Origin of the sequence: Burkholderia sp. Bp9012 (assembly GCF_003853825.1) — a bacterium.
In the GTDB taxonomy this organism is placed as follows: Bacteria; Pseudomonadota; Gammaproteobacteria; order Burkholderiales; family Burkholderiaceae; genus Burkholderia; species Burkholderia diffusa.
In genome coordinates this window covers 112,975-169,566 of the sequence record NZ_QTQA01000016.1, presented here as the reverse complement: position 1 = coordinate 169,566, position 56,592 = coordinate 112,975, and the positions used below count along the sequence as shown (strand labels likewise).

The following is a 56,592-nucleotide window of genomic DNA, read 5'->3' as shown; positions in this document are numbered from 1 at the left end:
TGCGGTGGCAGGAACCCTTGTTTCCATTCTAGGCTCTGAACTTCGCCCGCGGTCAACTTCTTACAGCGCGGAACGCGCTCCTGTCGCAGTGCCGCGGCACGGACGTTTCACGCGCACGCGGGCATCAAAAAGGACACGACCATGCAACTCCAGAACGACAAGCACACGCTTGCACTGCGGCCGCTGGAGCGTCAGGACCTGCGCTTCGTTCACGAGCTGAACAACGACGCGAAGATCATGCGCTACTGGTTCGAGGAGCCGTACGAAACATTCTCCGAGCTGTCGCAACTGTATGACCGCCACGTGCACGACCAGCGCGAGCGCCGCTTCGTCGCGGTCGATCCTCAGGACGAACTGGTCGGCCTCGTCGAGCTGATCGAGCTCGACTACATTCACCGTCGCGGCGAGTTCCAGATCATCATCGCGCCCCAGTGCCAGGGGCGCGGCTATGCGGGCCAGGCGACGCGCCTCGCGATCGAATATGCGTTCAAGGTGCTGAACATGCGCAAGCTGTACCTGATCGTCGATACGTCGAATGCGGCGGCAATCCACGTATACGAGAAATGCGGATTCCAGCACGAGGCGGAATTGAAGGAAGAATTTTTCGGAAACGGCGCGTATCACAACGCTTATCGCATGTGTATCTTCCAGCGCGATTATTTCGAGCGGCCGCAATCAGTCTGAATAACGCCGGGTAAAACACAGGTGAAGACGCCCTGCGGCCACGCGCTGCGGGCGCACGGCCCATTCGGGAAAATACGGGTAAATACGAGTGCGCTTATACCTGGCATTTTTCTTGTATCAGGTAAATCCGGTTCCGCACTGCGGTAAATTCATATCGTTTCGGATGACTTTGTGTGCAACGCATCAAAATGGTCTCGATATTGAAATGAATTATCCAAACCGTTCAACCGGCGTATTGCAATTTCGCTGACGGTCTTGCGGGACAACACATTGCGCCCGGCGGCGCGGGCGAATTCGCCTGATGACAGCCGCCGCCGCGCCTGCGCGGCAAGCAAAAAATCGGAGGTGCGCACGGTGCGACAATTCGCCGCTATTGCGGTCGCACAACAAATGTGCTTGCTATCGCTTGCCAGTCTTCTAAATTGAAAAACGCGGGTTCACGATCACCTTTAAACACATAGCTAACCGAGCCTGGTGCCCGCAAGCCTGGAGACAGAACATGATGAAGCGTACCGGTGTCCTTTTCGCCCTTGTCGGCGCATTTTCCCTGGTGTCGATCGCCCAGGCGGGCGGCGATGCGGCTGTCCAGCCGAAGCAGGAAATCCAGCTGACGAAGAATGCATGGGGCTGTCTGTCGAAAGACAATCTGGACTCCGTATTGAGTCACGAGCGTGACGGCAAGTCGCAGGCGAAGCAGCAATACTTCGACGACTACCGTTGCCTGTCGGTGCCGGAAGGCCAGCGCTTCCGCGTGGTGTCGGTCGATCAGGGCGACGTCCAGTTCGTCAGCGCCGACAACAGCGACCAGCAGGGCCTCTGGACCGATTCGCGCTTCGTCAAGCAGTAACCCGCACGCACCTCTCGCACCCGCGCGCCGGCCGGAACTGCCGGTGGCGCGGCACGAACGCGGCCCGGCCGATGCCGGGCCGTCGTGCTGTGGAGCGCCCGTCACGCGCCGGGCGGCGCGCATTCGGTATCATCACGGCCCGACCGAACCGAATGCCCGCCCGGGCCGTATCCGCATGGCGCTGAAATCCACGATCTACAAAGCCGAGCTTCAAATTGCCGACATGGATCGGCACTACTACGCCGATCACGCGTTGACGGTCGCCCGTCACCCGTCGGAAACCGACGACCGGATGATGGTGCGCATCGTCGCGTTCGCGCTGTTCGCGCACGAGCGTCTCGAGTTCTGCAAGGGGCTGTCGGACGTCGACGAACCCGATCTGTGGCAGAAGGACCTGACGGGCGCGATCGACGTGTGGATCGAGGCTGGCCAGCCCGACGAGCGGCGCATCTCGAAGGCGGCCGGCCGCGCCGGGCAGGTCACGGTGATCGCGTACGGCGGCAAGACCTCGGACATCTGGTGGCAGGGCGTGCGCAGCAAGGTGGAGCGACTGCGCAACGTCCAGGTGCTGTCGCTGGCCGACGGCGTCGCGGCCGCACTCGGGCGTCTCGCCGAGCGTACGATGCGCCTGCAGTGCACGGTCCAGGACGGCGCCGCCTGGATCTCGAGCGCCGATCACGATCCCGTCGCGGTCGAATGGACGGTCCTGAAGGCGCGCGCCGGCGCGTGACGGCCGGCGCTCAGCCGAGCGCGGCGGGCGGCCCCTTGAATTCCAGCATGTTCCCTTCGGGATCGAACAGATAGATCGACGGCCCGTAGCCGCCTGCACCGTAGCGTTCGGCGGGCGCGCCAGGGCGCGCACCATGCGCGGCGAAATGTTCGATCAGTGCATCGGGGTCGAATGGCTCGACGCGCAGGCATAGATGGTCGAGATTGCGGCCGGTGCCGGGCGGGCCGCTGTCGGGACGGTCGATCGGGCCGCCAACCGACAGCAGGTCGATCAGCGCATCGCCGGCGCGCAACTGTACAAGGCCCAGGTCGGGTTGTTCCTTTTCCACGTGGCAGCCGACGGCATCGCAGTAAAAGCGCGTCATCGCAGCCATGTCGGTCACGCGCAGCACGACGTGATCGATCGCGCGGATGGTCGGTTTCATGAGCGGGCACTCCTTCGCGGATGGCGTGCACCGAGTGTAGACCGCGCCGGCGACGCATGCCGGAACGGGCACGATCGACGGACGAAAAAAAGCCCGTTCACGCAGAGCGGAACGGGCTTAATCCATATCAGGAGGAGACATGGAGGAGACAGTTCCAACTATACACACGGCGATGGTGCGTTGCAATATTCCGAGTGTAAAAAATGGTCAGCACGGCGATTTGTCGCATCCGCACTGCAGCAAAATGGTGACGCGATGATGACGAAAGCGGCGTGGACGCAGCGGCTGCGTGGCTTTTCGTCTGTTTGAACGGGTTCAATGTGCCCCCGATTGTTTTCCCGAGTTAGTCTCGGGTTTCGCCGGCGCGAATCACAGAGCAAGATTCAGGGCGCGACGGCCCATGCCGATGTCTAGAGTAGGCACCATCTACACTGGAGAGTGCGAGGTTCAGATGAAAGCCGCCTATTCGACCGACGATGCCCGCTGGGGCGCCGTGACCGCCCGCGATCCGCATGCGGACGGCGCGTTCTTCTATGCCGTGCGCACGACCGGCGTGTTCTGCCGCCCGAGCTGCGCGTCGCGGCTGCCGCGGCGCGAGCACGTGTCCTTCTTTGCCGATCCGGCCGCTGCGCGTGCGGCCGGCTTCCGCCCATGCAAGCGCTGCCAGCCGGAAGGATTGCCGCGCGAGCTCGAGATCGTCAACCGCGCGTGCGCGGTGCTCGACGCGCATCCGGAGCGGCTCACGCTGCAGCAGCTGAGCGACGCCGTGCACGTGAGCCCGTTCCACCTGCAGCGGCTGTTCAAGCGCGTGGTCGGCGTGTCGCCGCGGCAGTATCAGGCCGCGCAGCGCGGCGCTGCCTTGCGCGAGGCGCTGCAAAGCGGGCAGCCGGTCACGCAGGCGGCCGTCGACGCGGGGTTCAACTCGCCGTCGCGGCTCTACGCATCGGTGCCGCGCGAGCTGGGCATGGCGCCGTCCGCGTTCCGTCGTCAGGGCGCCGGCTCGAGAATCGATTATGCGACCGCGTCGACGTCGCTCGGCACGGTGCTCGTCGCCGCGACCGAACAGGGCATCTGCCGGATCGCGTTCGGCGACGAACCGGCGTCGCTCGTCGGCGAACTGAAGGACGCGTTCGCGCGTGCCGAGCTGGTCGAATCGCCGTCGCGGCTTGCGCCGTTCGTCGCGCAGATCCGCGCGTATCTGGACGGCACGCGGCACGCGTTCGACCTGCCGCTCGACATTGCGCCGACCGCGTTCCAGCAGCGCGTGTGGGAAGCGCTGACGCACATCCCGTACGGGGAAACGCGCAGCTATTCGGAGATCGCCGAGGCGCTGGGCTCGCCGCGCGCGGTGCGAGCCGTCGCATCGGCCTGCGCGTCGAACCCGGTCGCGCTCGCGATCCCGTGCCACCGTGTCGTGCAGAAGGGCGGCGCGCTCGCCGGCTATCGCTGGGGCGTGCGCCGCAAGGCGACGCTGCTCGTGTCCGAGGCGCGCCATGTGCGCGACGATGAAACCGAAGCCGTTGCGGAGGGCAACGCAGTTTGAGCATCGACAAAACCACCGCGACATCGCTCGCGAACGGCGGCCACGTGCCGCCGTCCGCGCAGATGGCGCTGCGCTTCAAGGCGCCGTACGACTGGGCGCGCGTGCTGCGCTTCTTCAGCGGACGGGCGATTCCGGGTGTCGAACAGGTCGTCGACGGCACGTATTGCCGGATCGTCGATCTGAACGGCGACGCGGGCAGGCTCATCGTCACGAAGCATCCGCGCCGGCATTGCGTGATCGCGACGCTCGAAGGGGCGGCCGCGCGGCATGTCGACGATGCATTCGCGCAGCGCGTCGCATCGATGTTCGACCTCGCCGCCGACCCGGCCGCGATCGGCGGCGGACTCGCGCGCGACCCGTGGTTCGCGCCGCTCGTCGAGGCCGCGCCGGGGCTGCGCGTGCCGGGCGCCTGGTCGGGATTCGAGCTCGCGGTGCGCGCGATCGTCGGCCAGCAGGTGAGCGTGAAGGCGGCGACGACGATCGTCGGCCGGCTCGTCCAGCGGGCCGGCGAGCGCGTCGTGCACGACGACGGCATGGCGGCGCCGGACGGCGCCCCCGCTTGGCGATTTCCGACGCCGGACGCGCTCGCCGCATGCGATCTGGAGAAGATCGGGATGCCGGGCAAGCGGGCCGCGGCGCTGACGGGCATGGCGCGCGCGGTGGCGGCCGGCCACGTGCCGCTCGATCCCGCGCAGGCCGATCTTGCGACGCTGCGTCGCGCGTGGCTCGACCTGCCCGGCATCGGCCCGTGGACCGTCGAATACATCGCGATGCGCGCGTGGCGCGACCCGGACGCGTGGCCGGCGTCCGATCTGGTGCTGATGCAGTCGATCGCGGCGCGCGATCCGTCGCTCGACCGGCTCGCGAGCCAGAAAAGCCGGACCGAAGGCTGGCGGCCGTGGCGTGCGTATGCGGCGCTTCATTTGTGGAACGACGTGGCGGACCGGGCCGGCGGCGCGCGCGGCGGATGACGGTCTTGGCCGCAGGCCGGCGGGTGCGACCGGGCAGGGCCGCGACGCAACGCGCAAGGGGCATCACGCCGGCAGCGATCGGTCGGTGATCCTCATGGTTGCGACGTTTGACGGTGATCAACCCGCTCCGGTGTCTGACGCCCCGGCGCGTACGCTTGGCCCGGCCGTGACGACGATGCATCGCGGCTTCGGCTGAACGGGTTGCACCTGACGGCGCTGCCGTGCTCGTCGCTCACGTTCCCTCCGATGAATGTCGCGTGATTGTTGCGTCCGTCGGTGCCGACGACGGTCAGTCGTGCGCGCGGCGTTCGTTGCCATCGTCCCGCCCGACGGCCCGCCGCGGCCGGCGCGCACCGCCCGGCGCCACCTCAAGCGCGTGTTACGGCGAGATGTTAAAGTGCCCGCTACCAACGAAGCGACCAATAATCCAGCCGGCCGCGCGCGGCATTTCGCGCGCGGCCGTCACGCACTTGCGTCTCCATGTCGAACACCATGACTCACCGCCAGTCCGAACTGCTGCTGAATCGTCTCGAAGCGCTGAGCTCGGGCCCGACGCGGCAGCATCTGCCCGACGGCCTGCGCGGCATCGAAAAGGAAAGCCTGCGCGTGACGCGCGACGGGATGATCGCGTTCACGCCGCATCCGCGCGCGCTCGGTTCAGCCCTCACGCACCCTTCATTGACGACCGACTATTCCGAAGCGCTGATCGAACTGATCACGCCGGCGGAAGGCGACGCGTCGATCACGCTCGAACGTCTCGACGATCTGCACCGCTACGTGTATGCGTCGCTCGGCGACGAGATGCTGTGGAACGACTCGATGCCGGGCCTGCTGCCGGCCGACGATGAAATTCCGATCGCCGACTACGGCACGTCGAACATCGGCCGCCTGAAGACGGTGTACCGCCGCGGCCTCGCGTATCGCTACGGCCGCACGATGCAGTGCATCGCCGGCATCCACTACAACTACTCGCTGCACGAGGAAGTGTGGCGGCGCCTGCATGCGGAAGAGGGCTCGACGGCCACGCTCGTCGACTACCAGTCTGAGCGCTATCTCGCGCAGATCCGCAACTTCCGCCGCCGCAGCTGGCTCTTGATGTACCTGTTCGGCGCATCGCCCGCGCTCGACGCGAAATTCCTGCGCGGCAAGCCGCACAAGCTCGACGCGTTCGATGCCGATACGCTGTACCGGCCGTACGCGACCAGCCTGCGGATGAGCGACCTCGGTTACTCGAACACGACCGCGCAGGCCGCGCTGCACGTCGACTACAACACGCTGCCTGGCTATCTCGATGCGCTGTCGAAGGCCGTGAGCGAGCCGTATCCGCCGTACGAGGCGATCGGCACGCATCGCGACGGCGAGTGGATCCAGATCAACACGAACGTGCTGCAGATCGAGAACGAGTTCTACTCGACGATCCGGCCGAAGCGCATCACGTATTCGGGCGAGCGTCCGCTGCATGCGCTCGCGTCGCGCGGCGTGCAGTACATCGAAGTGCGCTGCCTCGACATCGATCCGTTCGAGCCGACCGGCATCGCGCTGGAGACCGCACGCTTCATCGACGCGTTCCTGCTTGCCTGCGCGCTCGACGAGAGCCCCGCGCTCGACTGCGACGCGTACAAGGAAGCGAATGCGAACTTTGGCAGCGTGACGATGGAAGGGCGCAAGCCGGGGCTCACGCTGGTGCGCGACGGCCAGCCGGTCACGCTGCAGGCGTGGGCGGACGACCTGATGGCCGATATCGAGACCGTCGGGCGCCGTCTGGACGAGATCCGCGGCGGCGACGAGCATGCGCGTGCGATTGCCGCGCAGCGCGAGAAGCTCGCCGATCCGGAGCGCACGCCGTCGGCGCGCGTGCTGCGCACGATGCGCGAGAACGGTCAGTCGTTCCTCGCGTTCGCGCTCGCGCACAGCGAGGCGCACGCCGCGCATTTTCGCGCGAACCCGCCGTCGGCGGAGACGATGCGCACCGAGCAGGCGCTTGCGGCGAAGTCGCTGGCCGAGCAGGCCGAACTGGAAGCGAAGGAGGCCGGATCGTTCGATGCGTTCGTCGCGGCCTATCGTGCCTATACGCTGAACCGCTTCAGCGTTTGATGGCCGCCGCCCGCTGCGCGTCGCGCGGCGGGCAGGCCGGCGGCGGGCCGGATGGTGGTGCGGTCACGCGCCCGGCCGGGTTTCAGCCGCTTCAGTGATGCGCGTATGTGTCGCGATCGGCCACGCGCGGCTGCGCCGGCTTCCCTGATTCCACATTCGCGTGGCCGTCGCTGCCGTGGCCGGCCGCATCGCCGCGCGCCTGCGCGGCGCGCTGCATGACCGCCTGCATGTTTTGCGGAAAGTCGGGACCGCTGGCGAGGCTCGGCCGATAGCCGGCGGCCTGCAGTTCCGCGAGTTCCTGGCGAACTTGCGCGCGCGTCAGCGTCGACTCAGCCTGAGCCTGGGCGGCGACGGCCGAGCCGATCAGCACCAACGCGTACGCCGCAAGATTCATGGTTTTCATCGTGTTTGCTCCGTGAGCGTTCCGGAGCCGCGCCGTCGTCGGCGCGGGCGGAATCGATGCAGCGAGTCTAGGCTTCGGATGCCAAACGAAACACCCCGCGTCCCGTCAGTCACCTTTTCCGGTTGAGCAACATTGCGCCGGCGGATTGCTGGCGCGCGCGTCAGCGGGGCGCCAGCCGCCGTTCAACGTGCGGCGGATGCCGTGTATCGGCACCGCGCGCATCGGGCTTGCCCTCCTTGTGGAAGCGCAATGCGCCTCCTAACCTCTTTTAAGCGACCGATCGGTTGGCGCTGCGGCATGGTTGCGTGCGCAAGCGTCGGATGATCGTTGCGGCCGTGGAACAGACGTTCGAACGGGATCGAGGTGTGCGCAGGCGCTGATGCGCGAGCCCCGGTCGACCGTGAAGCATGGGACCGGGGTAAGTGCTGAAGCGCCAACTCCGGTCGACCGCGAAGCATGGGACCGGAGTAAGCGCTAAAGCGCCAACTCGGGTCGACCGCGAAGCATGGGACCGGAGTAAGGCGCTGAAGCGCCAACTCCGGTCGACCGCGAAGCATGGGACCGGAGTAAGGCGCTGAAGCGCCAACTCCGGTCGACAACGGAGACACGATGAATCCCACCGCAGCCCTGCCGCCCGGCATCCTGTTCGCGCAGCCGTTGACGCCCGTCGCCAACTCGCTGTTCCTGTCTTTCCTCGTCGCCGTGATCCCGATCGCGGTCGCGCTGATCGCGCTCGGCGTGCTGCGCCGGCCAGCGTGGCAGGCGTCGCTCGCAGGCCTCGTCGCCGGCCTCGCGGTCGCGATCGGTGCGTGGGGCATGCCGGCCGGCCTCGCGTTCGACGCGGTCGGCGCCGGCATGGCGCTCGCCGTCGTGCCGGTGATGTGGATCGTGTTCAACGCCCTGCTGCTGTACAACATCGCGGTGAAGTCGGGCCGCTTCGACCAGTTCCGGCAGTGGATGCTCGACAACCTGCCCGACGACCGCCGCCTCGTGCTGCTCGTCGTCGCGTTCTCGTTCGGCTGTTTGCTCGAAGGGATATCCGGGTTCGGCACGCCGGTCGCGATCACCAGCGCGCTCCTGATCGCGCTCGGCTTCCCCGCGCTCGAAGCGCTCACCTACACGCTGCTGTTCAATACGGCACCGGTCGCGTTCGGCGCGCTCGGCGTGCCGATCACCGTGCTCGGCGCGGTCACGTCGCTGCCGCCCGCGACGCTCGGCGCGATGGTCGGCCGGCAACTGCCGTTCTTCGCGCTGCTGCTGCCGTTCTACGTGGTCGGCGCGTACGGCGGCCTGCGCTCGATCTCGAAGCTGTGGCCCGCGCTGCTCGTATCGGGCGGCAGCTTTGCGATCGCGCAGTTCGTCACGTCGAACTTCCTCGGCTACCAGCTCACCGACGTGCTGTCGTCGCTCACGTCGCTGATCGTCACGATCGGCTTCCTGCAGGTGTGGAAGCCGCAGCCCGACCCGCAATACGCGCTCGCACGCAGCGCGCCCGCCGCGGCCGGCGCCGCGCGCGCGGGCTTCGGCGGCTGGCTGCCGTGGATCGTCGTGTCGGTGGTCGTGATCGTCTGGGTGCATGCGAACGTCGCGGCGATCGGCGACGTGAAGATCAAGTGGCCGGGCCTGCACAACGCGGTGTTCGTGTCGCTGTATCACAAGCCGTATGCGGCGATCTGGGACTTCCAGTCGCTCGGCACGGGCACCGCGATCCTGCTCTCGGCGATCATCACGGCCGTGCTGACGCGCACCGGCGTCGGCGCGTTCTTCGAATGCGTGGTCAAGACCTGGCGGCAGACGTGGATCGCGATCATCACGGTGATGATGATCGTCGGGCTTGCGTATTTGCTGAACTACTCGGGCATCAGCTACACGCTCGGCACCGGCGTCGCGTCGACCGGCGCGCTGTTCCCGCTCGTGTCGGCGTCGCTCGGCTGGATCGCGGTGTTCCTGTCCGGCAGCGACACGTCCGGCAATGCGCTGTTCGGCAACCTGCAGGTGGTCGCGGCGCGGCAGCTCGGCTTCGATCCGGTACTGATGGCCGCGACCAACTCGTCGGGCGGCGTGATGGGCAAGATGATCTCGCCGCAGAACATCGCCACGGGCGTGTCGACGACCGATCTGAAGGGGCAGGAAGGCGTCGTGTTCGCGCGCACGTTCTGGCACAGCGTGATCCTCACGCTGCTGCTCGGCGTGCTCGTGTTCCTGCAGCAGCACGTGTTCACGTGGATGATTCCGGCGCTGCCGAAGTAACACACGGCGGGAAGCAAGAAGGAAGGCGCGGGACACGCGCCGGACATGACCACGGATGTGCAGGGAAATGCGCGAACCGGTGAACGCGCGGCGGCTCAGCGCGCGTTCACCGGCCGCGTCGCGTGCGTTGGCTCGTGCGTCGCGGTCTGCGCCGGCAGGATGCACGCGAGGAACGCATCGATCGCGGGGCTCTGGCGGCGCGCCTTCAGGTAGTACACATATTCGTCGATCGTCGTGTCGACACCGCGCAGCGCGACGACGCGCAGGTCCGGATGACGCTCGGCCTCGCCGCGCGGAAACAGGCTGCCGCCCACGCCATGCAGGATCGCCTCGCGGATCGCTTCGCGGCTGCCGATCTCGGCGACCGACGTGGGCGCGACCCCGGCCGCCGCGAGGATCGTCTCCGTGCAGCGGCGTGTGACCGACCCTTCCTCGCGAATCAGCAGCCGCACGTTCGCGAGCTGCGCGGCGTCGATCGTGTCGAAGCGCGCGAGCGGATGGTCGCGATGCACGACGAGCACGAGCGGATCGGTGGAGATCACCTTGCATTCGAGGCCTTCCGCGTCATTGCGCTGCGACGACACGGCAAGGTCGATGCGGAATTCCTGCAGCGCCTGCAGGATTTCCTCGGAATTGCCGATCCGGCACGTGAGTGCGATCGACGGATGCGCATGCGAGAAGCGGCCGACCGCGTCCATGATGTAGTACGGCCCGGTCGCACCGATCCGCAGGTGTCCTTCGAACAGGCCGCCGACGTTGCGCAGCATGATGTCGGCCTGCGCCTCGAGCGAGATCATCTTCTCGACGAGCGGCAGGAGCTCGATGCCGGTTTCAGTGACTTCGAGCCTGCGGCCGCTGCGATAGAACAGCTCGACGCCGTACAACTGCTCGACTTGCCGGATCTGCGCGGCGATCGTCGGCTGGCTGACGCCCAGGTGGCGCGCGGCGCGCGTGATGCTGCCCTGCCGGACGGTCGCGTGGAACGCCTTCAGCTGATCGAACACGACTCGGCTTCTCCCCCCTCTTCATCGCGCGTCAGCGTAGCGCAGGCATGTGTCGGCCGGATGAAAGGCGCGCCGGGCGCTGCTTCGAAAAAAAGCTGGGGGTGAGCGCAAGAAACCTGCTGGAACCGGTCACGGCCGGGACACGCCGGTGCGGAGTAATAGCGGCAACGCACCGACCGCCGGCCCCGCTCGACCGGCGCCACCCTTACCGACCCACAGGATCCTCTTCATGTCCGCCACCAATCGACGCGATTTCCTGCGCCTTGCCGCCCAGTCCGCCGGCGCGATGGCCGCCTACGCCGGCTTCCCGCCCGCGATCCGCAAGGCACTGGCCATGCCGGCCGCCTATCGCACCGGCACGATCCGCGACGTCGAACACGTCGTCATCTTCATGCAGGAAAACCGCTCGTTTGACCATTACTTCGGCGGGCTGCGCGGCGTGCGCGGCTTCAACGACCCGCGCCCGCACCTGCTGCCGAGCGGTGCGCCGGTGTGGCAGCAGCCGCCGGCGTCGGTGTTCACGAAGAACTACCATTCGCGCGGGCTCGACCCGTCCGCGCCGTACGTGCTGCCGTTCTACCTCGACCCGAAGCAGACGACCGAATTCCAGCCGGGCACCAACCACGGCTGGAGCAGCGGCCACCTGTCCTGGAACAACGGCCAGTGGGACCAGTGGGTGAACCAGAAGCAGGACGTGCTGACGATGGGCTACCTGAAACGCCAGGATCTCACGTACCACTACGCATTGGCCGACGCGTTCACGATCTGCGACGCGTACTTCTGCTCCGCGCACGCCGACACGGCACCGAACCGCATCTACCTGTGGACCGGCACGATCGACTCGCGCAACGTGTACGGCACGCAGCCGAACGGCCCCGGCATCGGCGAGCGCAACAACACGAACGGCTACACGTGGACGACCTACGCGGAACGTCTCGAGAACGCGAAGATCAGCTGGAAGGTGTACCAGGGCGGCACGGGCATCCCGGGCGACCCGACCGACAACTACACCGACAATTCGCTGATGTTCTTCAAGAAGTTCCAGGTGAAGGAAGGCGCGAGCGGCCCGCTGGTCGACAAGGGCGCGTCGGACCACACGCTCGCCGAGCTGAAGGCCGACGTGCAGGCGAACCGGCTGCCGCAGGTGTCGTGGATCGTCGCGCCGTACAAGTACAGCGAGCACCCGCAGGCGTCGCCGACCGACGGCGCGTTCTACATCAACATGGTGCTCGAGGCGCTGACGTCGAACCCCGAGGTGTGGGCGAAGACGGTGTTCATCCTCAACTACGACGAGAACGACGGGCTGTTCGACCACGTCGTGCCGCCGGTGCCGCCGGTCACGAGCGGGGCAGGCGGCCAGGGCATCGTGTCGTCGAACCTGCTGTCGAACCTCGGCGACGAACTGCTCGACCTGAACAAGTACCCGGGCGAGATGAGCCCGCTGGTGCCGGGCGCGGACCCGGGCGGCATCCAGCCGATCGGCCTCGGGCCGCGCGTGCCGCTGATCATCATTTCGCCGTGGACGAAGGGCGGCTGGGTCTGCTCGGAGACGTTCGACCATACGTCGGTGCTGCGTTTCCTCGAAGCGCGCTTCGGCGTGCAGGAGCCGAATATCAGCGCATGGCGCAGGTCGGTCTGCGGCGACCTCACGTCGGCATTCGACTTCTCCGCGCGGCCCGATACGCGCACGGTGAGCTTCACGGTGCCGCAGCACATCACCACCGCCGGCCAGGCGTATCAGGTGCCCGCGCAGCAGTCGATGCCGGCGCAGGAGCCCGGCACGCGTCCGGCGCGCGCGCTGCCGTACGAACTGTTCGTGCATGCCCGCGTGAACGGGCGCGACGACAGCGTGTCGCTCGACTTCGCGAACTCGGGTGACGCGGGCGCCGCGTTCTACGTGTACGACCGCCGCAATCCGGCGACGCCGCCGCGCCGCTACGCGGTGTCCTCGCACGACCGTTTCGCCGACACCTGGAGCACGTCGGCCGCGCGCGGCGACTACCATCTCGCCGCCTATGGCCCGAACGGCTATCTGTGCGAATTCCAGGGCAACACGCGGCTGGCCGCGGACGGCCGCCACGCGAACCCGGAAGCGAGGATCGGCTACGACGTGCGCAACCGCCACCTGTACCTGCAACTGCGCAACAGCGGTCGTGCGGCATGCCGCGTGGTCGTCGACAACGCGTACAGCCACGCGCATGCGCGCACCTACACGCTGGAGCCGGGCGAGCGCATCGAGGATCACTTCGAGCTGTCGTCGAGCCACGGTTGGTACGATCTGACGATCACCGCGACGACGCTGCGCGGCGGCGACGACAAGGTCATGCGCCGCTTCGCGGGCCACGTCGAGACGGGCCGGCCGAGCCAGAGCGATCCGGGGCCGGTCAAGCAGACGGACTGACGGCTGATCTGCGTCGTGCGGTTCGGCGTGCTCGCGCCGGCCGCACGCTCATCGCATTCCGGCATGAGGCACTCGCCATTGGAAACTGAAAACTGTTGACAATATATCGGGGTGAGGGTATATAGCGATCATTCGCCGACATGGCGCCCTCGTTCTCATCCGCAGCTTCGCTGCCTGCCCGATCATGACTGCCCCGAACGCGCTCAACGCCATCGAACTCCTGCAAAGCCAGTCGCTCGCGATGCTTGTCCAGGACATGCTCGAGCGCGCGATCGTGTCCGGCGAATATGCGCCCGGCGAGAAACTCAACGAAGTCGATATCGCGACCAAGTTGAACGTGTCGCGCGGCCCCGTGCGTGAGGCGTTTCGCGCGCTCGAGCAGGCCGGGCTGCTGCGCAACGAGAAGAACCGCGGCGTGACGGTGCGCGTCGTGCCGCTGCGCGAGGCCGAGGAGATCTACGAAGTGCGCGCGATGCTCGACGAGTCGGTCGCGCGCGCGCTCGCGAAACGCATTTCGCCCGACACGCTGAAGGTGCTGAAGGGCATCATCCAGTCGATGAAGGATGCGGCGAAGACGCACGACGTCACGCGCTACACCGAGCTGAACGTGCAGTTCCACGACGCGATGGTGGTCGGTGTCGGCAATACGCACCTCACCGACACCTATCGCCGGCTCGTGCGCCAGCTCGGGCTGCTGCGCCAGGCCGCGATCGAGGCCGAGGAGGACGCGATCGCGGTGTCGGCGGCCGAGCACGACAAGATCGTGCAGGCGCTCGCGAGCGGCGACGAGGAGAAGACCGTCGCGCTCGTGCGCGAGCACGTCGCGCACGGCCTTGCGCGGATGCGCCGCACGCACGAGCAGGCGCTGCCCTCGTCGGGCAACGTGGCGCGTGAGAAAGCCGCACGCGTGTGACGCGGCCGCACGGGCGGTCGTACCCAATGCAAAGGGACGCTTCGCAGCGTCCCTTTTTCATTGCACTTCGTTGCGCGTGACGTCATCGCATCGTCACGCCTTGTCGGCCTTGCCGGCCGCGCTCGCGAATTTCGCGAGCCACGTGTCGACCCTCGCCGGCGGTCGGCTCTCGTCTTCCGCGCGCTCCTTGCGGCGGATCGCATTGCGCACGACGTGCGCGCCGACATAGCGGATCGGCTCCGGCGGGAAATGGCCGAGCGGGCCTCGCACGATCGGACTGCGCGTCCAGACGTTGTCGAGGCCGAGCACCAGCGACGACAGGATCTGCCCGCCCATGTAGGTCGGCCCGACGCCGTTGCCCGAATAGCCGAAGCCGTAGAACACGTTCGGCGCGTCGTCGAGGCGGCCGAAAAACGGGAAGCCCGTCACCGAGCGGTCCGACGGGCCGTTCCAGCTCGCGGTGATCGGCACGCCCGCGAGCGACGGGAAGAATTCGCGCAGGCTCTGCGTGAGCTGCGCCTCGTACGGCGAGCGCCGGTCGAACACCGGCGCGATGCGGCTGCGCCACGAGAACGTGTTGCCGCCCTTGCCGAGCATCAGCCGCCCGTCGGCCGTCGTGCGGTAGTAGTACACGAAGATCCGCGAATCGAGCACCGACACACCGTCCACGAGGCCGGTCTGCTCGAGCAGTTCCGGGCATTTCTCCGTGATGACCATGTCGCTCGACACGACCGCGATCGTGCGTTCGAACTGCGGGAAGCGACTCGCCATCCACGCGTTGATCGCGAACACCAGCTTGCTCGCGCGCACGCTGCCGGACGGCGTGCGCACGACGGCCGGCTGCCCCGGCGTGAAGTCGACGAGCGGCGTGCGCTCGTAGATCCGGATGCCCATGTCGAGCGCGACGCGGCGCAGCCCGCGCACGAGCTTGCCCGGATGCACGGTCGCGGCGATCGGCGAGTACACGCCGTCGAGATTGCGTGCGGAGCCCGAGCGGCGCGCGACGTCGGCGGCCGGCAGAGGCTCGTAGCTGTGGATGCCGCACGCGGCGAGCGCGTCGAGCACCGGCGCGAGCGTGCCGACCTGCGCGCGCGACGTCGCGGTGTACAGCGTGCCGTCGAGCCGCAGCTCTGCATCGATGCGATGCGCGCGGCAGAAGTCGGCGATGTGCTGGACGGCCGCCTCCGACGCCTTCACGAGCCGGATCGCCTCCGCTTCGCCGAACAGGCGGCGCAGCGTCAGGAATTTCGCGGACCATGTGAGCAGGCACCCGCCGTTGCGCCCGCTCGCGCCGGCGCCGCACAGGTCGGCCTCGAGTATCGCGATGTCGAGCGCCGGGTTCTGCTGCTTCGCCTGGATCGCCGTCCAGAGCCCGGTGAAGCCGCCGCCGACGATACAGACATCGGCCTGCGTCGCGCCCTGCAGGGCGGGGGCGAGATCGCCGTCGTTGAACAGTGCTTGTTCGATCCAGAAGGGTCGCATCGGTTGTCGTGCCGGTAAGGGTCGGGCGCCGTGCCGCGCACGGCGGGGAAAGAAAGCGAAACCGCCGCACGGCGATGCGTGTCGTCGTGCGGCGGGTACATCGCGTCAGGCCGCGGCTTCGGCGGACACGCGGCGCACGCCCATCGCCTTCAGCGTGTCGGCGATCGCGCTCGGAATGCCGGCTTCGCCGAAGCGGCCGATGCAGCCGACGCGGACCGTATCGACTGCCGGCAGCTTGCCCGGATACAGAACGTAGCCGCGCATTTTGACCTCCTGATAAAACCGCTTGAAATCGTCGTTCGGATCGTCCGCCGCATGGAACGTGACGATGATCGGCACCTGGATCGCCGGATCGACGAACGGCCGGAAGCCGTCGACCAGCGCGCGGCAGCTGTGCCGATAGCGGCCGCCGTGTGCGGCGAGCCCGTCGTCCCTTCGACTTTTGCTTTCTGTCTTCTTCATATTGTTGACAATCTACAAATCATCGATTTTAATGTCAAGCATGGAAAACATCCTCCTCGGCGCGGTGCGGGCGCCGACAGCTCAACCCCTTCGAACCGAAAGGACTGACCGTCATGTCTGAAACGCCTGTATCCGTTGAAGTGAACGGCCGCCGCTACAACTGGATGAGCCGCCCCGTGGTGGTGGTCTGCGTCGATGGTTGCGCCTATGAATATCTCGAGATGGCGGCCGAGGCCGGCGTCGCGCCGTTCCTGCGCACGCTGCTCAAGCCGGGCACGGCGCTCAAGGGCGAGTGCGTGGTGCCGAGCTTCACCAACCCGAACAACCTGTCGATCGTTACCGGCGTGCCGCCGGCGATCCACGGGATAAGCGGCAACTACTTCTACGATCGCGACACCGGCGCCGAGGTGCTGATGAACGATCCGAAGTATCTCGTCGCGCCCACCGTGCTCGCCACCTTCGCCGAACGAGGCGCGCGCGTCGCGGTCGTCACCGCGAAGGACAAGCTGCGCCGCTTGCTCGGCAAGGGGCTCAAGGGCATCTGCTTCTCGTCGGAGAAGGCCGACGAGGCGAGCATCGAGGAAAACGGCATCGACAACGTGCTGGAACTGGTCGGCAAGCCGGTGCCGAGCGTGTACAGCGCGGAGCTGTCCGAGTTCGTGTTCGCGGCCGGCGTGCGCCTGCTCGAAACACGCCCGATCGACCTGATGTACCTGTCGACGACCGACTACGTGCAGCACAAGTGCGCGCCCGGCACGGGCGGCGCGAACGCGTTCTACCAGATGATGGACGCGTACCTGAAGCGGTTCGACGAGCTCGGCGCGATCGTCGCGATCACGGCCGACCACGGGATGAACGCGAAGCACGACGGCGAGACCGGCGAGCCCAACGTAATCTACCTGCAGGAGCTGTTCGACGAGTGGCTCGGCCACGATGCCGCGCGCGTGATCCTGCCGATCACCGATCCGTACGTCGTGCACCACGGCGCGCTCGGCTCGTTCGCGACCGTCTACGTGCCGGATTCCGCCGACGCCGACGCGCTGCGCGCGCGGCTTGCCGCGGTGGACGGCATCGAGGTCGTGCTGACGGGTGCCGAGGGCTGCGCGCGCTTCGAGCTGCCGCCCGACCGGATGGGCGACCTGATCGTGATCTCGAAGCAGGACGTCGTGCTCGGCACGCGCCGCATCAAGCACGACCTGTCGGGCCTCGACGTGCCGCTGCGCTCGCACGGCGGGCTCTCCGAGCAGATCGTGCCGCTGATCTTCAGCAAGCCGGTCGCGACCGACGTCACGGCCCGCGCGCGACTGCGCAACTTCGACATCATCGACATCGCGCTCAATCATCTGCAGTGACGCGTACGCACCCGTCAGGAAGACATCATGAACGATATTGCAGCATCGACGGAGGTCCGCTCGTTTCATCGTGAAGCACTGCGAATCGATGGGGAGCTGATTCATCGCGACGCGGTGATCGAGGTGCGCAACCCGTACGACGGAACGCTCGTCGGCACCGTGCCGAAGGCGACGCTCGATGACGTGCGATGCGCGTTCGCCGCCGCGCGTGCATACCGGCCGTCGCTCACGCGCCACGAGCGTGCGGCGATCCTGCGCCGCGCGGCCGACATCGTGCGCGCGCGCACCGCCGAGATCGCGGCGCTGATCACGGCCGAGGCCGGGTTGTGCATCAAGGACTCGACGTACGAAGCCGGGCGCGTTGCCGACGTGCTCACGTTCGGCGCGGGCGAAGTGCTGAAGGACGACGGGCAGATCTTCTCGTGCGATCTGACACCGCACGGCAAGAAGCGCCGCGTGTACACGCAGCGCGAACCGCTGCTCGGCGTGATCTCCGCGATCACGCCGTTCAACCATCCGATGAACCAGGTCGCGCACAAGGTCGTGCCGTCGGTGGCGACCAACAACCGGATCGTCGTGAAGCCGTCGGAGAAGGTGCCGCTATCGTGCTACCTCTTTGCGGACATCCTGTATGAAGCCGGCCTGCCGCCGCAGATGCTGCAAGTGCTCACCGGTGACCCGAAGGAGATCGCCGATGAGCTGATCACGAATCCGGCGATCGACCTCATCACGTTCACCGGCGGCGTATCGATCGGCAAGTCGATCGCGTCGCGGATGGGCTACCGGCGCGCGGTGCTCGAACTCGGCGGCAACGATCCGATCATCGTGATGGACGACGCCGATCTCGACGAGGCGAGCACGCTCGCGGTGTCGGGCTCGTACAAGAACTCGGGGCAGCGTTGCACCGCGATCAAGCGCATGCTCGTGCACGAGGCGGTGGCCGATCGCTTCACCGAGCTGGTGGTCGAGAAGACGCGCGCGTGGTCGTACGGCAATCCGTCCGATCCGTCGGTGGACATGGGCACGGTGATCGACGAGGCGGCCGCGACGTTCTGCGAGCAGCAGGTGAACGACGCGATCGCGCGAGGTGCGCGGCTGCTGGTCGGCAACGTGCGCGACGGCGCGCTGTATTCGCCGACGGTGATCGATCGCGTGACGCCCGACATGCCGCTCGTGAAATACGAGACGTTCGGCCCGGTGTCGCCGATCATGCGCTTTCGCGACATCGACGAAGCAATCCGGATGTCGAACAGCACCGACTATGCGCTGTCGTCGTCGGTCTGCACGAACCGCTTCGACAACATCACGCGTTTCATCACCGAGCTGGAAGTGGGCAGCGTGAACGTGCGCGAGGTGCCGGGCTACCGGCTCGAACTGACGCCGTTCGGCGGCGTGAAGGATTCGGGCCTCGGCTACAAGGAAGGCGTGCAGGAGGCGATGAAGAGCTTCACGAACACGAAGACCTATTCGCTGCCGTGGTAAGCGGCACGCAATGTGCCCGCGCCCGCACCCGCACCCGCACCGGCTTCGCGGCCGGTGCGGGCGTTATTCGATCGGCTCGCATCGTTAGACGATTTGCGTTTTTGCCGGGCTTTCGCACGTCGGTAGGATGCAAGCGCACGTTGCCGCGCTGCGTGAACCTGCTCGCAGTGCCGGCGATACGTGCGCACGATGCGGTGTTTCTCGCGGATGGCCGTGTCGTCGAGGCTGGCGCATCGCGCGACTTGTTCGGGAGACCGCGCGACTCCAGCACCGCGAAATTCGCCGCGACGCTCGCGCGTGGCGTACCGGCCTTCTGACGCGCCACGCCACGCGGCTGAGGAGGCGATCAATCCTGTCGGCGTCCGTCGAGCACGGCGGCGACGATCGCTTCCGGTGCATCTTCCTGAACGAGGTGGCCTGCACAGGGCACGCGGATCAGCCTGCCGCCCGCGATGCGATCGGCGAGGGCCTGCCCCTGTTCGAGCGGAATCCACGCGTCGTCCTCGCCCCATACGATGCGCACCGGAAAGTCCGGCGGCGCATAGCGTGCCTCGGCCTCCTCGATGTAACGCTGGCGCATCTGCGCGATCTGCCGATAGAACGCCGGCTGGCCGGCCGGCGTGAGCCATGGCGAGCGATAGATCGACAGCACGTCGTCGCTCAACGGTCGCGCGACGGCATTGCCGATATAGGCCGACACGAGCGCGTGGTGCGCATACGCGGGCAGCCCCGTGAACGCGGCTTCGTGCTGCGCGACATGCCGCACGAACGGCGAGCCTTGCGGCGCGATCGCAACCGGGTTCACGAGCGTCAGGTCCGAATACGCGATGCCGTCGAGGAAGTGCGCGCGCAGCACGGTTGCACCGCCGTAGTCGTGCGCGAGCACGTGCGGGCGCGAAATATTCCATTCGTCGAGCAGTGCGCCGAACAGCACGTTCTGCCGGCCGAGCGAGACGTCCGCGTCGGGCATGTCCGACTGGCCGTAGCCGAGCAGGTCGTAGAAGAACACGCGATGGCGTCGCGCGAGCCATGGCGCGATCCGGCGCCACACCTGCGACGAAAACGGCGTTCCGTGCACGAGCACGAGCGGCGGCCCTTCACCGAGCGTGCCCCATGCGATCCGGTGACCGTCGAATACGAAGTGATTGGCGAGATCGAGCATCGGCGCCTCCGTGATAACCTGTTTGGGTTGATAACAGGTTACGCCTGTTCATCCGGATATGAAACCGATAGGTGAAAATAAATGGTTACTCGAAACGAGCCTGGGCGACAGGCGCACGTATGGAGCGCGGCCGATTTCGTCGGCGGCCATCCGGCGCTCGATTTCCTGAACACGGTGGCCGACACGGGCAAGACACGCGACGAGGACAAACTCGTCGACTGGGCGGCGGTGCGCGCATGGGCGGGGAAATCGGGGTTGCTGGCTCGGGCCGACCTGACACGGTTTCTGCGTCATCCCCGGCAGGACGGCACGGACGAACTCGCCGCGCTGCAGGGTTTTCGCGAGGATGCGTACGTGGCGCTCGCGCATCTGACGAGCGGTAGCGGCGGCAGCGCCGGCGCGCGAGCGGCAGGCCGGCTCGCGGAGGCGATCCGCGATGCGATCGGGCGCAGCTCGTTTGACGCGGTCGATGGCCGCTTCGCGTGGCGGCCCGATGCGCGTGCCGCGTCGCGCTGGGTCGACGCGGCCGCGCTCGGGTTCGAGCATCTGCTACGTGGCGACGACTTCGCGCGCGTGCGGCAGTGCGGCCGCTGTACGTGGTTCTTCGTCGACCACGGCCGCGGCGTCGGGCGACGCTGGTGCAACATGCGCACCTGCGGGAATCGCGCGAAGGTGGAGGCGTTCAGGGAGCGGTGAGGCCAGGGCCGCGGCGTCGACGACCCGTCTCCTCCGCGTTCATCATTCAGCGAGTTCGTGCGGCCGATGTTCGGGCCACAGCGCACCGATGACGAACAATCCGGTGGCGAGGAACGGCGTGCCGATCGCGAACAGGATCGCCGTGAGTCCCCACCGGTCCCAGAACCGGTCGATGACCGCGCGCTCGGGTATGACGGGGTCGTACAGCACGTTGACCACCTCGCCTTCGTACAGCCCGGGGCGCGATGAAGCCGAGCCTTGCGCGAACGTGACCGGGCGACCGCTGTCGGTCGTGAACGCGATGGTCGCCGAATAGAGCGACGTGCGTGTGCGGGACGATTGTGCCGATTCGGTGATCTCGACGACGTGGCCGGTCGAGTGCGCGTAATGGCGGGCGATCTGCCACTGGCGCAGCCCGGCAGCACCGGCGCCGGCCAGGAAGCCGGTGCCGATCGCGATCGGTACCAGCACGATCGCGATGTTCCAGCGGCGCCGGGCCGTCTTGCCGGCGGCCGGTGCGGCAAGCGCGTTGTCTCGCCGGCTACGGCGCTCGCTCCCGTACAGCAGGCAGCCGACCGCAAGCGACGCGACCGCGAGCAGTGCCGGCACCGCGACGGGAAACCAGCGTTGCGTGAAATCGTCGATCAGCGCGGGACGGTTCGGATGGGCAGGATCGACCAGGACGTCGACGCTTTCGCCGATGTCGTACGCCGGGACCACCGATGCGGTATTGCCGGCGACTTCACGGCGGTGGCCGTCGTTCGCGAGATAGGCGACGATCGGACGGTATCCGCGCATCGCGTCGCTGTCCTGCACGATGCGCACGACCGTGCCCGGCGTGCGGACCAGATCACCCACCGCACGGCTCGCGGTGACGGCGAGCATCGCTGCGACCACGAGCAGCGCAACGCCGAGCGCGAGTGCGACGAGCGCGTCCTTACGTGGCATGGCCGGATCCGCGGTGCGCGTCGTGCGACGGGGCCGGATGCGATCGGGGAGATGGCGCGACTCGACGTGCGCGCGGCTGTCGGCGTGATCGTGCCCTCCGAATGGTCGCGTCTCGCTCACATGATTCCATGTCTGACGTCCCATGCTCTCTCAGTGCCGGGGGCGATATGGCGATCGCCGTCCCGGTCGTGTGATATTTTGTCGGACGATTCTAGCGGAAAGTGCACGGGCGAGGCATGTATGTAATTGCATGCCGTGATGCTGGGGAGTCGGGCGGGGGCCTGAATCGGTCGCCGGAATGGAAAAAGGCCGGTCAGCTTGCGCTGACCGGCCTTTGAAATTCCTGGTGGGGCGTGAGTGACTCGAACACTCGACCTACGGATTAAGAGTCCGTGCAAGTTGGTATTAGCATCGGGATTAATCGGCGTTGACCGACGTTCCCTTACATGCCTCAAATCCAATGTGGGCGCGGCTTTCATCGATCAGTTATCGCCTATATTGAAATGGGGTCAAATTGATTGGCGTTGATCGATTATTGCAGAATTTGCCTACATGGCGCCTACATGACAGTGGCCCCTTATTCGAGGCGAGCGATGCAGAAAGAGAACTTCACGGCAACGCGGGTAAGCGGCTACGAGTGCGAACCAGGCAGACAGCAGAGCATTTTTTGGGATGCGAAGACCACCGGGCTGGGACTGCGGGTGACGGCAGCAGGTGCCCGTGCCTATATTTTCGAATCGCGTCTTTTTGGCAAGACGGTCCGCGTGACGATCGGCGACGCGCGCGCATGGGAGTTGGGTAAGGCACGCACTGAGGCGGCCCGACTGAAAACGCTGGTAGATGACGGGAAGGACCCGCGCGAGATCAAGGCTGAGCAGCGTGCGGCCCATGAGGCACGCAAAGAGGAAGCACGCCGCCAAGCGACGACCTTTGGTGACGCATGGGGCGTCGACTCAGGCTCGCAAAGCCCGGTGGAGCGAACGAACTTTCAGGGACCATGTGCAGCATGCCGACGCGGGTGGCAAGCCGAGAAAGCGCGGCACCGGTGTAACGACGCCAGGACCGCTCGCGGTGCTGCTCCCATTGAAACTGTCCGACCTGACCGGCGAGCGCATCGCGGGGTGGCTTGAAGAGCAAACCCGCGAACGTCCGACGATGACCGCACTATCGTATCGCCTATTGCGCGCGTTTATTCGCTGGGCGAGCGAGACCCCGGCGTATCGCGGTGTGATTCCGAAGGGCTACTGCCGATACACGCGAGGCAGCGTGAACGCGAGCAAGGCCGAAGCGCTGGCCAAGAAATTTCATCTTCGCTACGGAATTGGCTGCACACCCGCGCAACGCGTTACCAAGCGGAAGCATGGCTTGGCGAACGCGCTGCTGGTGATGTACTGGCCAGAAGGGTACGAGCAGGTTGAGTGGCTGATGCTCGCAACCGGCGGAGAGGGCATGGACGGTGAGCAAGTGCACGGCATCGCAGACAAACCGCGTATGGCGTGGCTGGGATACGAACTCGTGCGGCGACCGGACCGCGGCCGGACAGCGTGGACCTGGCGTCGTCCGGCGAGCGAGATGGCGGAACACTACGCGCTCATTGCCGAATTCAGCAACAGGCACCACGCCAATTCCCTGGGGGTGCTGCTGCAGCGTCTCGCCAACCAGCCCGGGTTTCACGGCGTTCGCGAACAATCGAAGCGACTGTTCGAGGAGGCTCGTCGGCGGGGTTACGTGGGCGGCCTTCCGCATTTGTACTTCGTGCAAAAGGTATCCCACGGGGAACGGCTGCGCTTGATGTAGCACAGGCGAACGCAAGCGAACGCCGTGTGTTATAGCGTGCCGTTTTGTCCAATGCGATGGACTTATCGCGGCTCGCACTGACCGTAAAGGCAATCCTGCCGCCGTGCCGTGGGACGAGAAGCGCGGCCACGAGTGCTTGTTCGTGGTGCGGGAAATGGAACATCCCGAAATTGATGCCCGCGGCATCAAAGCTGCAGTCCGGGTGGACTATTCTTCTACACGCAGCCGACCGAGCTACCGCCGGAATATAACGCCAAGGCCAGGAGGGGCACATGTCTCTCTTGGCAGCCGGTTGAAGGCGGAAAACCCTGACCTGAACTTTTCGGCCAGGGTTGCAGAAGAAGGGGCACCGTATTCTGTCGCCATGCTCGCGAGGGGCGTGGCTCATTTCAGCCTTCTTGTTTTGCGGAACGGGGTTGCATCAACTACAACTGATTCCCTTGCCGCTCACAAATGTCCGGCTGGTCGTTCCGGATAGCACGCCATCGGCATCGACCTGATTTGTCGTATCTGTCAGTGTAACGTCGGTGTAACTCACGCACGCCAGCGCGAGGGTTTGCCCAGATGGGCAAGAGAGCGTCGTGTTCGCCGGCGGCCCGACCGTGATGCTGGCTATGACCCGACCATTCTTGGGCTGTACGTTACTGAGAGATGCGCTGAGGGCCGATGGGCCCACCTTGTTGCTGGCCGCAGGATGGTTGCCGCCGCCATTGAAGCATGCATACACGGCGGTGGCCTGCGCGGTCAGCGTGTAATTTACGTTCTGGTTTCCGAGACCGGCTTCATCGAAGGCGACAACAAGCGCGCCACTGTCGGCAACACTCTCGGTCGCACTCATGAAGTGCGCCCCTGCCGTCGCGGCCAAAGCCGTGGCCGCGGCAACGGCAAGAGCCGTCGCTATTGTTATTCGTTTCATATGAGCCTCGCACACAGAAAGTGAAACATTAAAGTCACGCTTGCCCACACCACTTAAGCAAGCCTGGATTCAGCACTTCCATATTTCATAAGAAGGTTTTTCCATAGGCTCTCCTTGACGGTGAATCGTCGTCGATATGGCTTTTGTCATTAAATTTTTTAAGCCAAAACTCGCGCTTTAATCATCCGAATAATTGGTCTAGTTTTGTAATAATAATATCTTCAACTACTTATGATGATATGCCGAGCGGTAGTGGCGCAACAAGTTGGCCGAAAGTATTGTTGGATTATTTAAATTTCAAAAAATAACCATCGCGCGCTGCCGGCCTGAATTGAGCGGGTCGCAAACGGGTGTTGGGTCTTGCCTGATGAGGTGTCGACAAAAGTGGGTGTTGAATTGTCTTTAAGCGGGTGGCCTCCAATTGGTTTTGTTAGCTTTAAGAATAGGGCGCGTTACAGGAAGTTTCATTTTGATTTTTCGGCGCGGGTGGAGTTATTGCGGGCGGCGCTATCCCGACGCGCGAAAAATTTAATCATGATAATAATATGTATCGGAGAAGATTTAATGAAGCGCAGTTGAATGCGCCACCCCGGTGCAGCTGCTTGCCGCAGGCGGTCCACGTGGCGCCCCAAGGCCACCATTCCATGAGCTTCTCTTTGTCCAGGGAAAAGTCGCGTGGTAGCCACAGCATCGGGTGGTAGTGAAGTCGACCTCCGCGCTCGAGCAGCCAGGCGTAGGGCAGTGCATGGCCACGGCGCTTGAGTACCTGGCGCAACCGTGCAAGGAATTCACTGATGTGCTGGGCACAGAAGGATGCGTCGTTGCTGAAGGTGAGCGTCACGGCGACGGCGTGCAATCCGGACGTCTTGGCCAGGCGGCGCTGCTCCCTCACTACCCCCAGTAGCCTTTTGCGGGCCCTGGTTTTTCGCTTTTGTGTGGAGAGCGTCGCACTTGTTCCAATCTTTCTGACAAGTTCAGCGAAGCGAGTTGCGGATGTGGCGGTGGAGCAAGGGCGGCGGGTAGAAGTTGGCAGTGAGCACCAGTGGCGCAAGGCCCGAGAAACCAGTCCAGAACTGTACCTCTTGAGCGTTGGCTTCGAGTGATTGTCAGCATGGACCACGCTTGTGCCGAGGCGCGAAGCGTAGTTCAGTGGCTGAGCGTTCAATCAGGCAGTTTGATCTCTCCGTCCTCCCGCTTTGGACGCGCTGAGCACCTGTCGCAGGTGGCGCAAACTGGTGATGGGCCGCATCGCATGTTGGTGGACATCGATCGACGTGGATCCGAAATGCCTACATGGCGCCTACACGATGCCGGAAATGAAAAAGGACTTACCCGCGCATGCGAGGTAAGTCCTTGAAATTCCTGGTGGGGCGTGAGTGACTCGAACACTCGACCTACGGATTAAGAGTCCGCTGCTCTACCAACTGAGCTAACGCCCCCAACAGAAGAAAGATTATGCATGGGTATTTCGGACTTGGCAAGCGCTTTCTGCAAATTTCCTGAAAATACTTCGTCACGGCCCCGACGGCTCCTCGCGCGCTCACGAGCGATCGCAGTTGGCGCGCTCCCGGTATGATGACGTCCACACCCGTTGCGCGGCGGTCGCGCAACGTTTTCTGGACATTCGAAGATGGACGAAAACGCAGTCCGCGAATTGCTGGATCGCCTGCTGGCCCCGTGGGTCCGCTCGCTCGGTCTGGTCCCCGTATCGATCGGCGACGACAGCGTCACGATGCGCCTGCCGTTTTCCGGCGAATTCCGTCATTCGGGCGGCATCATCTGCGGGCAGGTGTTCACGGCCGCGGCTGACACCGCGATGGTGGTCGCGATCTCGGCCGCGCTCGGCGAATTCCGGCCGATGACCACCGTCTCGCTGAACACGAATTTCATGCGTCCGGTGCGCAAGGGCGACGTGCTCGTCACCGCGCGCGTGCTGCGGATGGGCCGCAACCTGGTGTTCGGCGAAGTCGAGCTGTTCGACGAGGACGGCAAGATGGCCGTTCACGCAACGTCGACCTACGCGCTCGTCAGTTGAGCGGCGCGATGTTCGACCAGATCGTTTTCGCGGGCGGCGGCAATCGCTGCTGGTGGCAGGCCGGCTTCTGGGACGTTGCCCAGCCGGCGCTCGGCTTGCGCCCACGCGTGATCGCCGGCATCTCGGCCGGCGCGGCGACCGCCTGCATGCTGTATACGCGCGATGCCGCGTGGGTGATGCGCTATTACGAGGAGGCGCTGCGCCACAACCGCAAGAACGCGTACTGGGGCAACCTGTTCGGGCGCGAGCCGGTGTTTCCGCATTACCGGATCTACCGTCAGGCATTGCTCGACATCTACGGCGAGCCGTTCGCGAAGCTCGCCGCGGCGCCGGAGATCCGCATCGGCGTGTCGCACGTGCCGCGCTGGCTCGGCGCGCGCAGTGCGGTCGCCGCCGGCCTCGTCGCGTACAACATCGAGAAATACGTGCGCAAGACGCTGCACCCGACGCTCGGGCGCACGCTCGGCTTCCGGCCCGAATTCGTGCGCGCGCAGGCATGCGCAAGCGTCGACGAACTCGCCGACCTGATCCTGCAGTCGTCGTGCACGCCGCCGTTCACGCCGGTGCTGCGCCGCGGCGGGCGGCCCGTGCTGGACGGGGGGATGGTCGACAACGTGCCGGTCGACGCGCTCGACGCATCGCCGGGCGACGTGCTGGTGCTCGTCACGCGGCTGTATCCGCGCCCGCAGATGTTCACGGTCGCGCACGGCGACCAGAGGCGGCTCTATGTACAGCCGTCGAGCAAGGTGCCGATTTCGAGCTGGGATTACACGAGCCCGTCGCAGATGCGGCATGCGTACGACCTCGGACGGCGCGACGGCGAGCATTTCCTCACGCGCGTCGACGCGATGACGGGCGGCCGCGTGGCCGCCTGAAGGCGGGAACGGAGAAACGGGCCGCGCGGCGAGCGCGGCCCGCGCCGGTCAACGCCGGTCAGCGCACGCGGCGCGGCGTCAGTGCTTCCGGGTTGACGACGCTCGACATGTCGCCCTGGTCGAACGCGAGGATGTTGCGGAACGCCGCGCTGAAGTAGAGTTCGTAGCTTTCGCGCTCGACGTAGCCGATGTGCGGCGTGCAGATCACGTTTTCCATCCGCAGCAGGCTGTAGCCCTGCAGGATCGGCTCGCTCTCGAACACGTCGATCGCGACCATCCCCGGACGGTTGTGCGACAGCGCGTTGACGAGCGCGTTTTCCTCGAGCAGTTCCGCGCGGCTCGTGTTGACGAGCAGCGACGTCGGCTTCATCCGCATCAGGTCTTCCTGCTTGACGATCCCGCGCGTGTCGTCGTGCATGCGCAGGTGCAGCGACAGCACGTCGCTCTGCTCGAACAGCGCTTCGCGGCTCTCGGCGGCCGTGTAGCCGTCGGCGCGCGCGGCCTCGAGCGAATGCTCGCGGCCCCAGATCAGCACGTTCATCCCGAACGCCTTGCCGTAGCCGGCGACCAGCCGGCCGATCTTGCCGTAGCCCCAGATGCCGAGCGTCTGGCCGCGCAGCACCTGGCCGAGACCGAAGTTCGGCGGCAGCGCCGACGTCTTCAGGCCCGACTGCTGCCAGGCACCCTGTTTCAGGTTCGCGACGTATTGCGGAATGCGTCGCTGGGCGGCCATCACGAGCGCCCAGGTCAGTTCGGCTGGCGCGACCGGCGAACCCGTGCCTTCGAGCACCGCGATGCCGCGGTCGGTACATGCTTCGAGGTCGATGTGGCTCGAGATACGGCCGGTCTGGCTGATCATGCGCAGGTTCGGCAGCTTGGCGAGCAATTGCGACGAAATCGGCGTGCGCTCGCGAATCAGCACGAGCGCCTCGACTTCCGCGAGGCGGCTCGCGAGTTGCCCCAGGCCGCGAACCGTGTTGTTGAAGACCTTCACGTCGTGCTCGGCAAGCATCTCGAAGCAGTTCAGCTTGCGGACGGCGTCCTGGTAGTCGTCAAGGATGGCAATTTTCATGATCAGCGGGAGTCGCGCGTTGAAAGCGGCAGTGGCGGCGGCGCACGTCGCGCACCCGTCCCGCCCGGCCGGGGCCGACATGATGCTACGTCGGCGGACGTCTTGGTGTCTTTTTAACAGGTTGTTACGCTCCGCCGCAATCGGCTCTGGCCTGACCCGGCGTCGCTCCCGTCGGGTGCGACGGGGTGCGATGTTGTGTCGCATCAGACACGTCCTTCCTGATTCGGCCACTTACCGGATGAGGTTCACCCAATTGTTGCTTCAATCAGAATAATTGGATCATCCATTCGCGATGGGTGAGGATTTTTGACTATTTTTATCGTCAACGCGGGCCTTGTTGAGCAACTCTGCATCATTTCCGCTGTCGTAGGAGAATTACGCATATGCTTCAACTTTTTGAAGTTGTAACAGCGGCAGGAGTCGTTTATGGATCATTTGCAGTCGATGCGCGTGTTCGTCAAGGTTGCGGATCTCGGCAGTTTCGCGCGGGCCGCGAGTGCAATGGATATCTCCAACGCGGTCGCGACGCGTCACGTCGCCGATCTGGAAGGCCGGCTCGGCACGCGCCTGCTGAACCGCACCACGCGCAGCCTTTCGCTGACGGAGTCGGGCCAGGTCTACCTGGAGCGGGCGCGCCAGATTCTCGATGAGCTCGAGGATGTCGAACAGATGGTCGTCGCGCGCAATCACGAGCCGGTCGGCACGTTGCGCATCGTCGCGCCGGTCGTGTTCGGCCTGCACAACCTTGCCCCCGTCCTGCAGTCGTACACCGAGAAATTCCCGAAGGTGGTGCCGGATCTGACGCTGGTCGACCGCCAGGTCGATCTCGTCGAGGAAGGTTTCGACGTCGGGATCGTCGTCACGCGTCAGATGCGCAGCGCGAGCATCGTCACGCGGCGGCTGACCACGGGCTGCATGACCGTGTGCGCGACGCCGAGCTACCTGGAAAAGCACGGCGTGCCGACCCACCCGGAACACCTCGCCGAGCACCCGGCGCTGAGCTTGCCGACCGAATACTGGGGCGACGAGCGCGTGTTCACGGGGCCGGACGGCGAAGTGCGCGTGCGCCCGACCAACGTGATCGTCGCAAACAACACTGCGATGCTGCGCCAGTTCGCGCTGCTTGGGATGGGTGTCGCGATCCTGCCGAGCTACCTGATCGGCAGCGACATCGCGCGCGGTGCGCTGGTGCGGCTGCTGCCGGATTTCCGGCTGCCGCAGGTCGAGATCAACATCGCCTATCCGAGCCGGCGCCATCTGCCTGCGAAGGTGCGGACGTTCATCGACCACCTCGTCGAGTATTTCAGCCACTCGACCGACGCGACGATGGGCGAACAGTGGGCCGCACAGGGTGCTGCGCCTGCGCCGATCGGCGTCGAGATGCGTGCCGAGCCACCCGAATCGACCGACCCGAACCTGCAGCCGCGCCTCGCGCGTTCGCCGCGCGCGCGGGTCGCGGTGCCGTCGCCGCTGTAACGTCGCGGCGGCCGCGCACAGAGACGGCCGGCATCAAGAAAAAACGCGGATCGAGCGATCGATCCGCGTTTTTTTATTGCCGCTTTCATTGTCGTTCGACCGGCGCGCGACGCGCCGGGGGAACCCCCGGCAACCCGAGCATTACGAGCCCGTCTTGCGCGCCGTCGTCTTGCGGGCGGCGGTCTTGCGAGCCGGTGACGGTTTCTCTTCGGCGCCTTCCGTCACGGTTTCGGCGTCCTTCGTCGCCGATTTTGCCGTCTTCTTCGCGGCGGCAGCCTTCGGCTCCTTCTTCTCGAACTCGAAACCGATCTTGCCGTCCGGCTGCTTCACGAGGAAGGCCTTGAAGTTGCGGCCCGTGCGCGACGACTTGAAGTTCGGCAGCAGATCCGTGCGGCCGTCGGCCAGCAGCTTCGCCATCTGCTCGCGCGTGATTTCCTGCTGCAGGATCACCTTGCCCGAACGGAAGTCGCAGGTCTTCGGATTCGCGACCGAGTGCTCGCACACATAGCTCATCCCGTGCTCGAACACGCGGCCCTTGCACTTCGGGCACGCGCCGACCGGTTCCTGCGCGGAGAAGTCGGGCGCCTCGCCTTCCTCGCCGCCCTGGTCCTGGCCAAAGTCGAACTCGAGCTTGTAGTTCTTCGTCTCGTCGTCGAACGAGAGCTTCAGGATCGCCGAGAACGGGCGGCCCATCTTGCTGCGGAAGCCGGACAGCGGACCGATGGTCTTCTGCTGCAGCAATTCCTCGACTTCCGCGATCTCGAACTGTCGGCTACCCGGAATCTTCGAGATCGAGAACTCGCACTTCGTGCATGCGAAGCGGCGGTAGTTTTCCTTCACCTGGCCGCCGCAGTTCGGGCAGGGTGTCTCGAGCGTCGCGTAATCGCCCGGGATCGTGTCGGAATCGTATTCCTTCGCGCGCTTGACGATCTGCTGCGTCATGCGGGCGATTTCCTGCATGAACGCGTCACGCCCGAGGTTGCCGCGCTCCATCTGCGACAGCTTGTATTCCCATTCGCCGGTGAGCTCGGGCGCGGTCAGTTCCTTCACGCCGAGCCCGCGCAGCAGCGTCATCAACTGGAATGCCTTCGCGGTCGGGATCAGTTCGCGGCCTTCGCGCACGAGATATTTCTCGCCGAGCAGGCCTTCGATGATCGCCGCGCGCGTCGCCGGCGTGCCGAGGCCCTTCGCGGCCATCGCTTCGCGCAGCTCGTCGTCCTCGACGAGCTTGCCCGCGCCTTCCATCGCCGACAGCAGCGTCGCTTCCGAGTAGCGTGCGGGCGGCTTCGTCACGAGCGCGACGGCGGCGATCTCGTCCGTCTTCACCTTCTCGTCCTTCTGCACCGGCACGAGGTTCGCGTCCGCGCCTTCGGCGTCGCGGCCGTACACCTGCAGCCAGCCCGGCTCGACGAGCACCTTGCCTTCGGTCTTGAAGTGATGACCGGCGACTTCGGTGATCCGCGTCGTGACGCGGAATTCGGCCGCCGGGAAGAACACCGCGAGGAAGCGCTTCACGACCATGTCGTACAGCTTCTGCTCCGGCTCGGACAGCGACTTCGGCGCCTGCAGCGTCGGGATGATTGCAAAGTGGTCGCTGATCTTCGAGTTGTCGAAGATCCGCTTGTTCGGCTTCACCCAGCCCTTGTCGAGCACCTGCTTCGCGTGCGGCAGGTAGTTGTGGCTCTCCTTGAGCATCTCGAGCGTGGACTGCACCGTCGAGATGTAGTCTTCCGGCAGCGCGCGCGCGTCGGTACGCGGGTACGTCAGCACCTTGTGCTTTTCATACAGCGCCTGCGCGAGACCGAGCGTGTTCTTCGCGGAGAAGCCGAAGCGGCTGTTCGCCTCGCGCTGCAGGCTCGTCAGGTCGAACAGCAGCGGCGACAGTTGCGTCGACGGCTTCGATTCCTCGGACACCGTGCCGACATGGTCGCGGCACGCGGCGACGATCGTTTCGGCGGCCGGCAGGCTCCACAGGCGGGAGTCGCGCCTTTCCGGATCGAATTCGTCGCGCTTGAATTTCGGGTCGAACCACTTGCCTTCGTAGAAGCCGCCCGCGCACGCGAACTCGGCCTTCACTTCCCAGTAGTCGCGCGGGACGAAACGGCGAATTTTCTCTTCACGTTCGACGACAATCGACAACGTTGGCGTCTGAACGCGGCCGACGGTCGTCAAGAAGAAGCCGCCGCCCTTGCTGTTGAACGCGGTCATCGCCCGCGTGCCGTTGATCCCGACGAGCCAGTCGGCTTCCGAGCGGCAGCGTGCGGCGTCGGCGAGCGGCTGCATGTCCGTGTCGCTGCGCAGATGCGCGAAACCGTCGCGGATCGCCTGCGGCGTCATCGACTGCAGCCAAAGGCGCTGGACCGGCTGCTTCGCCTTCGCGTGCTGCACGATCAGGCGGAAAATCAGCTCGCCCTCGCGCCCCGCGTCACACGCGTTGATCAGGCGGTCGACGTCCTTGCGCTTCATGAGCTTGGTCAGGACTTTCAGGCGCGACTCGCTTTTTGCGATCGGGTTCAGGTCGAAATGCGGGGGGATGACGGGCAGATGAGCGAAGCTCCATTTCCCCCGCTTGACCTCGTACTCTTCCGGGGCGGCGATTTCCAGCAGGTGGCCGACCGCGGACGAGAGGACGAATTCGTCGCTCTCGAAGTACTCGTCATGCTTTGTAAAGCCGCCCAAAGCGCGCGCGATGTCGTTCGCGACAGAAGGCTTTTCCGCAATGATCAGTGCTTTGGACATGACAGATGTGTGTTGGTAGACCGGGTTCGCCGGCGTGGGTCCCTTTTACGACGGCTTTATAGCACACGCCGTGGCGACGGCGGCGCGGCGTGCAAAAAGCGGCTCATCATAGTGGGGGGCCGCAATGGCGGCAAGCGCCCGGCGTGGCGGCACGCGCGACGGCGCGAAAAGCTGCCGGGCTGGCGTGCGGCTTACGCCTCGACATTCAGGATATTGCGCAATTTCGGTGCGTGCGGCGCGCCGGGCACGGCGCTCAGGTCGGACAGCATCCGTTCGACGATCGCCGCGTGCGGCAGCACCGTGCCGAAGAAGCGCGCGGTGTTCGCGTCCTCGATCAGGATCGTCGGGAAATTCTCGACGTCGAGATCGTCGAGCCGGTCGGCATGGGTTTCGACGTCGATCCACGCGAAGCAGGCCTCGGGATGGGCGTCGGCGAGCTGGTCGAAGGCGGTTCGGTACTCGCGGCAGGTGCCGCACCATTCGGCGCACAGGCAGGCGACCAGCAGCGTGTCGGGATCGGCGAGGCGCTCGGCGATCCGATCGGCATCGGTGTCGAGATTCAGCGCGGGCATGGAATTCCTTGAGTAGCGTCGGCGGCACGGCCGCCTCTATGCGGGGGACTGTAGCACGCCGGACGCGGGCGGGGTGGGCGTTGCGTCAAGCCGCGCGAAGCGTCCGCCGGGCATGCTCGCAACGCGGCCGGCCAGTTCGAGCCCGAGTAGCGAGCGGTGCAGCGCGTCGTCGGGCAAGCCGGTGTGCTCGGCGAGCCACTCGTAAGTAACGGGGCCGTATCCCAGTGCGGCGAGCACGGATCGTTCGGCCGGGTTGTCGGTTGGCGTGCCGTCGATCTCGGCGGGCGCAGCGGCCGGAATGGCGGAACCCGCTTTCCCGATGTGCTCGCCCGCGCACTGCCCGGCGGTGTCGGTCGTTCCTCCGTTATCGGGGCGCGAACGCGAATTCGCCGCGCGGCCGGCGTGAGCAGCCGGTTCGCCCAACCCGTATTCCTCAAGCACGTCGAGCGGCGTCGCGGTGAGCTTCGCGCCGTCGCGGATCAGCGCGTGGCAGCCCTGCGCGAGCGGTGCGTGGATCGAGCCCGGCATCGCGAACACGTCGCGGCCCAGCTCGTTCGCGAGCCGCGCGGTGATCAGCGAGCCGGAGCGCGGCGCGGCTTCGACGACGAGCGCGCCGAGCGCGAGCGCAGCGATCAGCCGGTTGCGCTGCGGGAAATGTGACGCCCGCGCGGGGGTGCCGAGCGGCCATTCGGAAACGATCGCGCCACGTGCGGCAATCTCGTGCGCCAGGGTGCGGTGCCGAGCCGGATAGACGAGATCGGCACCCGTCGCGATCACCGCGACCGTGCCGGCGCGGCCGTCGAGCCCGCCGCGATGTGCGGCGCCGTCGATGCCGAGCGCGAGACCGGAGACGATCACGAGGCCCGCATCGGACAGCGCATGCGAGAAGCGCGTGGCGTCTGCGAGCCCCTGCGGCGTTGCATGGCGGCTGCCGACCACGGCGAGCCCGCGTCCGTGCAGCAAGTCGAGCCTGCCCTTTACATATAGCAGCGGTGGCGGATCATGCAGGTCGCGCAGCCGCGGCGGATAGACGGGATCGTTGAGCGTGACGATCGCGTTGCCCGGTGTATCGAGCCATGCCAGTGTGGCGTCGGTGCGCGCATCGAGGTCGTTCCGCTCGCTGGTGCGCACTGCCCGCGCGGTGGCAGCGCTGCTCGCCGCACCGATGGCCTGGTCGGACGCGCGCAGCAGCGCCGTCGGCGAGCCGAATGCATCGAGCAGCGCGCGCAGCACGGCGGGCGAGAGTCCCGGCGCATGTGAGAGCTGCAGCCACGCACGCAACGCGGAGGTCGTCAGCGCTTGCGGCGACATGAGGTTCCCCTCGAATGCGGCGGCCAGCGAACCGCGTGGCGCCATGATAAAATTTTCATCATCCGAAATACTCGACAGGGCCGCGCGCGCGAGCGTCCGGCCAATTGCAGGAGGCAGACCCGCGGCGTTGACATGCCGCGCGTCCGCCTCATCTTCATTGCATCCCGGCGGCGGCGCCAGCCGGCCGGATGGCCGATGCGGCGCGCCGCTCCACCGAATACCGAACACCATGGCTTTGCTGAACATTCTTCATTACCCCGACAAGCGGCTGCACAAGGTCGCCAAGCCCGTCGACAAGGTCGACGACCGGATCCGCAAGCTCGTCGCCGACATGGCCGAAACCATGTACGCCGCGCCGGGCATCGGCCTGGCGGCGACGCAGGTCGACGTGCACGAGCGCGTGATCGTGATCGACGTCTCCGAGGAGAAGAACGAGCTGCGCGCGTTCATCAATCCCGAGATCATCTGGTCGAGCGACGTGAAACAGATCTACGAGGAGGGCTGCCTGTCGGTACCCGGGATCTACGACGAAGTCGAGCGTCCCGACCACGTGCGTGTGCGTGCGCTCAACGAGCAGGGCGAGACCTTCGAGCTCGACTGCGAGGGCCTTCTCGCCGTGTGCGTGCAGCACGAGATGGATCACCTGATGGGTCGCGTGTTCGTCGAATACCTGTCGCCGCTGAAGCAGACCCGTATCAAGACGAAGATGAAGAAACTCGAACGCGCGATGTGACGCGCGTTTGCCCAGACCGATCCCGAACGCTTTCATGACCCATACGTTGCGCGTGATTTTTGCCGGCACGCCGGAATTCGCCGCGGCCGCACTCGCCGCGATCCACGAGGCCGGTTTTCCGGTGCCGCTCGTGCTCACCCAGCCCGACCGTCCCGCCGGGCGCGGGATGAAACTGCAGGCGAGCGCCGTGAAGCGCTATGCCGTCGAGCACGGAATGTCCGTCGCGCAGCCGACGTCGCTGCGCCGCGCGGGCAAGTACCCGACGGAGGCGGCCGACGCGATCGAGCTGCTGCGCACGACACCGCACGACGTGATGGTGGTCGCCGCATACGGCCTGCTGCTGCCGCAGGAAGTGCTCGACATTCCGCGCGCCGGCTGCATCAACATCCACGCGTCACTGCTGCCGCGCTGGCGCGGCGCCGCGCCGATCCATCGCGCGATCGAGGCCGGTGACGCCGAGACGGGCGTCACGCTGATGCAGATGGACGCCGGCCTCGACACCGGCGCGATGATCGACGAAGCGCGCGTCGCGATCGCGGCCGACGATACGACCGCGACGCTTCACGACCGGCTGGCCGCCGACGGCGCGCGCCTGATCGTCGACGCCCTGGTGCGGCTCGAGCGCGACGGCGCGCTGCCCGCCACCCCGCAACCGGCCGACGGTGTGACTTACGCGGAGAAGATCGGCAAGCACGAAGCGGCGCTCGACTGGCGCAAGCCGGCCGACGTGCTCGCGCGCCAGGTGCGCGCGTTCGACCCGTTCCCGGGCGGCGTCGCGATGCTCGACGGCGCGGCAATCAAGCTATGGGCGGCCGAGCCCGTGGCGGCGCGCGGCGCGATTGTCGACGCGGCGCCCGGCACGATCGTCGAGGCTTCGCCGGAAGGCGTGGTCGTCGCATGCGGCGGCGGCGCGCTGCGCGTCACGCAACTGCAGAAGCCGGGCGGCAAGCGGCTGCCCGCGCGCGAATTCCTGGCCGGCTCGCCGCTCGCCGCGGGCCAGCGCTTCGCGTTGCCCGACGGGCTGTGAGCGTCATTCGACCCGACATGCCGGTCGTGCGCAATTGGCCGGATGGCCGAGTCGCACGGCGCAGCAGGCGCGCGTAGAATTTCCCTGCGCTTTCCGATTTCGAGGTTTTCATGCTTGGCATCACCCATTTCGGCTTCTTCGTGCTCGCGGTTTTCCTGCTGAACGTCACGCCTGGCCCCGATACGGCGTACATCGTCGGCCGCAGCGTCGCGCAGGGCCGTGGCGCGGGGCTGATGTCCGCGCTCGGCATCTCCGCCGGCTGCTGCGTGCACGCGCTTGCGTGCGCGTTCGGCCTGACCGCGCTGCTCGCGGCGTCGGCCGCCGCGTTCATGGTGATCAAGCTGGTCGGTGCCGCTTACCTGATCTACCTCGGCGCGCGCATGATCCTCGCGAAGCAGGCCGCCGCGCCGGCAGGCGCCGAGGCGGCGCGGGCCACGGCCGCGAAGCCGCTGCGCCAGCTGTTCATGCAGGGTTTCTGGACCAACGTGCTGAACCCGAAGGTCGTGCTGTTCTTCGTGTCGTTCTTCCCGCAGTTCGTGTCGGCCGACAGCCCGCACAAGGCGCTGGCGTTCCTGGCTCTCGGTTCGGTGTTCCTCGTGATGAGCACGATCTGGAGCTGCATCGTCGCGTGGGTCGCGGGCAGCGTCACGCAGCGCTTTTCCGGCAAGCCGGGCGTCAGGAAGTGGCTTGACCGCACGGTGGGCAGCGCCTTCGTCGGCCTCGGGCTGCGGCTCGCGGCGACGCAACGCTGAGATTGAATTTTTCCGGCAAGACCTTATCTAACAAATCGCTTACAATTTTCCGCCGTGCATCGTAATGTGCGGCGGGTCCCCTGACGGATAAGGAGTGGGTATGTTCAATTGGGTCAAAACGGCGATGCTGATGGCCGCGATCACGGCCCTGTTCATCGTGATCGGCGGCATGATCGGCGGCTCGCGCGGCATGACGATCGCGCTGCTGTTCGCGCTCGGCATGAATTTCTTCTCGTACTGGTTCTCCGACAAGATGGTGCTGCGCATGTACAACGCGCAGGAGGTCGACGAGAACACGGCGCCGCAGTTCTACCGGATGGTGCGCGAGCTCGCCACGCGTGCGAACCTGCCGATGCCGCGCGTCTACCTGATCAATGAGGACGCGCCGAACGCGTTCGCCACGGGCCGCAACCCCGAGCACGCGGCGGTCGCCGCGACGACGGGCATCCTGCGTGTGCTGTCCGAGCGCGAGATGCGCGGCGTGATGGCGCATGAGCTCGCGCACGTGAAGCATCGCGACATCCTGATTTCGACGATCACCGCGACGATGGCAGGCGCGATTTCGGCGCTGGCCAACTTCGCGATGTTCTTCGGCGGTCGCGACGAAAACGGCCGTCCGGCCAACCCGATCGCGGGGATCGCAGTCGCGTTGCTCGCACCGATCGCCGGTGCGCTGATCCAGATGGCGATCTCGCGAGCGCGCGAGTTCGAGGCCGACCGCGGCGGCGCGCAGATCTCGGGAGATCCGCAGTCGCTCGCCACCGCGCTCGACAAGATCCATCGCTATGCGGCCGGCATCCCGTTCCAGGCGGCCGAAGCGCATCCGGCCACCGCGCAGATGATGATCATGAACCCGCTTCACGGCGGCGGTCTGCAGAATCTGTTCTCCACGCACCCGGCGACCGAGGAGCGCATCGCGCGCCTGATGGAGATGGCGCGCACCGGCCGCTTCGACTAAGTCGCGTCGCGCTCGACACATCACCCCGCATGCCCCGCGCTGCGGGGTGTTTCATTTGTGCGCCCCGTAAAGGGGCCGCATGATCGCACGCTACAATGCGCGGTTTGGAATCGCGGCGGCCACGCGGCCGCTGGGTTCCCGCCGCTCGCGGCACCCGTTTGCCGATTTTGCTCCGATGACACGAACCCGCTCCTCCGCTCAGTCTTCCTCCGGCCGCGCCGCGCGCCTGCCCGCGCTGCATCTCGCGCCCGATTCGCTGGGCTTCGCGCTCGACGCGGCCGCGCAGGCCGTCGATGCGGTGCGGCGCGGCACCGCGCTGCCGGCGGCACTGGCCACGGTGTTCGCGCAGATGCCGGCCGGCGCGCAGGCGCTGGCGCGCGGCGCGACGCAGGACGTCGCGTACCGGACGATGCGTCGTCTCGGCGGTGCGGATTGGCTGATCGGCCGGCTGGTCAGCAAGGCGCCGCCCGCGCATGTGCATGCGGTGCTCGCCGGTGCGCTTGCGCTGCTGCTCGATCCGGAGGACGCGGCCGCGTATCCGGCATTCACCATCGTCGACCAGGCCGTCACCGTGATCGGCGCACGGCGCGAATTTGCGTTCGCGAAGGGGCTGGTCAACGCCGTGCTGCGGCGTTTCCAGCGTGAGCGCGACGCGCTCGTCGCGGCGATGCAGAACGATCCCGTCGCACGCTGGAATTACCGCACTTGGTGGGTCGATGCGGTGAAGCATGCGTGGCCGGAAGCCTGGCAGACGATTCTTGCGGCCGGCGAGCGCCAGGGTCCGCTGACGCTGCGCGTGAACGCGCGCCGCGCAACCGTCGATGCGTATCTCGATACGCTGCGCGCGAGCGGAATCGAAGCGACCGGGATCGGCCGCCATGCGGTGCGGCTCGCGTCGGCGCTGCCGGTTGACCGCATTCCGGGCTTTGCCGACGGCGTCGTGTCGGTGCAGGACGCTGGTGCGCAGCTTGCGGCCGAATGGCTCGGTGCGCGCGACGGCATGCGCGTGCTCGACGCGTGCGCGGCACCGGGCGGCAAGACCGGGCATATCCTCGAGCTGGCCGACGCCGAAGTCGTCGCACTCGAAAGCGACGCGACCCGCGCGGCGCGCATCGGCGAGAACCTCGCGCGCCTGTCTCTCGCGGCGGACGTGCGCGTGGGCGACGCGGGCGCGCCGGACGCGTGGTACGACGGCCGTCCGTTCGACCGCATCCTGGCCGACGTGCCGTGCTCGGCGTCCGGCATCGTGCGTCGTCATCCCGACATTCGCTGGCTGCGCCGCGAAGCCGATATTGCCGCGCTCGTCGCGGAGCAGCGCCGCATCCTGACAGCGTTGTGGCCGCTCGTGAAGCCGGGCGGCGAACTGCTCTACGTGACCTGTTCGATCTTCCCCGAGGAGGGTGAGTTGCAGGCTCGCTGGTTTGAAGCGGCCTGTGAAGATGCGGTACGATTGGACGCGCCCGGCCAACTGCTGCCGGGCGGCGTGCACGGCGGGGCGGCCGGCGCACTCGACCAGAACACCGATCACGACGGATTCTTCTACGCGCGGTTTCAGAAACGGTGACGATCAAACACCTTTTTCCACTTCGGCTCGCGGCCGTCCTGCTGGTCGCGTTGGCGCTGTGCCTGACTGTCGTTCGGCCGGCGCGTGCCGAGTCGATCGCCGTGCAGCGCGCATCGCTGCAGGCTGACGGAAGCGGCTGGAGCCTCGATGCCCGCTTCGATTTCGAGCTGAATCCGAACCTCGAGGATGCCGTCAACAAGGGCATCCCGCTTTACTTCACGACCGATTTCGAACTGGGCCGCGCGCGCTGGTACTGGTTCGACGAGCAGCCGGTGTCGGTGTCGCAGACGATCCGCCTGTCGTTCCAGCCGCTCACGCGCGAATACCGCGTGTCGACGGGCGGGCTGCAACTCGGCTTCCCGTCGCTGAAGGACGCGCTCGCGGTCGTCCGGCACATCACGTCGTGGCACGTGATCGACCGCAACCAGGTGCGTGCCGGCGAAACCTACACCGCCTCGGTGCGGATGCAACTCGATACGGCGCTGATGCCGAAGCCGTTCCAGGTCGACGCGGTGAACAACCGCGACTGGACGCTCGGGTCGGACTGGAAGCGCTTCACTTTCACGGTGACCGAACGTGCTAAATAAAGTGCGCCGCGCGGCCAGCGGGAAGAGCCTCCTCGTTCGTGTGATCGTCTCGACCGTCGCGCTCACGGCGCTGCTGCTGCTCGTGCTGCTCGCGGCCGCGAGCGCGAACACCGAATTCTTCGACCGCTACTACTCGTGGCTGTACGCGATGAACATCATCGTCGCGCTCGTGTTCCTGCTGGTGGTGCTCGGGCTGATCGGGATGATCGTCGTGCGCCTGAGGAAGGGCAAGTTCGGCACGCGGCTGCTCGCGAAGCTCGCGGTGTTCTTCGCGCTCGTTGGCGTGGTGCCGGGCGGGATCATTTATATCGTGTCGTACCAGTTCGTGTCGCGCAGTATCGAGTCGTGGTTTGACGTGAACGTCGAGACCGCGCTGACCGCCGGCCTGAACCTCGGCCGCGGGATGCTCGACGCGTCGCTGTCCGACCTGCAGACGAAGGCGCGGCTGATGTCGGACCAGCTCGCGAGCGTCGATGCGAACACGAACGGCACGACACTCACGCTCTTGCGCCTGCGCGACCAGTTCGGCGTGCAGGATGCGACGATCGTCGAGCCGAGCCGCGGCGGCTCCGGCGCGGCGCCCGACCTGCACATCGTCGCGCAGGCATCGGGCAATTTCGCCGCGCTGATTCCGGACGACCTGCCGACTCCGCTGATGCTGAGCCAGGCGCGCGAACACGGCGCGTACGCGGCGATCGAGGGCGAGGTCGACGGCGACCCGCGCACGCACGGCGCGAAGGGCGCGCTGCGGCTGCGCGTCGTGCGGCCGATACCCGATGCGACGACGTCGCTGCTGCAACCGGCGGAGCGATTCCTGCAGCTCACCCAGCCGGTGCCGCCCACGCTCGCGCACAACGCCGACGCGGTGCAGCGCGCGTATCGCGAATATCAGGAAAAAGCGCTCGGCCGCACCGGGCTGCGCAAGATGTACATCGGCACGCTGACGCTCGCGCTGTTCCTCGCGACCTTCATTGCGATGATGCTCGCGCTCGCGCTCGGCCAGCAGCTCGCGCGGCCGCTGTTCCTGCTCGCGCAGGGCACGAAGGAGATCACCGAAGGCGACTACACGCCGAAGCGCGAGATCAAGTCGCGCGACGAGCTCGGCTTCCTCACGCAGTCGTTCAACGCGATGACGCGCCAGTTGTCCGAGGCGCGGCAGGCGGTCGAGAAGAACCGGATCGCGCTCGAGCATTCGAAGACGTATCTCGAGAGCATCCTCGCGAACCTGACGGCCGGCGTGTTCGTGCTCGATCGCCAGTTCCGGCTGACGACGGCCAACCGCGGCGCCGAGCGGATCTTCCGGCAGCCGTTCGGCGCGATGATCGGCACGGCGCTCGACCGGATCGGCGTCGTCGCGGAATTCGGCGCGATGGTGCGCAAGGCATTCGCCGATCGCGAAGCGGCTTCGGACGGCGGCAGCGGCGATCGCGGTCACTGGCAGCAGCAGTTCGCGATCGAGGTGCCGGGCGAAGCCGATCCACTGACCCTGCTCGTGCGCGGCACACGCCTCGTGTCGACGGTCGAGGGCGAGGCCGACGATCCACAGACGTCCGGCTACGTCGTCGTCTTCGACGACATCTCCGACGTGATTTCCGCGCAGCGTTCGGTCGCATGGGGCGAGGTCGCGCGGCGGCTCGCGCACGAGATCAAGAACCCGCTGACGCCGATCCAGCTGTCGGCCGAGCGGTTGCAGATGAAGCTGTCCGACAAGCTCGCGCCGCCCGATGCGGACGTGCTCAAGCGCGGCGCGACGATGATCGTCAACCAGGTGGCCGCGATGAAGCGGATGGTCGACGATTTCCGCGAATATGCGCGCACGCCGCCGGCGGTGCTCGCGAACCTGCAGCTGAACGAACTGGCAAGCGAGGTGCTCGGGTTGTATGGTGTCGGCGAAGGCAAGAGCGCAATCGTCGCCGAACTCGCGCCGTCGCTGCCGGTGATTCGCGGCGACGCGACGCAACTGCGCCAGGTGATTCACAACCTGCTGCAGAACGCGCAGGACTCGGTCGCGGAAGTCGCGCATCCGCGTGTGTTGATCGAAACCAAGACAGTAGAATATGGCGACCCCGACGCCGAGGGCAAAACGCGCGTCGCGGTCCGTCTTACCGTGTCCGACAACGGGCCCGGTTTTCCGGCACGCATCCTGACCCGTGCGTTCGAGCCTTACGTGACGACGAAGGCGAAGGGCACGGGGCTCGGGCTGGCCACGGTCAAGAAAATCGTCGACGAGCACGGCGCGCGGATCGATCTGCGCAATCGCATGCACGGCGAGACCGTCGAGGGTGCGCAGGTGTCGATCCTGTTCCTGCAGATGGCGAGCGATACGCCAGGCGCCGAATCCGGCGCGCAGGGCGGGACGGCTCCCGCCAAGACAAAAGCAAGTATGCAGACAAAGGCAGCGTAAATGGCAACCATCCTGGTGGTAGATGATGAAATGGGCATCCGGGAATTGCTCTCGGAGATCCTCAGCGATGAAGGACATGTCGTCGAGGCGGCGGAGAACGCGCAGGCCGCGCGGGAATACCGCCTGAATCAGGCGCCCGATCTCGTGCTGCTCGATATCTGGATGCCCGATACCGACGGCGTCACGCTGCTCAAGGAATGGGCGGCGCAGGGCCTGTTGACGATGCCCGTGATCATGATGTCCGGGCACGCCACGATCGACACGGCCGTCGAGGCGACGAAGATCGGCGCACTCGATTTCCTCGAGAAGCCGATCGCGCTGCAGAAGCTGCTGAAGTCCGTCGAGCACGGTCTCGCGCGCGGCGCGGCGCCGGTGTCCGTCAACGCGGCCGCGAAAGCCGGTGTCGGGCAAGCATCGGGGCAGGCGGCAGTCGCATCCGCGGCCGCGCTGCCGACGCTCGGCGACGACATGGCCACGGCGCTCGGCCTCGCGGGCCAGACGGCCGCGATTCCGTTCGACATCCCGTTGCGCGAAGCGCGCGACGCATTCGAGCGCGCGTACTTCGAATATCACCTCGCACGCGAGAACGGCAGCATGACGCGCGTCGCGGAAAAGACGGGCCTCGAGCGCACGCACCTCTATCGCAAGCTCAAGCAGCTCGGCGTCGAGCTCGGCAAGAAACCGTCCGAAGGCGCCGCATAAAATATTTCGCGAAAACACTTGCTCAGGAACGAATAGCTCGATATACTTTCATTCTTCGTTGGCCCGGTAGCTCAGTTGGTAGAGCAGCGGATTGAAAATCCGCGTGTCGATGGTTCGATTCCGTCCCAGGCCACCAGCATTTAAAACCCCAAGAATCGGAAGGTTCTTGGGGTTTTTCGTTTGTGGTGGGTATTGCGTGTCGTGGGCGGCGTGCCCGGCAGCATTTGCCGGGGCATGATAAAATCCGTGCCCGCTCAATGACTTAGCGCATCGCTTCATGCGCATGGCCGGTCGCCCGTGGCGCGCCTGCCGTGGTGCGCGGCAACGATGCCGCGCGATGAGCGGTATAAGCGCGCCGCCGCATTCGCGGCTGACCGCGCTGCCTATACTGGTCGGGCCGGCGCAGGCCGGCCGCGTCGGGCCGCCCGGCGGCAGCCGGCCTCGGGGCGCAGTGCGACGCGAGCCTACACATTCACGGAGTATCACGGTGATTCGGACAGACGCTAAAGACGGCGCGCTCGTGTTGTTTTCCGGCGGGCAGGATTCCGCCACGTGCGTGGCCTGGGCCCTGGAACGCTACCAGACGGTCGAGACGCTCGGCTTCGATTACGGCCAGCGTCATCGCGTCGAACTCGAGTGTCGCGAAGGCGTGCGCGAAGCGCTGAAGCGCAAGTTTCCGGCGTGGTCGGACCGCCTCGGCGACGATCACATGATCGATCTGTCGGTGCTTGGCGCGATCAGCGATACCGCGATGACGCGCACGATCGAGATCGAGACCTCGGCGAACGGCTTGCCGAACACGTTCGTGCCGGGCCGCAACCTGCTGTTCATGACGATCGCGGCCGCGATCGCCTATCGCCGCGGTCTGCGCGTGCTGGTCGGCGGGATGTGCGAGACCGATTTCTCGGGCTACCCGGACTGCCGCGACGACACGATGAAGGCGCTGCAGGTCGCACTGAACCTCGGCATGGACACGCGCGTCGTGCTCGAGACCCCGCTGATGTGGCTGGACAAGGCGCAGACCTGGCAACTCGCCGAGCAACTCGGCGGGGAGGCACTGGTCGAACTGATCCGCGTCGAGACGCACACGTGCTACGTGGGCGAGCGCGCGGAACTGCACGACTGGGGCTTCGGCTGCGGCGAATGCCCGGCCTGCAAGCTGCGCAAGCGTGGCTACGAGGCCTACCTGAAGGGCGAGCGGGTGACCGAAGCGCCGCTGTGACGCGGGTGCGTCGGCGGCGCTGGATGAATAACGGATTCTGATCGACAACGAGCGGCGCAAGCCGGACGAAGCACGATGACTTACGCGGTCAAGGAAATTTTCTACACGTTGCAGGGCGAGGGCGCGAACGCGGGCCGTCCGGCCGTGTTCTGCCGGTTCGCCGGCTGCAATCTGTGGTCGGGCCGCGAAGAGGATCGTGCGGACGCCGTGTGCCGTTTCTGCGATACGGACTTCGTCGGCACCGACGGCGAGAACGGCGGCAAGTTCAAGGACGCCGAAGCGCTCGTCGCGACGATCGCCGGCCTGTGGCCGGACGGCGAAGCGCATCGCTTCGTCGTCTGCACGGGCGGCGAGCCGATGCTGCAGCTCGACCAGCCGCTCGTCGACGCGCTGCATGCAGCAGGCTTCGAGATCGCGATCGAGACCAATGGCTCGCTGCCGGTGCTCGAGACGATCGACTGGATCTGCGTGAGCCCGAAGGCCGACGCGCCGCTCGTCGTCACGAAGGGCAACGAACTGAAGGTCGTGATCCCGCAGGACAACCAGCGGCTGGCCGACTACGCGAAGCTCGATTTCGAGTATTTTCTCGTGCAGCCGATGGACGGCCCGTCGCGCGATCTCAATACGAAGCTCGCGATCGACTGGTGCAAGCGGCATCCGCAGTGGCGGCTGTCGATGCAGACCCACAAATATCTGAACATTCCCTGAGCCACGGCTTTTGACATCGTGCTGATTACCCGAAAACTCGAATTCGACGCGGGCCACCGCATTCCCGATCACCGCAGCCAGTGCCGGAACCTGCACGGCCATCGCTATGTGCTCGAAGTCACGCTGCGCGGCGATCTCGTCGATACCGAGGGGGCGCCCGACCGCGGCATGGTGATGGATTTCGCCGACGTGAAGGCGCTCGCGGTCGAGCACCTCGTCAACAAGTGGGATCACGCGTTCCTGGTCTACGCGCGCGACGAAGTCGTGCGCTCGTTCCTCGAGCAGATGGCCGACCACAAGACCGTCGTGCTCGACCGGATCCCGACCGTCGAAAACCTTGCGGCGATCGCATTCGACATCCTCGCGAACGTGTACGACGCGCACTACGGCGTGAACCTGCGCCTGGAACGTGTGCGTCTGTACGAAACGCCGAACTGCTGGGCCGACGTCGAGCGCCAGCCCGGCCGCTGATATTGCCCTTTCGGCAGCCTCGCCAACCGGTGCGGGCTGCCTGCCACCGCGCCGTGCGGCCTCGTCCGGCGCCGCTCCACTTGTTCCCACATTCCACGTAACGCCGCGCTATGATCGTTGCGTGGCACCGGAAAACGCATCCGCGCGACCCGCGCTGTCAGATCGGCCGCCTACGTCCGACCAACGTTCAGGGCCCCGGTCCGGCGCCGCCGTGCATGGCGGCCCGGCGTGTTACGCCCGCTTTGCTTGTTGCTTGTCCCGTTCGATTGCCGTTCCGTCCAGGAGGCCGTATCGATGAGCACGCTCACCAATTCCCTCAAACAACGTCTGCACGACGGCGACGAGCCGCTGTACGGCCTGTGGCTGTCGCTCGGCAGCGATTCGGCCGCGGAAGCGCTCGCGCACGCCGGCTACGACTGGCTCTGCATCGACATGGAGCACGCGCCGAACGACAGCCGCGACGTCGCGTCGCAACTGCGCGCGCTGGCGGCGGCGCACCTGCCGAGCGAGCCCGTGGTGCGCGTGCCGGGGCGCGAGCCGTGGCTCGTGAAGCGCGCGCTCGACGCCGGCGCGCGCACGCTGATGTTCCCGTGCATCGAGACGCCCGACGAGGCCGCGCACGCCGTGCGCCTCACGCGCTTCCCGTCGCCGGATTCCCCCGACGGGCTGCGCGGCGTGGCCGGCATGGTGCGTGCGGCGGCGTTCGGCATGCGCCGCGATTACCTGCAGACGGCGAATGCGCAGGTCGCGGTGATCGTGCAGATCGAATCGGCGCGGGGCATCGATGAAGTCGAGCGGATCGCCGCGACGCCGGGCGTCGACTGCCTGTTCGTCGGCCCGGCCGATCTGGCGGCGAGCCTCGGGCATCTCGGCGACAGCCGCCACCCGGACGTCGAAACCGCGATGGCGCGCGTGCTCGCGGCCGGCAAGCAGGCCGGCGTCGCGGTCGGCATCTTCGCGAACGATACGGCAACCGCGCGCCAGTATCGCGAGGCCGGCTACCGGATGATCACGCTGTCGGCCGACGTGAGCTGGCTGCTGCGTGCGACGCGCCAGGCGCTGCAGGAGGTGCGGTCATGAACGGCAGCGACGGCGCGGCGTCCGGACGCGCGCGGCGTACGGCCGGCGTACGCGGGCGCATCGGCGCGATGATCGGGCTGTGGGCCGTGTGCGTCGCGGCGGTCGCGCAGAATGCGCCGCATGCGAAGCCGGACCCGGCGCGCGAGACGCAATCGGCGGTGGCCGACTACAACGCCGGCGACTATCGCGCGGCGCTGGTGCAGTTCCACGATGCGGCCGAACGCGGCGACCGGCTCGCGCAGTTCAACTACGCGATGATGCTGCTCACCGGCGTCGGCGTGACCGCGAACGTCGACGAAGGGCTGCGCTGGCTGAAGCGGGCGGCCGACGCGAATATGTCGCATGCGCAGTACGTGTACGGGCGGATGTTCGACGACGGTGAGTTTGTCGCGCGCAATCCGGCCGAAGCGCACCGCTGGTTCCTGCGTGCGGCGAAGCAGGGGCACGTGCAGGCCGAGCTGTCGCTCGCGAACCAGTTCCTCGACGGGCGCGGCACGCAGCGCGACAACCGGCAGGCGTTCGCGTGGTACAAGCAGGCAGCCGACGCGGGCGAGCCGACCGCACAGTACGTGACCGCGTCGTTCTACGAGCGCGGCGGCGACGGCGTCACGCAAAACCTGAACATCGCGCGCGCGTATTACGCGGCCGCGGCCGCGCAGGGCGACGAGACGGCCGGGCTGAAATTCAAGGAGCTGAGCGCGCGCCTGAAGACGCAGGAGCCGGCATCGGGCGCCGGCGCGGACCACGGGAACCCGCGCGCGACGCCGTAGTGAGCGGGCGGCACGCACTGCATTCGACCTGCCCAATGAAAAACGGCGCACGAGGCGCCGTTTTTCATTGCCGCGACTGCTCCGCTGGCGACTGCGTGCCGTGCGCGGCGTCAGCTCTTCATCAGCCGCCGCTGTCGCCCGACGCTCATGATCATCCCGATCGCGATGCCGAGCGTCGTGAGCGCGGTGCCGCCGTAGCTCATGAACGGCAACGGCACGCCGACGACGGGCAGCACGCCACTCACCATCCCGATGTTGACGAACGCATAGACGAAGAACGCGAGCGTGAGCGAGCCCGCGAGCAGACGGCCGAACAGCGTCGCGCCCTGCGCGGCGATGTAGAGCCCGCGCGCGATCAGCGCCATGTAGAGCGTCAGCAGCACGAGGCCGCCGACGAGCCCCCATTCCTCCGAGAACACCGCGAAGATGAAGTCGGTATGTTTCTCCGGAATGAACTCGAGGTGGGCCTGCGTGCCCTTCAGGTAGCCCTTGCCGAGCACGCCGCCCGAGCCGATCGCGATCACGGCCTGGATCGTATGGAAGCCCTTGCCGAGCGGGTCGGAGGTCGGGTCGAGCAACGTGCACACACGGTGCTTCTGGTAGTCGTGCATCAGCGGCCACTGCACTTCGGGCTGGCAGATGCGCTCTTCGAACACGGCGATCGAGCCGACCGCGATCACGCCCGCGACGAGCACCGGCACGATCAGCTTGAACGACAGGCCGGCGAGGTAGATCACGAAGAAGCCGGCCGCGAACACGAGCAGGCCCGTGCCGAGATCGGGCTGCTTGGCGATCAACCCGACCGGCACCATCAGGATCCCGAACGCGGCGACGAAGTCGTACCAGCGCAGCCCGCCTTCGCGGCGCTGGTAATACCACGCGAGCATCAGCGGTGTCGCGATCTTGAGGATTTCCGACGGCTGGATCACGACGCCGACGTTCAGCCAGCGCTTCGCGCCCTTCTTGGTCATCCCGAACAGCGCGACCGCGACCAGCAGCGCGACCCCGAACGAATACAGCGGGACCGCGAAGCGCATCAGCGTCGTCGGCGGAATGTTGGCGATCACCCACATCAGCACGAACGTCAGCAGGATGTTGCGCAATTGGTCCTCGACGCGGCCCGGCATGTCGATCGACGCGCTGTACAGCGTGACGATGCCGACGCACAGCAGCAGGAACACGATGAGGGCGAGCGGGCGGTCGAAGCCCGCGAACATCTGCTTGATCTTGTCGAGCCAGGCGCGCTTGTCGAATTGCATGCCTTTCTCCGTTAATGAGCGGTGCCGGCGTTCGCCGCTTTCGCGGCGGCCGGGGCACGGGAGTTGTCGTCGCGCGGCGCGGTGGCGAGCGGCTGCGCGTCGCTGGCGGGCCGGCGAGGCCGGTGCGGGCGCCGGATCGGCGGCAGGCTCGCGGCCATCGGCGCTGCTGCGCTCGCGACGGCGGGCTGCGCCGCGCTTGCCCCGGCCGCACCCGATGCATCGGGCGCCGACGCGGCCGATGCCGCATCCGCCGCGCTGGCCGCGGCCGGCACGACGGGCTGGGGAAGCGCCTTGAAGCCGGCCGCGACGGACACGGTCTTCGAGGCATCGCCGATCACCGGCGCGTTGATCGGCTCGGTCGCAGACGCAGCGGCGGCGACGGCGGCCGCCTCGTTCTCCGGTTTCTGGCGATCGACGAGGTAGAAATCGAGCACGCGGCGCGCGATCGGGCCCGCGGCCTGCGCGCCCCAACCGCCGTTCTCGACGATCAGCGCGATGGCGATCTGCGGATGGTCGACCGGCGCGTACGCGATGAACAGCGCATGGTCGCGCAAGTGCTCGGCGAGCAGGTGGCCCTTATAGTTCGAGCCCTGCAGCGAGAACACCTGCGCGGTGCCGGTCTTGCCGGCCGCGAGGTACGGCGCGCCGCGGAACACCTTGTACGCGGTGCCGGACGGGTTCTCGATCACGTTCTCCATCCCGCGCTTCACCACGTCGATGTCGGCCTGCTTGAGCGGAATGGTTTCGCTTTCCTTCGGCACGGTCAGATGGCGCCCGCGCGTGATCGGATCCTCGACCTCCTTCACGAGGTGGGGCTTCATCACGACGCCGTTGTTCGCGAGCGTCGCGGTGGCGTGCGCGAGCTGCAGGATCGTGAACGAGTTGTAACCCTGGCCGATCCCGAGGCTGATCGTCTCGCCGTCGAACCACTTCTGCTGCGCGGCCTTCTTGAACGCCTTCTTCTTCCAGTCGGTCGACGGCAGGATCCCGCGCGCCTCGCCCTGGATGTCGATGCCGGTGATCTGGCCGAAACCGAACGGCTTCATGAAGTTCGCGATCGCGTTCACGCCGAGGTCGCGCGCGAGCATGTAGAAGTAGGTGTCGTTCGACACCATGATCGCCTTGTTCATGTCGACCCAGCCCTGGCCCGAGCGCACGTCGTTGCGGAACGTGTGACCACCGAACGTGAAGTAGCCGGGATCCTGGAAGCCCCAGCCCGGCGAGCGCTTGCCGAGCGTCAGGCCGGCCAGCGCCATGAACGGCTTGTACGTCGAGCCGGGCGGGTAGGTGCCGTGCAGCGGGCGGTTCAGGAGCGGCTTGTCGGTGGAGTTGTTCAGCTCGTCCCAGGTCTGCTGGTCGATGCCGTCGACGAACGAATTCGGGTCGAAGCTCGGCGACGACACGAACGCGAGCACGTCGCCCGACTTCGGCTCGATCGCGACGAGCGCGCCGCGCTTGCCGGCAAACGCCTGCTCGGCGACCTGCTGCAGCCCGATGTCGAGCGACAGCACGAGGTTGTTGCCGGGCGTCGCCTGCGTGCGCGACAGCGTGCGCACGGGCCGGCCGCCGGCCGTCACCTCGACTTCCTCGAAGCCCGTGAGGCCGTGCAGCTCGGTTTCGTAGCTCTGCTCGACGCCGATCTTGCCGATGTAGTCGGTGCCCTTGTAGTTGTTCGCGTCGCGACGCGGATCGTAGTGTTCCTGGTCGCTGTCGTTGTCGTCGCTGATCGCGTCGATGCGATCCTGGTCGCGCTTCGAGATCCGGCCGATGTAGCCGATCACGTGCGCGGCGGTCGTGCCGAGCGGATATTGGCGGAACAGGCGCGCGCGCACGTCGACGCCGGGGAAGCGGAAGCGCTGCGCGGTGAAGCGCGCGACTTCGGCGTCCGTGAGGCGCGTGCGGATCGGCAGGCTCTCGAAGTTCTTCGAGTCTTCCTGCAGCTTCTTGAAGCGGCGGCGGTCGCGCGCGTCGATCGGGATGATCGCGGACAGCTTGTCGATCGTGTTGTCGAGCGTGTCGTCGAGCTTCGATGGCGTGATCTCGAGCGTGTACGCCGAATAGTTTTTCGCGAGGACCACGCCGTTGCGATCGGTGATGATCCCGCGGTTCGGCACGATCGGCGCGACCGAGATGCGGTTTTCCTCGGCCTGCAGCGCGTATTTGCCGTGCTGCATCAACTGCAGGTAGAAGAAGCGGCTCGCGAGCAGCCCGAAGCAGACGAACACGAACACGCCCGCCGCCGCGACGCGCAGGCGGAACTTCGAGAGCTGCTGTTGGGTGTCGTTGAATTCGGTCATGCGGTTACGATCGATCTGGCCCGTGCGCGGCGACCACGCGCGGGCGAGGAGCTGCCCCGGAGCGCGGCGCGCGGGCGTGGGGGCGGCAGGTATTCAAGGTCGGTCCGGCTCAGATGGGGCGCGTATCGTCCGGGTCGACCGGGCGGCGTTGCGGCATCAGCAGCAGGTGGCTCGCGATCGGCCACAGCGCGGCCTCGACGAAGCCGTCCACCAGATAGCGCCAGCCGGGAAACGCGGCGCCCATCACGAGGCGGATCACGAACGGCACCAGCTGCGCGACGACGAGCAGCGGCGTGACGTACAGCACCTGTACTCCGATCGGCATCCACAGCACGCGGCGGTGGATCGTGATCGCGCCGTACGACAGCAGCGTATAGGCAAGCGCGTGCTCGCCGAGCAGCCCCGCGTCATGCACGTCCATCAGGATGCCGAGCGCGAACGCGACACCCATCCCGACCTTGCGCGGCTGGTGGATGTTCCAGAACAGCAGCACGAGCGCGACGAAGTCGGGCACGCCCGGCAGGCGGCCCCACGGCATCAGGTTCAGCAGGAACGCGGCGGCGAGGCTGAAGACGATGAAATACGGGTTGACCGGCTGCAGGATGTATTGCGGGCGGTTCATCGCTGGGCTCCTGGTTGCCCGGCCGCGGGCTTCGCGGGCGCGACGGCGGGCTTGGCCGGAGCGACGGGTGCCGACGGCGCGGGTTTCGCGCCGGGCGCGGCCGCGGCGGCCGCCTTCGCGTTCGCGTCGGCCTTTTCTGCCTTCTCGCCCTTCGCGGCGGCCTTGGCGCCCTTCTTGCCCTTCGCGTTCTTCTCGGCGGCCGGGTCGGGCTCGACCGGGCGCGGCGGGACGTCGTTCTGGTAGTGCAGCACGAGCATCTGGCGCGCGCCGCGCACGGCGGCGACCGGCGCGCAGGTCACGCGCGCGAATGCGGTATCGGCGAGCTTGTCGACGCGCACGACCTTCGCGACCGGCAGGCCCGGCGGGTACACGCCGTCGAGGCCGCTCGTGACGAGTTCGTCGCCGGCGACGAGGTCCGAGCTCGTCGGCACGAAGCGCAGGTCGAGCGAATCGCCCTTCGGCGTCCCGTAGATCACGCTGCGCAGGCCGGTGCGCAGCACCTGCACGGGGATCGCGAGATCGCGGTCGGTGATCAGCGTGACTTCGGCCTGCAGCGGGAACACGCGCGTGATCTGGCCGATCACGCCGTCCTCGCTGACGACCGGTGCGCCGTTCTGGATGCCTTGCTGCGAACCTTGCCCGATCACGATCTTCTGCGTGAACGGGTCGCTGGTGTCGTACTGGATTTCGACGGGCGTCGATTGCGTCGCTATGTGCTGGCGCAGCTCGAGCACCGCGCGCAGGTGCATGTTTTCCTGCGTGAGCACCGCAGCTTGGTTGGCCTGCGTGGACAGCTGCAGGTTGCGCTTGCGCAGCGCGTCGTTCTCGTGGCGCAGCGATGCACCCGTGACGGCGATGTCGGCCGCGCCCATGAACAAGTCACGCGGCACGAGCGCCGCGCGCTGCAGCGGGTACAGCACGGTGCCCAGCACGCCGCGGACGATTTCGAGCGTGCTGAAGCGCGCGTCCGACACGAGGAGCGCGATGGCGAGGGCGACGAAGAAGATGAGCCGCGCGAGCGCGGGCGGACCTTGCTTGAAGAGGGGCGGCGGACTGTATTCCATGGTCGGCGCCGGGCGCGTGGGATCGGTTAAATAATGCTCAGACGCGCAAACGGCGTGGCGGTTCGTTCTGAACGAGCGATCCGGCCACGCCGCGGGTGCGTCATATCAAACGGGACTGCTTAGGCGATCACTCGTACGAGAAGATGCTGCCCAGCTTGTCCATGCGCTCGAGCGCCATGCCCGAACCGCGTACGACGCAGGTGAGCGGATCTTCGGCGACGAGCACCGGCAGGCCGGTTTCTTCCGCGAGCAGGCGATCGAGGTCGCGCAGCAGCGCACCGCCGCCCGTGAGCATCATCCCGCGCTCGGCGATGTCGGCGCCGAGTTCCGGCGGCGTCTGCTCGAGCGCGATCTTCACCGACGACACGATCTGGTTCAGCGGATCGGTCAGTGCTTCGAGGATTTCGTTGCTGGAGATCGTGAAGCTGCGCGGAATGCCTTCCGACAGGTTGCGGCCCTTCACTTCCATTTCCTTGACTTCGGAGCCCGGGAACGCGGAGCCGATTTCCTTCTTGATCGCCTCGGCAGTCTGCTCGCCGATCAGCATCCCGTAGTTGCGGCGGATGTAGTTGACGATCGCCTCGTCGAACTTGTCACCACCGACGCGCACCGAGCCCTTGTACACGATGCCGCCAAGCGAGATCACGCCGACTTCCGTCGTGCCGCCGCCGATGTCGACGACCATCGAGCCGGTGGCTTCCGACACCGGCAGGCCCGCGCCGATCGCAGCCGCCATCGGCTCCTCGATCAGGTAGACCTGCGACGCGCCGGCGCCATGCGCGGCTTCCTTGATCGCGCGACGCTCGACCTGGGTCGAGCCGCACGGCACGCAGATGATGATGCGCGGCGACGGCGAGAACATGCGCGACTCGTGCGCCGTCTTGATGAACTGCTTGATCATCTGCTCGGTGACGGTGAAGTCGGCGATCACGCCGTCCTTCATCGGGCGGATCGCCTCGATGTTGCCCGGCACCTTGCCGAGCATCTGCTTGGCTTCCTTGCCGACCGCCTGGATCGTCTTCTTGCCGTTGGGGCCGCCTTCCTGGCGAATCGACACGACGGACGGCTCATCGAGCACGATGCCCTTGCCGCGCATGTAGATCAGGGTGTTTGCGGTGCCGAGGTCGATCGCCAGATCGTTGGAGAAGTAGCTGCGCAAAAAACCGAACATTCAGAATCCTGTTTCGCTCTGGGCCGGCCCTGCATAGCGAACGCTGAGGGCGGCAGCGGAAAAAATAACAGCCTCGGGAAGCGTGGCGGAAGCGGCCGCCGCGGCGCACGAAGCTGCGAGTGATGGCTACCGGGGATCGCACGAAGCACGCACGGCTTGCCGAAGCGGGGCGAAACGGTGCGGGAAAAGGCTGCCGGGTTTGGGTCGAACGCGTAATGATACCTTATAATTTCTCGGTATTTGAATCGAAACGGACGGTATTTTTGCCGCTTCGGCCCTGATTTTTGAGGGTGGGATCGCACCCTCCAACCCCCCGCCGCAGCGCAGTTTTCATGCGCTGCGCAGCCTTGTTTTTCCGGTGATCGCATGGCCCTGACCCTGACCGATGTGAAACGCATCGCGCACCTGGCGCGACTCGAAATGGCCGACGCCGACGCCGAGCATACGCTCGGCCAGCTCAATGAATTCTTCGGCCTCGTCGAGCAGATGCAGGCGGTCGACACCGCCGGCATCGCGCCGCTCGCCCACCCGATCGAACAGATCCAGGAAGTCGCGCAGCGCCTGCGCGACGACGCCGTGACGGAAGTCGTCAATCGCGACGACAACCAGCGTCCGGCGCCGGCCGTCCAGGACGGCCTCTATCTCGTGCCGAAGGTGATCGAGTAAGCATTCGATGACAAGCGCGCCGCCTTCGCGCCGCGCGCCACCCAGAATTCCCAGGAAAACCACTCAATGCACGCAAAAAGCCTGACCGAACTGCGCGCCGCGCTCGCCGCCAAGGAATGCTCGGCCGTCGAGCTCGCGCAGCTCTACCTGAAACGGATCGACGCGGCACGCGACCTGAACGCGTTCGTCCATGTCGACGCCGACCTCACCCTCGCGCAGGCGAAGGCCGCCGACGCCGAACTCGCGCGCGGCGCGGGCGGCGCGCTGACCGGCCTGCCGATCGCGCACAAGGACGTGTTCGTCACGCGTGGCTGGCGCTCGACCGCGGGCTCGAAGATGCTCGCGAACTACGAAAGCCCGTTCGACGCGACCGTCGTCGCCCGCCTGCAGGCGGCCGGCATGGTCACGCTCGGCAAGACCAACATGGACGAGTTCGCGATGGGCTCGTCCAACGAGAATTCGGCGTTCGGCGCGGTGAAGAACCCGTGGGACACGAACGCCGTGCCGGGCGGCAGCTCGGGCGGCAGCTCGGCCGCCGTCGCCGCGCGCCTCGCGCCGGCCGCGACCGGCACCGACACCGGCGGCTCGATCCGCCAGCCCGCGTCGTTCGCGGGCGTGACGGGCATCAAGCCGACCTACGGCCGCGTGTCGCGCTACGGGATGATCGCGTTCGCGTCGTCGCTCGACCAGGGCGGCCCGATGGCGCAGAGCGCGTCCGACTGCGCGCTGCTGCTGAACGCGATGGCCGGCTTCGACGAGCGCGACTCGACGAGCCTCGAGCGCGACGATGAAGACTTCACGCGCCACCTCGGCCAGCCGTGGGCGCCGGGCAACGATGCGGTCAAGCCGCTCGCGGGCCTGCGCATCGGCCTGCCGAAGGAATACTTCGGCGACGGCCTCGCCGACGACGTGCGCGCGTCGATCGACGCGGCGCTCAAGCAATACGAGGCGCTCGGCGCAACGCTCGTGCCGGTGTCGCTGCCGAAGACGGAACTGTCGATCCCCGTGTATTACGTGATCGCGCCGGCCGAGGCGTCGTCGAACCTGTCGCGTTTCGACGGCGTGCGCTTCGGCCACCGCGCCGCGCAGTACGGCGACCTGCTCGACATGTACAAGAAGTCGCGCGCCGAAGGCTTCGGCCCCGAGGTGAAGCGCCGGATCCTGGTCGGCACCTACGTGCTGTCGCACGGCTACTACGACGCGTACTACCTGCAGGCGCAGAAGATCCGCCGCATCATCGCGAACGATTTCCAGGAAGCGTTCAAGTCCTGCGACGTGATCATGGGCCCGGCGTCGCCGACGGTCGCATGGGATCTCGGTGCGAAGGGCGACGATCCGGTGCAGATGTATCTCGCGGATATCTACACGCTGTCGGTGAGCCTCGCAGGCCTGCCCGGCATGAGCGTGCCGTGCGGCTTCGGCGCCGGCGCGAACGAGAAGCGCCCGGTCGGTCTGCAGATCATCGGCAACTATTTCAACGAAGCCCGGATGCTGCAGGTCGCCGACGCGTTCCAGCGCGCGACCGACTGGCACAAGCAAGTTCCGGCGGGGGTGTAAGCATATGACTCAATGGGAAGTCGTCATCGGTCTCGAGACGCACGCGCAACTGTCGACCGTCTCGAAGATTTTCTCCGGCGCGTCGACGCAGTTCGGCGCCGAGCCGAACACGCAGGCCTGCCCGGTCGACCTGGCGCTGCCGGGCGTGCTGCCGGTGCTGAACCGCGGCGCGGTCGAACGCGCGATCCGCTTCGGCCTCGCGATCGGCTCGACCATCGCGCCGCGCAGCATCTTCGCGCGCAAGAATTATTTCTACCCCGATCTGCCGAAGGGCTATCAGATCAGCCAGTACGAGATTCCGGTCGTGCAGGGCGGCTCGATCACGATCCAGGTGCCC

The 56,592-nt window shown here is 66.5% G+C and carries 49 protein-coding genes, 3 tRNA genes and 3 pseudogenes (1 of these 55 only partly in view); 34 read left to right on the top strand and 21 right to left on the bottom strand.

Annotated features, from left to right (window positions below):
• Window positions 1–141: 141 nt before the first annotated feature.
• Window positions 142–684 carry a spermidine N1-acetyltransferase gene (gene speG, locus DIE11_RS22410; protein WP_059603008.1) on the top strand — a complete coding sequence of 181 codons (543 nt, stop codon included), beginning with the start codon at window positions 142–144 and terminating at the stop codon, window positions 682–684.
• A 149-nt stretch (window positions 685–833) separates the two neighbouring features.
• Here the strand turns inward: speG and DIE11_RS36485 are convergent, their stop codons facing one another.
• On the bottom strand, window positions 834–1,037 hold the full coding sequence (locus DIE11_RS36485; RefSeq protein ID WP_185633803.1) for a hypothetical protein: 204 nt from the start codon (window positions 1,035–1,037) through the stop codon (window positions 834–836).
• Window positions 1,038–1,183: 146 nt separating this feature from the next.
• Between DIE11_RS36485 and sap1 the strand changes: the two genes are divergently transcribed.
• Both sap1 and DIE11_RS22400 read left to right on the top strand, forming a co-directional pair.
• The gene (gene sap1 / locus DIE11_RS22405) at window positions 1,184–1,531 is read left to right on the top strand and encodes a surface attachment protein Sap1 (protein WP_059602967.1); all 348 of its coding nucleotides are present in this window, start codon (window positions 1,184–1,186) and stop codon (window positions 1,529–1,531) included.
• Between the two features lie 175 nt (window positions 1,532–1,706).
• Window positions 1,707–2,261, top strand: a complete 555-nt coding sequence (locus DIE11_RS22400; RefSeq protein WP_124627092.1) for a YaeQ family protein — start codon at window positions 1,707–1,709, stop codon at window positions 2,259–2,261.
• A 10-nt stretch (window positions 2,262–2,271) separates the two neighbouring features.
• Here the strand turns inward: DIE11_RS22400 and DIE11_RS22395 are convergent, their stop codons facing one another.
• Entirely contained in the window at window positions 2,272–2,685 is a 414-nt protein-coding gene (locus DIE11_RS22395; protein WP_059602970.1) for a VOC family protein, read from the bottom strand.
• Between the two features lie 451 nt (window positions 2,686–3,136).
• On the opposite strand from DIE11_RS22395, the gene ada reads away from it, so the two are divergent.
• The 3 genes from ada (at window position 3,137) to gshA (ending at window position 7,293) form a co-directional block, all read left to right on the top strand.
• On the top strand, window positions 3,137–4,228 hold the full coding sequence (ada, locus tag DIE11_RS22385; protein WP_124627090.1) for a bifunctional DNA-binding transcriptional regulator/O6-methylguanine-DNA methyltransferase Ada: 1,092 nt from the start codon (window positions 3,137–3,139) through the stop codon (window positions 4,226–4,228).
• On the top strand, window positions 4,225–5,199 hold the full coding sequence (locus DIE11_RS22380) for a DNA-3-methyladenine glycosylase (protein ID WP_124627088.1): 975 nt from the start codon (window positions 4,225–4,227) through the stop codon (window positions 5,197–5,199). The genes ada and DIE11_RS22380 overlap by 4 nt, the downstream gene beginning before the upstream one ends.
• 480 nt (window positions 5,200–5,679) lie before the next feature.
• Window positions 5,680–7,293, top strand: coding sequence for a glutamate--cysteine ligase (gshA, locus tag DIE11_RS22370; RefSeq protein WP_185633802.1), 1,614 nt, complete (start codon window positions 5,680–5,682; stop codon window positions 7,291–7,293).
• Window positions 7,294–7,384: 91 nt separating this feature from the next.
• Here gshA and DIE11_RS22365 read toward each other — a convergent pair whose 3' ends face one another.
• On the bottom strand, window positions 7,385–7,696 hold the full coding sequence (locus tag DIE11_RS22365; protein WP_124627083.1) for a DUF4148 domain-containing protein: 312 nt from the start codon (window positions 7,694–7,696) through the stop codon (window positions 7,385–7,387).
• A 609-nt stretch (window positions 7,697–8,305) separates the two neighbouring features.
• On the opposite strand from DIE11_RS22365, the gene DIE11_RS22360 reads away from it, so the two are divergent.
• Window positions 8,306–9,946 carry an L-lactate permease gene (locus tag DIE11_RS22360; RefSeq protein WP_124627081.1) on the top strand — a complete coding sequence of 547 codons (1,641 nt, stop codon included), beginning with the start codon at window positions 8,306–8,308 and terminating at the stop codon, window positions 9,944–9,946.
• Window positions 9,947–10,041: 95 nt separating this feature from the next.
• On the opposite strand, the gene DIE11_RS22355 is transcribed toward DIE11_RS22360, so the two are convergent.
• On the bottom strand, window positions 10,042–10,950 hold the full coding sequence (locus DIE11_RS22355) for a LysR family transcriptional regulator (RefSeq protein WP_059602989.1): 909 nt from the start codon (window positions 10,948–10,950) through the stop codon (window positions 10,042–10,044).
• A gap of 229 nt (window positions 10,951–11,179) precedes the next feature.
• Here DIE11_RS22355 and DIE11_RS22350 point away from each other — a divergent pair, with 229 nt between their 5' ends.
• Both DIE11_RS22350 and DIE11_RS22345 read left to right on the top strand, forming a co-directional pair.
• Window positions 11,180–13,351 (top strand): phosphocholine-specific phospholipase C, encoded by a 2,172-nt coding sequence (locus tag DIE11_RS22350; protein ID WP_124627080.1) that lies wholly within the window; start codon window positions 11,180–11,182, stop codon window positions 13,349–13,351.
• A 184-nt stretch (window positions 13,352–13,535) separates the two neighbouring features.
• Window positions 13,536–14,264, top strand: a complete 729-nt coding sequence (locus DIE11_RS22345) for a phosphonate utilization associated transcriptional regulator (RefSeq protein ID WP_124627078.1) — start codon at window positions 13,536–13,538, stop codon at window positions 14,262–14,264.
• A gap of 93 nt (window positions 14,265–14,357) precedes the next feature.
• On the opposite strand, the gene DIE11_RS22340 is transcribed toward DIE11_RS22345, so the two are convergent.
• Window positions 14,358–15,746, bottom strand: coding sequence for an FAD-dependent oxidoreductase (locus tag DIE11_RS22340; protein WP_124627076.1), 1,389 nt, complete (start codon window positions 15,744–15,746; stop codon window positions 14,358–14,360).
• 105 nt (window positions 15,747–15,851) lie between these two features.
• Window positions 15,852–16,178: pseudogene (locus tag DIE11_RS22335) on the bottom strand (2-aminoethylphosphonate--pyruvate transaminase); the annotation flags it as partial.
• 143 nt (window positions 16,179–16,321) lie between these two features.
• Between DIE11_RS22335 and phnA the strand changes: the two are divergent.
• The 3 genes and pseudogenes from phnA to DIE11_RS22320 form a co-directional block, all read left to right on the top strand.
• On the top strand, window positions 16,322–17,560 hold the full coding sequence (gene phnA / locus DIE11_RS22330) for a phosphonoacetate hydrolase (protein ID WP_124627074.1): 1,239 nt from the start codon (window positions 16,322–16,324) through the stop codon (window positions 17,558–17,560).
• Between the two features lie 27 nt (window positions 17,561–17,587).
• A complete protein-coding gene (gene phnY, locus DIE11_RS22325; protein ID WP_124627072.1) occupies window positions 17,588–19,042 on the top strand; it encodes a phosphonoacetaldehyde dehydrogenase in 1,455 nt (484 codons plus the stop codon).
• 173 nt (window positions 19,043–19,215) lie between these two features.
• Window positions 19,216–19,359, top strand: a pseudogene (locus DIE11_RS22320) (amino acid ABC transporter ATP-binding protein); the annotation flags it as partial.
• Between the two features lie 29 nt (window positions 19,360–19,388).
• Here DIE11_RS22320 and DIE11_RS22315 read toward each other — a convergent pair.
• Window positions 19,389–20,204: an alpha/beta fold hydrolase gene (locus tag DIE11_RS22315; protein ID WP_124627070.1), complete on the bottom strand. Its 816-nt coding sequence runs from the start codon at window positions 20,202–20,204 to the stop codon at window positions 19,389–19,391.
• Window positions 20,205–20,285: 81 nt separating this feature from the next.
• Here DIE11_RS22315 and DIE11_RS22310 point away from each other — a divergent pair, with 81 nt between their 5' ends.
• Complete coding sequence (locus tag DIE11_RS22310) at window positions 20,286–20,900, top strand: CGNR zinc finger domain-containing protein (protein ID WP_124627068.1); 615 nt, start codon at window positions 20,286–20,288, stop codon at window positions 20,898–20,900.
• Between the two features lie 42 nt (window positions 20,901–20,942).
• On the opposite strand, the gene DIE11_RS22305 is transcribed toward DIE11_RS22310, so the two are convergent.
• A complete protein-coding gene (locus DIE11_RS22305; protein ID WP_124627066.1) occupies window positions 20,943–21,992 on the bottom strand; it encodes a DUF3592 domain-containing protein in 1,050 nt (349 codons plus the stop codon).
• A gap of 200 nt (window positions 21,993–22,192) precedes the next feature.
• Window positions 22,193–22,290, bottom strand: a tRNA-Ser gene (locus DIE11_RS36480).
• A 151-nt stretch (window positions 22,291–22,441) separates the two neighbouring features.
• Here DIE11_RS36480 and DIE11_RS37000 point away from each other — a divergent pair.
• A pseudogene (locus DIE11_RS37000) lies at window positions 22,442–23,084 on the top strand (Arm DNA-binding domain-containing protein); the annotation flags it as partial.
• A gap of 982 nt (window positions 23,085–24,066) precedes the next feature.
• Here the strand turns inward: DIE11_RS37000 and DIE11_RS22295 are convergent.
• The 3 genes from DIE11_RS22295 to DIE11_RS22285 form a co-directional block, all read right to left on the bottom strand.
• The gene (locus DIE11_RS22295; protein ID WP_124627064.1) at window positions 24,067–24,483 is read right to left on the bottom strand and encodes a hypothetical protein; all 417 of its coding nucleotides are present in this window, start codon (window positions 24,481–24,483) and stop codon (window positions 24,067–24,069) included.
• A 610-nt stretch (window positions 24,484–25,093) separates the two neighbouring features.
• Window positions 25,094–25,402 carry a hypothetical protein gene (locus DIE11_RS22290; RefSeq protein WP_124627062.1) on the bottom strand — a complete coding sequence of 103 codons (309 nt, stop codon included), beginning with the start codon at window positions 25,400–25,402 and terminating at the stop codon, window positions 25,094–25,096.
• Window positions 25,403–25,924: 522 nt separating this feature from the next.
• A tRNA-Lys gene (locus tag DIE11_RS22285) sits at window positions 25,925–26,000 on the bottom strand.
• Between the two features lie 191 nt (window positions 26,001–26,191).
• Between DIE11_RS22285 and DIE11_RS22280 the strand changes: the two genes are divergently transcribed.
• Window positions 26,192–26,596 carry a PaaI family thioesterase gene (locus tag DIE11_RS22280; RefSeq protein WP_011886440.1) on the top strand — a complete coding sequence of 135 codons (405 nt, stop codon included), beginning with the start codon at window positions 26,192–26,194 and terminating at the stop codon, window positions 26,594–26,596.
• Between the two features lie 8 nt (window positions 26,597–26,604).
• A complete protein-coding gene (locus DIE11_RS22275; RefSeq protein ID WP_124627060.1) occupies window positions 26,605–27,471 on the top strand; it encodes a patatin-like phospholipase family protein in 867 nt (288 codons plus the stop codon).
• A 58-nt stretch (window positions 27,472–27,529) separates the two neighbouring features.
• Here the strand turns inward: DIE11_RS22275 and DIE11_RS22270 are convergent, their stop codons facing one another.
• The gene (locus tag DIE11_RS22270; RefSeq protein ID WP_059678959.1) at window positions 27,530–28,543 is read right to left on the bottom strand and encodes a D-2-hydroxyacid dehydrogenase family protein; all 1,014 of its coding nucleotides are present in this window, start codon (window positions 28,541–28,543) and stop codon (window positions 27,530–27,532) included.
• Between the two features lie 426 nt (window positions 28,544–28,969).
• On the opposite strand from DIE11_RS22270, the gene DIE11_RS22265 reads away from it, so the two are divergent.
• Complete coding sequence (locus tag DIE11_RS22265; RefSeq protein ID WP_059607525.1) at window positions 28,970–30,019, top strand: LysR family transcriptional regulator; 1,050 nt, start codon at window positions 28,970–28,972, stop codon at window positions 30,017–30,019.
• Between the two features lie 141 nt (window positions 30,020–30,160).
• Here DIE11_RS22265 and DIE11_RS22260 read toward each other — a convergent pair whose 3' ends face one another.
• From DIE11_RS22260 to dprA, 3 genes are all read right to left on the bottom strand, one after another.
• Window positions 30,161–32,758 (bottom strand): DNA topoisomerase III, encoded by a 2,598-nt coding sequence (locus DIE11_RS22260; protein WP_124627058.1) that lies wholly within the window; start codon window positions 32,756–32,758, stop codon window positions 30,161–30,163.
• A gap of 191 nt (window positions 32,759–32,949) precedes the next feature.
• Window positions 32,950–33,330 carry a thioredoxin family protein gene (locus DIE11_RS22255; protein WP_124627056.1) on the bottom strand — a complete coding sequence of 127 codons (381 nt, stop codon included), beginning with the start codon at window positions 33,328–33,330 and terminating at the stop codon, window positions 32,950–32,952.
• A gap of 36 nt (window positions 33,331–33,366) precedes the next feature.
• On the bottom strand, window positions 33,367–34,686 hold the full coding sequence (gene dprA / locus DIE11_RS22250; RefSeq protein WP_185633801.1) for a DNA-processing protein DprA: 1,320 nt from the start codon (window positions 34,684–34,686) through the stop codon (window positions 33,367–33,369).
• A 184-nt stretch (window positions 34,687–34,870) separates the two neighbouring features.
• Here dprA and def point away from each other — a divergent pair, with 184 nt between their 5' ends.
• From def to DIE11_RS22180, 14 genes are all read left to right on the top strand, one after another.
• Entirely contained in the window at window positions 34,871–35,374 is a 504-nt protein-coding gene (gene def / locus DIE11_RS22245; protein ID WP_059607517.1) for a peptide deformylase, read from the top strand.
• 34 nt (window positions 35,375–35,408) lie between these two features.
• Window positions 35,409–36,401, top strand: a complete 993-nt coding sequence (gene fmt / locus DIE11_RS22240) for a methionyl-tRNA formyltransferase (protein ID WP_124627054.1) — start codon at window positions 35,409–35,411, stop codon at window positions 36,399–36,401.
• Between the two features lie 110 nt (window positions 36,402–36,511).
• Complete coding sequence (locus DIE11_RS22235; RefSeq protein WP_124627052.1) at window positions 36,512–37,153, top strand: LysE family translocator; 642 nt, start codon at window positions 36,512–36,514, stop codon at window positions 37,151–37,153.
• A gap of 100 nt (window positions 37,154–37,253) precedes the next feature.
• Window positions 37,254–38,111, top strand: coding sequence for a zinc metalloprotease HtpX (gene htpX / locus DIE11_RS22230; RefSeq protein ID WP_006485774.1), 858 nt, complete (start codon window positions 37,254–37,256; stop codon window positions 38,109–38,111).
• A 175-nt stretch (window positions 38,112–38,286) separates the two neighbouring features.
• Window positions 38,287–39,675 (top strand): 16S rRNA (cytosine(967)-C(5))-methyltransferase RsmB, encoded by a 1,389-nt coding sequence (rsmB, locus tag DIE11_RS22225; RefSeq protein ID WP_124627050.1) that lies wholly within the window; start codon window positions 38,287–38,289, stop codon window positions 39,673–39,675.
• A complete protein-coding gene (locus DIE11_RS22220; RefSeq protein WP_059607510.1) occupies window positions 39,672–40,262 on the top strand; it encodes a DUF4390 domain-containing protein in 591 nt (196 codons plus the stop codon). The genes rsmB and DIE11_RS22220 overlap by 4 nt, the downstream gene beginning before the upstream one ends.
• Complete coding sequence (gene esaS / locus DIE11_RS22215) at window positions 40,252–42,666, top strand: sensor histidine kinase EsaS (RefSeq protein WP_124627048.1); 2,415 nt, start codon at window positions 40,252–40,254, stop codon at window positions 42,664–42,666. Before DIE11_RS22220 ends, esaS begins: the two co-directional genes overlap by 11 nt.
• Entirely contained in the window at window positions 42,667–43,368 is a 702-nt protein-coding gene (esaR, locus tag DIE11_RS22210) for a response regulator transcription factor EsaR (protein ID WP_059607505.1), read from the top strand. It begins immediately after the preceding gene.
• A gap of 60 nt (window positions 43,369–43,428) precedes the next feature.
• Window positions 43,429–43,504: transfer RNA gene (locus tag DIE11_RS22205), tRNA-Phe, on the top strand.
• A 351-nt stretch (window positions 43,505–43,855) separates the two neighbouring features.
• Complete coding sequence (queC, locus tag DIE11_RS22200) at window positions 43,856–44,590, top strand: 7-cyano-7-deazaguanine synthase QueC (RefSeq protein ID WP_059607503.1); 735 nt, start codon at window positions 43,856–43,858, stop codon at window positions 44,588–44,590.
• A gap of 75 nt (window positions 44,591–44,665) precedes the next feature.
• Window positions 44,666–45,298, top strand: a complete 633-nt coding sequence (queE, locus tag DIE11_RS22195; protein WP_059468636.1) for a 7-carboxy-7-deazaguanine synthase — start codon at window positions 44,666–44,668, stop codon at window positions 45,296–45,298.
• A gap of 18 nt (window positions 45,299–45,316) precedes the next feature.
• Window positions 45,317–45,769 carry a 6-carboxytetrahydropterin synthase QueD gene (gene queD / locus DIE11_RS22190; RefSeq protein WP_044847357.1) on the top strand — a complete coding sequence of 151 codons (453 nt, stop codon included), beginning with the start codon at window positions 45,317–45,319 and terminating at the stop codon, window positions 45,767–45,769.
• A 294-nt stretch (window positions 45,770–46,063) separates the two neighbouring features.
• Window positions 46,064–46,849 carry an HpcH/HpaI aldolase/citrate lyase family protein gene (locus DIE11_RS22185; protein WP_124627046.1) on the top strand — a complete coding sequence of 262 codons (786 nt, stop codon included), beginning with the start codon at window positions 46,064–46,066 and terminating at the stop codon, window positions 46,847–46,849.
• A complete protein-coding gene (locus tag DIE11_RS22180) occupies window positions 46,846–47,619 on the top strand; it encodes a tetratricopeptide repeat protein (RefSeq protein WP_124627043.1) in 774 nt (257 codons plus the stop codon). Before DIE11_RS22185 ends, DIE11_RS22180 begins: the two co-directional genes overlap by 4 nt.
• A gap of 110 nt (window positions 47,620–47,729) precedes the next feature.
• On the opposite strand, the gene rodA is transcribed toward DIE11_RS22180, so the two are convergent.
• The 5 genes from rodA to DIE11_RS22155 all read right to left on the bottom strand — a co-directional run bounded on the left by rodA (window position 47,730) and on the right by DIE11_RS22155 (window position 54,032).
• Entirely contained in the window at window positions 47,730–48,878 is a 1,149-nt protein-coding gene (gene rodA, locus DIE11_RS22175; RefSeq protein WP_059448422.1) for a rod shape-determining protein RodA, read from the bottom strand.
• Window positions 48,879–48,889: 11 nt separating this feature from the next.
• Window positions 48,890–51,175 carry a penicillin-binding protein 2 gene (mrdA, locus tag DIE11_RS22170; RefSeq protein WP_124627041.1) on the bottom strand — a complete coding sequence of 762 codons (2,286 nt, stop codon included), beginning with the start codon at window positions 51,173–51,175 and terminating at the stop codon, window positions 48,890–48,892.
• Window positions 51,176–51,284: 109 nt separating this feature from the next.
• Complete coding sequence (mreD, locus tag DIE11_RS22165; protein ID WP_009687274.1) at window positions 51,285–51,797, bottom strand: rod shape-determining protein MreD; 513 nt, start codon at window positions 51,795–51,797, stop codon at window positions 51,285–51,287.
• The gene (gene mreC / locus DIE11_RS22160) at window positions 51,794–52,861 is read right to left on the bottom strand and encodes a rod shape-determining protein MreC (protein WP_124627039.1); all 1,068 of its coding nucleotides are present in this window, start codon (window positions 52,859–52,861) and stop codon (window positions 51,794–51,796) included. The genes mreD and mreC overlap by 4 nt, the downstream gene beginning before the upstream one ends.
• A gap of 127 nt (window positions 52,862–52,988) precedes the next feature.
• Window positions 52,989–54,032: a rod shape-determining protein gene (locus DIE11_RS22155; RefSeq protein ID WP_004189550.1), complete on the bottom strand. Its 1,044-nt coding sequence runs from the start codon at window positions 54,030–54,032 to the stop codon at window positions 52,989–52,991.
• Between the two features lie 366 nt (window positions 54,033–54,398).
• Between DIE11_RS22155 and gatC the strand changes: the two genes are divergently transcribed.
• From gatC to gatB, 3 genes are all read left to right on the top strand, one after another.
• Window positions 54,399–54,698, top strand: a complete 300-nt coding sequence (gene gatC / locus DIE11_RS22150) for an Asp-tRNA(Asn)/Glu-tRNA(Gln) amidotransferase subunit GatC (RefSeq protein ID WP_006407213.1) — start codon at window positions 54,399–54,401, stop codon at window positions 54,696–54,698.
• 66 nt (window positions 54,699–54,764) lie between these two features.
• Window positions 54,765–56,255 carry an Asp-tRNA(Asn)/Glu-tRNA(Gln) amidotransferase subunit GatA gene (gatA, locus tag DIE11_RS22145; protein ID WP_124627037.1) on the top strand — a complete coding sequence of 497 codons (1,491 nt, stop codon included), beginning with the start codon at window positions 54,765–54,767 and terminating at the stop codon, window positions 56,253–56,255.
• A 4-nt stretch (window positions 56,256–56,259) separates the two neighbouring features.
• Window positions 56,260–56,592, top strand: partial view of an Asp-tRNA(Asn)/Glu-tRNA(Gln) amidotransferase subunit GatB gene (gatB, locus tag DIE11_RS22140; RefSeq protein ID WP_059678975.1) — the 5' end (the start) only. The gene runs 1,140 nt beyond the window's last position; only the first 333 of its 1,473 coding nucleotides appear in the window; it begins with the start codon at window positions 56,260–56,262; the stop codon falls past the right edge of the window.

Bases quoted from the DNA above. Each gene is read 5' to 3' on its own strand.
- speG (WP_059603008.1), top strand. From the start codon at position 142: ATGCAACTCCAGAACGACAAGCACACGCTTGCACTGCGGCCGCTGGAG.
- sap1 (WP_059602967.1), top strand. From the start codon at position 1,184: ATGATGAAGCGTACCGGTGTCCTTTTCGCCCTTGTCGGCGCATTTTCC.
- DIE11_RS22400 (WP_124627092.1), top strand. From the start codon at position 1,707: ATGGCGCTGAAATCCACGATCTACAAAGCCGAGCTTCAAATTGCCGAC.
- DIE11_RS22395 (WP_059602970.1), bottom strand. From the start codon at position 2,685: ATGAAACCGACCATCCGCGCGATCGATCACGTCGTGCTGCGCGTGACC.
- ada (WP_124627090.1), top strand. From the start codon at position 3,137: ATGAAAGCCGCCTATTCGACCGACGATGCCCGCTGGGGCGCCGTGACC.
- gshA (WP_185633802.1), top strand. From the start codon at position 5,680: ATGTCGAACACCATGACTCACCGCCAGTCCGAACTGCTGCTGAATCGT.
- DIE11_RS22365 (WP_124627083.1), bottom strand. From the start codon at position 7,696: ATGAAAACCATGAATCTTGCGGCGTACGCGTTGGTGCTGATCGGCTCG.
- DIE11_RS22360 (WP_124627081.1), top strand. From the start codon at position 8,306: ATGAATCCCACCGCAGCCCTGCCGCCCGGCATCCTGTTCGCGCAGCCG.
- DIE11_RS22350 (WP_124627080.1), top strand. From the start codon at position 11,180: ATGTCCGCCACCAATCGACGCGATTTCCTGCGCCTTGCCGCCCAGTCC.
- DIE11_RS22345 (WP_124627078.1), top strand. From the start codon at position 13,536: ATGACTGCCCCGAACGCGCTCAACGCCATCGAACTCCTGCAAAGCCAG.
- DIE11_RS22340 (WP_124627076.1), bottom strand. From the start codon at position 15,746: ATGCGACCCTTCTGGATCGAACAAGCACTGTTCAACGACGGCGATCTC.
- phnA (WP_124627074.1), top strand. From the start codon at position 16,322: ATGTCTGAAACGCCTGTATCCGTTGAAGTGAACGGCCGCCGCTACAAC.
- phnY (WP_124627072.1), top strand. From the start codon at position 17,588: ATGAACGATATTGCAGCATCGACGGAGGTCCGCTCGTTTCATCGTGAA.
- DIE11_RS22315 (WP_124627070.1), bottom strand. From the start codon at position 20,204: ATGCTCGATCTCGCCAATCACTTCGTATTCGACGGTCACCGGATCGCA.
- DIE11_RS22310 (WP_124627068.1), top strand. From the start codon at position 20,286: ATGGTTACTCGAAACGAGCCTGGGCGACAGGCGCACGTATGGAGCGCG.
- DIE11_RS22305 (WP_124627066.1), bottom strand. From the start codon at position 21,992: ATGGGACGTCAGACATGGAATCATGTGAGCGAGACGCGACCATTCGGA.
- DIE11_RS22295 (WP_124627064.1), bottom strand. From the start codon at position 24,483: ATGAGTGCGACCGAGAGTGTTGCCGACAGTGGCGCGCTTGTTGTCGCC.
- DIE11_RS22280 (WP_011886440.1), top strand. From the start codon at position 26,192: ATGGACGAAAACGCAGTCCGCGAATTGCTGGATCGCCTGCTGGCCCCG.
- DIE11_RS22275 (WP_124627060.1), top strand. From the start codon at position 26,605: ATGTTCGACCAGATCGTTTTCGCGGGCGGCGGCAATCGCTGCTGGTGG.
- DIE11_RS22270 (WP_059678959.1), bottom strand. From the start codon at position 28,543: ATGAAAATTGCCATCCTTGACGACTACCAGGACGCCGTCCGCAAGCTG.
- DIE11_RS22265 (WP_059607525.1), top strand. From the start codon at position 28,970: ATGGATCATTTGCAGTCGATGCGCGTGTTCGTCAAGGTTGCGGATCTC.
- DIE11_RS22260 (WP_124627058.1), bottom strand. From the start codon at position 32,758: ATGTCCAAAGCACTGATCATTGCGGAAAAGCCTTCTGTCGCGAACGAC.
- DIE11_RS22255 (WP_124627056.1), bottom strand. From the start codon at position 33,330: ATGCCCGCGCTGAATCTCGACACCGATGCCGATCGGATCGCCGAGCGC.
- dprA (WP_185633801.1), bottom strand. From the start codon at position 34,686: ATGGCGCCACGCGGTTCGCTGGCCGCCGCATTCGAGGGGAACCTCATG.
- def (WP_059607517.1), top strand. From the start codon at position 34,871: ATGGCTTTGCTGAACATTCTTCATTACCCCGACAAGCGGCTGCACAAG.
- fmt (WP_124627054.1), top strand. From the start codon at position 35,409: ATGACCCATACGTTGCGCGTGATTTTTGCCGGCACGCCGGAATTCGCC.
- DIE11_RS22235 (WP_124627052.1), top strand. From the start codon at position 36,512: ATGCTTGGCATCACCCATTTCGGCTTCTTCGTGCTCGCGGTTTTCCTG.
- htpX (WP_006485774.1), top strand. From the start codon at position 37,254: ATGTTCAATTGGGTCAAAACGGCGATGCTGATGGCCGCGATCACGGCC.
- rsmB (WP_124627050.1), top strand. From the start codon at position 38,287: ATGACACGAACCCGCTCCTCCGCTCAGTCTTCCTCCGGCCGCGCCGCG.
- esaR (WP_059607505.1), top strand. From the start codon at position 42,667: ATGGCAACCATCCTGGTGGTAGATGATGAAATGGGCATCCGGGAATTG.
- queE (WP_059468636.1), top strand. From the start codon at position 44,666: ATGACTTACGCGGTCAAGGAAATTTTCTACACGTTGCAGGGCGAGGGC.
- DIE11_RS22185 (WP_124627046.1), top strand. From the start codon at position 46,064: ATGAGCACGCTCACCAATTCCCTCAAACAACGTCTGCACGACGGCGAC.
- DIE11_RS22180 (WP_124627043.1), top strand. From the start codon at position 46,846: ATGAACGGCAGCGACGGCGCGGCGTCCGGACGCGCGCGGCGTACGGCC.
- rodA (WP_059448422.1), bottom strand. From the start codon at position 48,878: ATGCAATTCGACAAGCGCGCCTGGCTCGACAAGATCAAGCAGATGTTC.
- mrdA (WP_124627041.1), bottom strand. From the start codon at position 51,175: ATGACCGAATTCAACGACACCCAACAGCAGCTCTCGAAGTTCCGCCTG.
- mreD (WP_009687274.1), bottom strand. From the start codon at position 51,797: ATGAACCGCCCGCAATACATCCTGCAGCCGGTCAACCCGTATTTCATC.
- mreC (WP_124627039.1), bottom strand. From the start codon at position 52,861: ATGGAATACAGTCCGCCGCCCCTCTTCAAGCAAGGTCCGCCCGCGCTC.
- DIE11_RS22155 (WP_004189550.1), bottom strand. From the start codon at position 54,032: ATGTTCGGTTTTTTGCGCAGCTACTTCTCCAACGATCTGGCGATCGAC.
- gatC (WP_006407213.1), top strand. From the start codon at position 54,399: ATGGCCCTGACCCTGACCGATGTGAAACGCATCGCGCACCTGGCGCGA.
- gatA (WP_124627037.1), top strand. From the start codon at position 54,765: ATGCACGCAAAAAGCCTGACCGAACTGCGCGCCGCGCTCGCCGCCAAG.